Origin of the sequence: Hydrogenophaga sp. (genome assembly GCF_050250835.1) — a bacterium.
GTDB lineage: Bacteria > Pseudomonadota > Gammaproteobacteria > Burkholderiales > Burkholderiaceae_C > Hydrogenophaga.
Map to the genome: position 1 here is coordinate 41432 of NZ_JBFWNX010000009.1, position 49249 is coordinate 90680.

Sequence of the window (49249 nt, forward strand, 5' to 3'; positions counted from 1 at the left end):
TTGGGCCGGCAAAGCCGGACCCTCGCTGTCTCTCGATGAGCGCCCAGCTCTCCGGAATGGGCTACGTTGTCCAGGGATGCCGTGGAACCGGCTTTGCCGGGCCACAGGCATCGTCCCCCCTCCAAGCACCGAAGGCGCGCCAGAGAGGGGGGACGACAGCTTGGGCCGGCAAAGCCGGACCCTCGCTGTCTCTCGATGAGCGCCCAGCTCTCCGGAATGGGCTACGTTGTCCAGGGATGCCGTGGAACCGGCTTTGCCGGGCCACAGGCATCGTCCCCCCTCCAAGCGCCGCAGGCGCGTCAGAGAGGGGGGAAGCCGCGTCAGCGGCGCAGGGGGGAGTGCCTATCTAGACACTAAAGCTGGAACCGCAGCCGCAGGTGGTGCTGGCGTTGGGGTTCTTGATCACGAACTGAGCGCCTTCCAGATCTTCTTTGTAGTCGATCTCTGCGCCCACCAGATACTGGTAGCTCATGGCGTCGATGAGCAGGGACACGCCGTTCTTGCTCATGGTGGTGTCGTCTTCGTTGACCACCTCGTCGAAGGTGAAGCCATACTGGAAACCAGAACAACCGCCACCTTGCACGAACACGCGCAGCTTCAGGTCGGGGTTGCCTTCTTCGGCCACCAGCTCGGCGACCTTGGCTGCGGCGCTGTCAGTGAAGATCAACGGCGCAGGCATTTCGGACTGGATGCTTTCGGCCACTGCGCTCATGGATCACCTCTCGGGATTGGGTGTGGCCGCAGAAGGGCCACAGAAACAAGGTGGGTGCGATTCACCCACGGACAGGGTCCGATGCTAATTCAAATCGCCCTGCAACGGGATCAGCCGTTGTTTGCCGCCAGTTTCAGTGTGGGTTTGTCGTCGAGGCCGCCTGCCATGGGCTTGAGCTGACCACTGATGGTGGCGCCCTGGTGCATTTCCAGGGCCTTGTAGGACACATCGCCCTCGATTCTCGCCTTGGGTTGCAATTCCAGCAGGTCGAAGGCCAGCACCGGGCCCTTGACGTGGCCGTTGATGATGACGTGGTCCGCATGGATCTGCCCTGTCACCGTGGCCACCTCGCTCACCACCAGAATGCTCGGCTTCTCGTCGCTGGCGCGGATGTCGCCGACCACCTCGCCGTCGATGCGCAGGCCGTCGTGGAAGAGCACATGACCTTCGATTCGGGTGCCCTGGGCGATCAGGCTCTTGATCGGGGGCTGCTTTTTCTTGTTGAACATGAAGAACTCCTGACAACGGGTTACAGGTTGAAGCTTTGCATGGACCTCACCGAACTGCCTTGCAGGATCCTGGCGGTCACATTTTTTACCACGGCCTGGGCCGGCACGTCCACCAGTCCCTCCATGCGCAGATAGCCCTTGATCAACACCGGTTGAGGCGTCGGCGCCTGCGTGGTGGTCCAGGGTTTGCCGTCCAATGTGCCGACAAAGATGACCTCCAGGGTGCCCTTGAAGTCAGGTGCGTTCTTGCTGGCCTGCATCATCAAGACCTGCCAGCGCAATTGCGTGTCCGACACCCGTTCGGCCTGCAAGCCCCGGATGCTCAGGGCATCGGTACCCGATCCGGGAATCAGGCGCTCGAAGAAACCCAGGTCGCTGCGCAGCGCCAGATTGTCTGCCTGCAACTGGCGGATCTGCATCATGAGCTGCTCCTGCGTGGCACGCTCGGCGATCAAGAGACTTTCCGACGTATTGGACACCGACTGCGATTCATTCAGGTTGGAGCGAAGCACCTGCACCTCGCGGCGCAACTGCATCAGCTCCAGTGCGGCGTTGCGATCCAGCCCTGCGATGTCCTTGCCGAACTCGAACGCCCAGACCGCCAGCGCACCAGAAAACCCCAGCACGATCGCACCCAGCAGCCAACGCATGGGCCAGGGCAACCTGCTGCGCACAGACACCATCGGTGCACTGACCGTGAGCCGTCGACGCAACAGGCGAAAACGCATTCAAACCTTTCAAAGTGCAAGCAAAAGAAACCTGGGCCCAGAAAGCAGAAACCGCCCCAAGTTCGACTTGAAGGCGGTTTCCAGGTGGTTGCCAGGGCGCTTAGCGCTTGCTGAACTGCTTGCGACGGCGAGCCGAACGCAAACCGACCTTCTTCCGTTCCACTTCGCGGGCATCGCGCGTGACGAAACCGGCTTGAGACAGTTCCGACTTGAGCGTTGCGTCGTAGTCGATCAGCGCGCGGGTGATGCCATGACGCACCGCACCGGCCTGGCCGGACTCGCCGCCACCATGCACGTTGACCTGAATGTCAAAGGTTTCGGCGTGGTTGGTCAGCAGCAGGGGCTGCTTGGCGATCATGATCGAGGTCTCGCGGCCGAAATAGGCCTGGATGTCCTTGCCATTGACCGTGATGTGGCCACTGCCTTTTTTCAGAAACACGCGGGCGACGCTGGATTTGCGACGGCCGGTGCCATTGTTCCATTCACCAATCATCTCAAGGCTCCTTTAGGCGTTGATTTCCAGCACTTGCGGCTGCTGGGCGGTGTGCGGATGCTCCGCGCCACCATACACCTTGAGCTTCTTGATCATGGCGTAACCGAGCGGGCCCTTGGGCAGCATGCCCTTGACAGCCTTCTCGAGCGCACGGCCAGGGTGCTTGGCCTGCATGTCGCGGAAGTTGGTGCCATAGATACCGCCGGGGTAGCCCGAGTGGCGGTAGTAGACCTTGTCGAGGGCTTTGTTGCCCGTGACGCGGATCTTGGCTGCGTTGATGATGACGATGAAATCACCGGTATCGACGTGAGGCGTGTAAATGGCCTTGTGTTTGCCGCGCAAACGGAGAGCAACTTCACTGGCTACTCGTCCGAGGACCTTGTCGGTCGCGTCAATCACAAACCACTCGTGCTTCACGTCAGCGGGTTTGGCGCTGAACGTTTTGGTCATGAGTTTTCTCTTGAGGAGTCGGTTTGGCGGCTCTTTTCCACGGTCGGTCGTTCTCTGACGGAACGCTCTTAGGTGGGTTTCTGGATACTTCGCCGCGGAGCCAGCAAGTCGCTGCGAAGCCCTCGATTGTACGAAATATCCGGGACTGCTGGCAACCTGGGCCTCCTGGACGGTCGATCGGGGCGGCCAAACCGCTACCATCGGACGATGTTCAGCTACCGCCACGCCTTCCACGCCGGCAACCACGCCGACGTGCTCAAGCACCTCACCCTCATCGCCACCCTGCGCCACCTCATGCGCAAGGAGGCCGGCATCACGCTGATCGACACCCATGCCGGCGCTGGCCTGTACCGGCTCGATGGCGACTACACCGAGACCGGTGGAGAGGCCAGGGACGGCGTGGTCAAGCTCATGGCGGCCCTGCGCCCGGCCGGAAAGGAACCCGCTGCGGCAGCGCCGGCCATCGACGATTACCTTGATCTGATTGCCAGCTACAACCCCTCGGGGGCGCTGCGTGTCTACCCGGGGTCGCCCTTTGTCATGCACCAGCTCATGCGAGCCGAGTCGCGAGACCGGCTCAAGCTGTTTGAACTGCACCCCACCGACAGCCGTACCCTCTCGGCCAATATTGCCCAGCTTGAAGCGGGGCGCCAGATCGCGGTGGCGCGGGAGGACGGGTTCGAGGGTGTCAAACCCCTGCTGCCCCCGCCGCCGTCCGCCACGGGCTCCAGGCGCGCGCTGGTGCTGATCGACCCGAGTTACGAGATCAAGAGCGATTACGGAAAAGTGAGCGCATGCATACAAGAATGCCTGCGACGTTTTCCCACCGGCACGTTCCTGGTCTGGTACCCGGTGATCCCGCGGCCAGAGGCGCACGATCTCCCGCGCCGCCTGAAAACCTTGTCCAACCAGGCGCAACGTCCCTGGCTCCATGCCACACTGGCCATCGGTCAGGATCCGGCCCACGGTCCGGACGACCGACCGGGACTCACGGCCAGCGGTATGTTCGTGATCAATCCGCCACACACGCTCAAGGCGGTGCTGGCCGGGGCGCTGCCTGAGTTGCTCGCGCACCTTGGACGCGGCAGGGGCAAGTCGCAGGCCATCGAGTCCGGCGGCGGTTGAAGCCACGGCTCACTGTGGCCGGGCCAGCGCCATGGTCCAGTACCTGCCGTAGGTGGTTCCACTCTGCTGGACGCAGCTCACGCCCACGTCCTGGTATTCGGCGCGCATGATGTTCGCGCAATGCCCCGGGCTGGCCAGCCAGCCACTCATGACCGCCGCCACGGTCGGCTGCCCGGCAGCGATGTTCTCCCCGGCCCAGGACCAGGCGTAGCCTTCAGCCGCCAGGCGCTGCGCCGGGCTGCTGCCATCCAGCCCCGTGTGGGAGAAATAGTTGTTGGTCGCCATGTCGCGTGAATGCCGCGCGGCGGCCGAGAACAGGCGGTCATTCCACGTCAGTGCAGCGACGGCAGGCATCGCCGTGCTGCCGCACGTGCGGGCGGTGGCGCGGGCGGTGTTGATCTGCTGCATCAGACTGTTCTTGAAATCGGCCAAGCCGCAACTCGTGGTGGCGTCCAGCGCCAGCAGACCGGGTGCACCCGTGGCGCTCGAAGATCCCGAGACGCTGCTGGGCGCTCCGCTCACGCCGCCGGCCAGGGGTGCATTCGAATCCGAGCCTCCGCCTCCGCACGCGGCGAGCGCCAGGCACAGCGCACTGGCGGCGAGATGGCGGATTTGAAAAGAAGGCGGAGGGATGAATGCAGGCATGTCGATCACTCTACGGTCTGCCCGGCCCGTGACGGTAAGCGAATGTGCGAACGGTTGCGGGCTCCGGACAAACCCCGATCTGAGCCCCGAAAATTAGCCGACCGCTCGGTCGGCTAATTGGCTATACTGCCCAGATCGCGCACCCACGCCGCGCAGGAGACGCCCCATGTACACCCAGTCGTTCAACGTTCCTGACTCTGTGGACGTCAAGTCCGCCGCCCTCAAGGCGGTGCCGCTGGACGAGGCCAGCGCCGCGCTGCAGGCCCATTTCGACACGATCATCGACGCCGACGGCAAGATCGAACCGCGCGACTGGATGCCCGAGGCCTACCGCAAGACGCTGGTGCGCCAGATCAGCCAGCACGCGCACAGCGAGATCGTGGGCATGCTGCCCGAAGGCAACTGGATCTCGCGCGCGCCGAGCTTGAAGCGCAAGGCCATCCTGGTGGCCAAGGTGCAGGACGAGGGCGGCCACGGCCTCTACCTCTACAGCGCGGCCGAGACACTGGGCACCAGCCGCGACCAGATGTTCGATGCGCTGCACAGCGGCCGCGCCAAGTACAGCTCCATCTTCAACTACCCCACCCTCACCTGGGCCGACGTGGGTGTGATCGGCTGGCTGGTGGACGGCGCGGCGATCATGAACCAGATTCCGCTGTGCCGATGCAGCTTTGGCCCGTATGCGCGCGCCATGATCCGCGTCTGCAAGGAAGAGAGCTTCCACCAGCGGCAAGGCTACGAAGCCCTTCTGGTGATGATGCAGGGCACCGACGAGCAGAAAGCCATGGTGCAGGACGCGGTGAACCGATGGTGGTGGAAGTGCCTTGCCATGTTCGGCCCCCCGGACGCCGACAGCCCCAACAGCGTGCAGGGCATGCGCTGGGGCATCAAGCGCATCAGCAACGACGACCTGCGACAGAAGTTTGTGGACGCCACTGTGCCGCAGGCCGAGGTGCTGGGCGTCACCCTGCCCGACCCCGATCTGAAGTGGAACGAGGCGCGCGGCCACCACGACTACGGCGCGATCGACTGGGACGAGTTCTGGGCGGTGGTCAATGGCGACGGGCCGTGCAACAAGGAACGTCTGGCGACGCGCGTGAAGGCCTGGAACGACGGCGCCTGGGTGCGCGAGGCCGCGCTGGTCCATGCCCGCAAACAACAGGAACGAGCCATGAAGGGGGCCGCATGAATACCCCCGCGTTGAAAGAATGGCCCTTGTGGGAAGTGTTCGTGCGCAGCAAGCAGGGCCTGGAGCACAAGCATTGCGGGAGCCTGCACGCGAGCGATGCGAAACACGCGCTGCACCTGGCGCGCGACGTATACACGCGCCGCCAGGAAGGCGTGAGCATCTGGGTGGTGCCTTCCAGCAGCATCACCGCGAGCGAGCCCGACAGCAAGGACAGCTTCTTCGACCCGGCCGCCGACAAGGTCTACCGCCACCCGACCTTCTACGAAATTCCCGAGAAAGTGGGGCACATGTGATGGTCGCCGCGCCCACGCACGCCCCCGTGGACTACCTGCTCCACCTGGCCGACAACGCGCTGGTCCTCGGCCAGCGCAACGCCGAATGGTGCGGCCATGGCCCGATCCTGGAAGAGGACCTGGCGCTGGCCAACAACAGCCTCGACTTGCTGGGCCAGGCGCGCCTGCTCTACCAGCATGCAGCTGCGCTGATCAACGACGACGCCGACCAGGCCCGGCGTTTCGCCCATCTGCAAGGCGCACGCCAGGACGGCCGCATCACCGAAGACACGCTGGCCTACTTTCGCGACGTGGCCGAGTTCCGCAACCACACGTTGCTTGAATTGCCCCACAGCGGCCCGCTGGCCGGCACCGCATCCGGCGACCGTGACTACGCGACCACCATCGCCCGCAATTTTCTCTACAGCGCATTCATGGTGCTGGCATGGGACCGCCTGCAATCCTCGGCCGACGCGCAGCTCGCCGCCATCGCCGCCAAATCGCTCAAGGAGACGCGCTACCACCTGCGCCACGCCAGCGACTGGCTGGTGCGGTTCGGCGACGGCACGGCGGCATCGCATGAGCGCGCGCAGGCCGCTCTCGAACACCTGCTGCCTTATGTGCAGGAGTTCTGGATCGGCTCCGAAGCAGAAACGCAGGCAGCCAGAGACGGCACTGGCGTGGACGCCGCCGGCCTACGAGAGGACTGGAATGCGCTGCTGGACGACACCCTGAAGGCAGCCACGCTGCAGCGACCTGTGGAAAAAGGCTATGTGCCGCAGGGCAAGCGCGGCCTGCACTCCGAGCACATGGGCTTTCTGCTGGCGGAGATGCAGAGCCTGGCGCGCGCGCACCCCCGCGCCGTGTGGTGAGGCCTGGCATGCACACCGATATCTGGGACGCGCTGGCCGACCTGGCCGATCCGGAGATTCCGGCCATCAGCCTGCGCGAACTGGGCATCCTGCGTGAGGTGCGCACCGGCTCCGACGGCACGCCCGAGGTGGTGATCACGCCCACCTACAGTGGCTGTCCGGCCATGGGCCAGATCGAGGACGATGTGCGAGCGGCCCTCACGAATGCCGGCCTCTCGGCTCGCGTGGTCACGCAGCTGGCCCCGGCCTGGACCACCGACTGGATGAGCGAAACCGCGCGCGAGAAGTTGCGCGCCTATGGCATCGCGCCACCGCAATGCGGCAGTGACACCCGGTCGGGCTCCAACGTTCTGAAGTTCTCGCGCCGGGCCATGGCACACGAAGCCGTGCCGTGCCCACAGTGCGGCTCGACGCACACCACCGAAACCTCGCCCTTCGGCTCCACCGCCTGCAAGTCGATGTACCGCTGCCTCGACTGCCTGGAACCCTTCGACTACTTCAAACCCTATTGACGCCATGAGCACCGCTGCCCGATTCCACGAACTGCCGATCACCCGGATCAGCCCCGAAGCGGCCGGTGCGGTGGCGCTCACCCTGAGCGTGCCACCCGATCAGCGCGCCACTTTCGCCTTCGAGCCCGGCCAGTTCCTCACAGTGCGCGCCAACATCGACGGGCAGGACGTGCGACGCAGCTATTCCATCAGCAGCCCGCGCAGCATCTATACCCGCCAGGGCGAACTCACCCTGGGCATCCGCCCGGTGGAGGGCGGTGTGTTTTCCAACTGGGCTGCGACCGCGCTCAAGGTGGGGGACACGCTCAAGGCCATGCCGCCAGACGGTCGCTTCACCGTGCACAAGCCGCGCGCCGTGCACCGCGTGGGTTTCGCGGCCGGTTCGGGCATCACCCCCATCCTCTCGCTGATGGCCAGCACACTGGAGGAATCGCCGACCTCCAGGTTCACCCTGGTCTTCGGCAACCGGCGCATGGGCAGCGTGATGTTCAACGAAGCGCTGCAGGACCTGAAGGACCGCTACGCCGGACGGCTCACGCTCATCCACGTGCTCTCTCGCCAGGCGCAGGAAGTCCCCTTGCTCGAAGGCCGCATCGACGGCGACAAGGTGCGCGCGCTCATTGCCACGCTGCTGCCGGTGGCCAGCATGGACGAGGTTTTCATCTGTGGCCCCGAAGCCATGATTGAGGCGACCGAAAAGGCGCTGCTCGCCGCAGGCGTGCGGGCCGACCGCGTGCACACCGAGCGCTTCACTTCACCCGCACTGGAATCGCTGCCACCGGAAAAGCGTCAGGCGGTGGTGCTCGGGCATTCCGCGGTGCGCACCGAGGGCGAGGTGGCGTTGACCGTGGTGCTCGACGGCAAGCCTCATCAGCTTCGCATGAACCGCGACGAGCGCGTGCTCGATGTCGCCCTCAATGCCGGGCTGGACCTGCCCTGGTCATGCCGGGGCGGCGTGTGTTGCACCTGCCGCGCCAAGGTGCTCGAGGGTGCGGTGGCGATGGAGAAGAACTTCACGCTCGAACCGTGGGAAACCGACAAGGGCTTCGTGCTGAGTTGCCAGGCTCGCCCCACCACCGACCGGGTGGTGGTGAGCTACGACGAAAGATAGAGTCACCCCCTGCGTCGCCTTCGGCGCCTCCCCCTGGAAGGGGGGCGACACCAGAGGCCCGGCAAAGCCGGTTCCTCGGTGTCTCTTGCGGGGAAGCTCCACACCTCAAGGAGCAAGCACCACGACCGGCGCCACACCCGCCTGCACCAATCCGATCGAAGCAGCGGCCGCACGGCTCAGGTCGATGATGCGGCCTTTCACATGGGGGCCCCGGTCGTTGATGCGCACCAGCACTTCCCGGCCCGTCCCGGCATGGCGCACGCGCACACGGGTGCCAAACGGCAGTGTCCTGTGCGCAGCGGTCAGTGCGTGCATGTCGAATGCCTCGCCGCTGGCGGTGCGCCGACCGTGGAATTTTTCGCCATACCAGGAGGCCATGCCTCGCTCGATCACCTGATCTGCTTCACCCGCACCGAGCTCGACGCCGGGCATGCCTTGCATGTCGGGCGTGGAAGGCGCGCGCGTGGCACAACCGCCCAGCCAGAGCACCGTGGCCAGCAATGCGGTGAGCGCGGGTCTGAGACTCATGACAGGCCCAGGCGCTGCACGATCTCGGTGGTCGCGCCGCTCTGGTTCATGGTGTAGAAGTGCAGGCCGGGCACACCGGCATGGCGCAACTGGTCACACAGGTCGGTCACCACGTCCAGCCCGAATGCCTTGATGGACGCGGTGTCGTCGCCGAAAGCCTGCAGCCGCATGCGGATCCAGCGCGGGATCTCGGCGCCGCACGCGTCGGAGAAACGCATGAGCTGCGTGGAGCTGGTGATGGGCATGATGCCCGGCACCACGGGCACATCCACGCCGAGCCGATGCAATTCGTCAACATACCGGAAATACGCATCGCTGTTGAAGAAGTACTGCGTGATGCCCGAGTTTGCACCCGCCTTCACTTTGGCCGCGAAGGCCTCCAGGTCGCTCTGCGGCGATTTCGCCTGCGGATGCGTCTCGGGGTAGGCCGCCACTTCCATGTGGAAGCGCTCACCGGTCTCGGCGCGAACGAAAGCCACAAGATCACTGGCGTAGCGGAATTCGCCACCGAGGCCATACCCGCTGGGCAGATCACCGCGCAGCGCAACGATGCGGCGGATGCCGGCGGCCGAATAGGCCGCCAGGCGCTCGCGAATGCTTTCGCGCGATTGCCCGATACAGCTCAGGTGCGGCGCTGCGGGGCAACCCTCGGCCATGATCTCGGACACCGCCTGCAAGGTACCGTCCTGTGTGGAGCCACCGGCACCGAAAGTGACCGAGCAGAATTCGGGTTTGAGTGCATACAACTGCTGGCGAACCGCGCGCAGCTTGACCGCGCCTTCTGGCGTCTTGGTCGGAAAAAACTCCAGGCTGATCGGAAGACTCACGGTGCCACCTTTCATTCACAGGCTCGCAAAAACAAAGAATTCGCGATTGCCGTCACCCCCGGTGATCGCGCTCTCGAAATAGTCTCGCAGCGTCAGGCGGTTGTCGACACAGGCCTGCTCGATGCGTTCACGGACGATGGCATGGCTCGCCACGTCCTTCACCAGACCGCCCTTGCCGATGTGTTCCGGCTGCAGCTCGAACTGCGGCTTCACCAGCATCAACATGTGAGCATGCTCCACCATCAGCGGCGCCAGCGCAGGCCACACCAGGGTCTGCGAGATGAACGACAGGTCGGCCACGATCAGGTCGAACGGCGGTGGGCCGCCTGCGTCCTCCAGCACGTTGGCGGACAGTTCGCGCGCGTTGCACTTCTCGATGCAGACCACGCGCTCATCGTTCCGCAGCGAAGGATGCAACTGCCCCTGGCCCACGTCCACGCCCACCACCTGCTTTGCCCCGCGTTGCAGCAGACAGTCGGTGAAGCCACCGCTGCTCTGCCCCACATCCAGGCAGCGAAGGCCACTCACGTCGAGCCCGGTGTGGCGCAAGGCGCCTTCGAGCTTGAGGCCGCCGCGCGAGACGTAGCGCGTTTCCGCCGTGTCGAGCAGGCGCAGTTCGGCCGTGTCGCGCAGCTCCTCACCGTTCTTGGCGACCAAGCTCCAGTCGCCACCCGGCAGACGCCACAGCACGCCCGCGGCGATGAGCCGCTGGGCCTGCGAACGGGTGGCTGCCAGGCCGCGTTCGACGAGCAATTGATCAGCACGCATGGTGGCGTTCCAGAAATGCTGCGGAACCGGCTTCCGGGCCGCAGGCATCGCCCCCTTGAGGGGGCCGCGCAAAGCGCGGCGGGGTGCTCAATAGCGGTACGTGTCGGGCTTGTACGGACCTTGCTTGGGCACACCGATGTAGGCGGCCTGCTCGTCCGTCAGTTCGGTCAGCATGGCGCCGACCTTCTTCAGGTGCAGACGGGCCACTTTCTCGTCCAGGTGCTTGGGCAGCACATAGACCTTGCCGATGTCGTAGCTGTCGGGGTGCGAGAAGAGTTCGATCTGCGCGATGGTCTGGTTCGCGAACGAGCTCGACATCACGAAACTGGGGTGGCCTGTGCCACAGCCCAGATTCACCAGGCGGCCCTTGGCCAGCATGATGATCTTCTTGCCGTCCGGGAAGATCACGTGATCAACCTGTGGCTTGATCTCTTCCCAGGTGTATTTCTCGATCGAGGCAATGTCGATCTCGTTGTCGAAGTGGCCGATGTTGCAGACGATGGTCTGATCCTTCATCGCGGCCATGTGGTCGTGCGTGATGATGGACTTGTTGCCGGTGGTGGTGACGAAGATGTCGGCCTTGTCGGCGGCGTATTCCATGGTCACGACCTTGTAGCCTTCCATCGCAGCTTGCAGGGCGTTGATGGGGTCGATCTCGGTGACCCAGACCTGAGCCGACAGGGCGCGAAGGGCCTGGGCCGAGCCTTTGCCCACATCGCCGTAGCCAGCGACCACCGCGACCTTGCCAGCGATCATCACGTCGGTGGCACGCTTGATGCCGTCGACCAGGGATTCGCGGCAGCCGTACAGGTTGTCGAACTTGCTCTTGGTGACCGAGTCGTTGACGTTGATGGCGCGGAACGGCAGCGTGCCCTTGGCGCTCATTTCCTTGAGGCGGTGCACGCCGGTGGTGGTCTCTTCGGTCACGCCGATGATCTGGCTCGCCTTGCGGGTGTACCAGGTCGGGTCCTGCGCCAGCTTGGCCTTGATCGAGGCAAACAGGCAGGTTTCTTCTTCGCTGGTGGGTTTGCTGATGACCGACGAATCCTTCTCGGCCTTCTGACCCAGGATCATCAGCAGCGTGGCGTCGCCGCCGTCGTCCAGGATCATGTTGGGGCCTTCGCCTTCTTCGCCCTTGGCGCCGAATTCAAAGATGCGGTGCGTGAAGTCCCAGTACTCGGTCAGGCTCTCGCCCTTGTGCGCGAACACCGGCGTGCCCTTGGCAGCCAGCGCGGCTGCGGCGTGGTCTTGCGTGGAGAAGATGTTGCACGAGGCCCAGCGCACGCTGGCGCCCAGGGCTTGCAAGGTCTCGACCAGCACCGCCGTCTGGATCGTCATGTGGATGCTGCCGGTGATGCGAGCGCCCTTCAGGGGCTGCTTGCTGGCGAATTCCTCGCGGATGGCCATCAGGCCTGGCATCTCGGTTTCGGCAATCCTGATTTCTTTGCGGCCCCATTCGGCCAGTGCGATGTCGGCGATCGCGCAATCGGTGAAGGTCGGGTTGTTCAGACGGGCATTCATGGTTCGCTCCAGTAAGGATGGACAAACCACATCGCGCAGGGGAGTCGGAATGAACTCATCGCACGGGATGTGGATGAGCGTCGTTGCATGGATGGTCCGAGCCTCACGCCCCGCTGCCGAACAGATCGGTGGGACGCTGCAACGCTCCTCGGATCGGGGGATTCTAGCCGATCCAGGGGTTTCGGTGCCTGTGAGAAACTGCCGGCCTTCCATGGACAAAACCCCACTCAGCCGCTGGCCCGCCCCGGCGCGCGCGCGCATCCAGGGCGTGCTGACCGACATTGACGACACGCTCACGACAGACGGCGCCATCACGCCTGACGCCCTGGACGCGCTGCACCGCCTGCGTGCGGCGGGCATGCCGGTGCTGGCCATCACTGGACGGCCCGCCGGCTGGAGCGAGGCCTTCGCACTGGACTGGCCGGTGGGTGCGATCGTGGCGGAAAACGGCGCCGTGGCGCTGTGGCGTGGCGATGATGGCCAGCTCCGCCGCGCCTACCTGCAGGACGCCACCACCCGCGCGATGAACTTCCAGCGGCTGCAGAACGTGGCCCGGCTTGTGCTGACCGCGCTGCCGCAGGCCCGCCTGGCCGAAGACAGCCCCGGCCGCGAAACCGACATCGCGATCGACCACAGCGAGTTCGCGCACCTCGACAACGACGAGATCGAACGGGTGGTTCGCTTGATGCGCGCCGAAGGCCTGAACGCCACGGTGAGCTCGATCCACGTCAACGGCTGGATTGGCGACCACGACAAACTTGCTGGCGCGCGCTGGATCGTTCGTGAGCGCATGGGGCGCATGCTCGACGACGAACTGGATCGCTGGGTCTATGTGGGCGACTCCACCAACGACGCGCGAATGTTCGGCCACTTTCCGAACAGCGTGGGCGTGGCCAACGTGGCCCGCTTCTGGGACGCGCTCTCCCACCATCCTCACTATGTGGCCGAAGGCGAGCGCGGCGCCGGCTTTGCCGAGGTGGCTGCAGCAGTGCTCGCCGCACGCGGCCCATGAGCGAGCACCCGCTACCACCCTCGCTCACCAGCCTGGGCACCGCGCCTGGCCATCCCGTCGCGCACGCGCCGCTGGGCCTGTTCGCCATCTTCGGCTCGACCTTCTTCCAGCTCGTCGGCTACTTCATGCTCATGCCCCTGCTGCTGCTGAGGCTCAAGGGCGACGGCGTGTCCACTGCCCTGGCCGGCGTGTTCGTGGCCACCGGCTGGCTGGGCATCTTCGCCATGACGCCGTTCGCCTCTGCGATCACACAGCGCCTGGGTCGTCGGCCATCGCTCTGGCTCGCGGCCTTGGTACCGGTGCTGGCCATCGGCGGCTTCATGTCCAGCAGTTCGCTGGCGTTGTGGTTTGCCTGCATCTTCATCGAAGGCATGGCCGCCGGGCTGCGCTGGGTGCTGGCCGAGGCCGTGGTGGCCGAGTTCTCGCCTTCGCACCAGCGCGGGCGCAACGTCGGCATTTTCGAAACCATGGTGGGCTCCACCTTCGTGCTGGGGCCGCTGGTGCTGGCCTGGGCCGGGGCACAGAGCGACCTGGCATTGTGGATCGCGCTCGGCTTCACCGTGCTGGGCCTGTGCTGGAGCCTGCTGATTCCGCGCGTACCGGCAGCGGCCGATGCACAAAGCGCGCGCGTTGGCCTCTCGGGTGTCTGGCACGCGTTGCGTGCGCATCCGCTGATCATGACTGTGGGGTTCGTCGGCGGCTTTTTCGAGAGCGGCCTCACATCCATCCTGCCGCTGTATGGCCTGGCACTCGGCCTGGGCGCGACGCTCGCCGCGTTGCTGGTATCGGCCAGCGGCCTGGGCAGTGCCATCATGATGTTGCCCGCCGGCATGCTGGCCGACCGCATGGCACACCATCCCCGGCAACGCTGGGGCGATGAACGTACCGCGCGCCTCGCGCTGATGCGCGCCTGTGCGCTCGTCACCCTGGTCGCCACGCTGGTCATTCCGTTCGTCGCCAGCACGCCCTGGCTGGCCGCGCCAGTGGCCTTTCTGTGGGGCTGCGCGGGTGGATGCCTTTACACACTGGCCATGATCGACATCGGCTCGCGCGAAGCCGGCATCACCCTGGTCAACAGCACGGCTGTGCTGGTGCTCGCCTACACGCTGGGTGGCGTGCTCGCCCCTGCGCTGGGCGCCGCTGCGCTGCAGTGGGCGCCGACGATCGGGTTTCCCGCGCTGCTGCTGGTGGTGGCAGGTGGTGGCGCCTGGCTGTTGAGACGGGCCGTCGCGTCCCCATCTGCGGGAACCCACCCGCGTTAATCTGCTCCCACCGGGTGCCCCCATCCACCGACAAAGGACTCTCCATGGCCATTCCCTGGCTGGTTGCACTGAAAGTGATTCCCTGGGGCGACGTGATCGAGCACGCCCCCAAGGTGCTGAACGCCGCCCGCAAGCTCATGGATCGCCAGAAGGCGCCCCTGCCCACGGTGGCTCGCGCCGAACCGCTGGACCTCGGCGAGGCTCCGCCGAGCGTGGGTGAACTGAAGAACCGGTTGGTGGAAGCGCGTCAGCTGATCGACCAGCAGGCGGCGGTGCAGGAACAGATGGCACAGACGCTGGCCGAGCTGGCCGAACAGAACGCCCGGCTGGTGAGCGCGGTGGACGTGCTGCGCAAGCGCACCCGGCTGTTGCTTTGGGCGGCGGCGCTGCTGGCCGCAGGCGTGGTCTGGGTGCTGCTGCGTTAGCGCGGGCTGGCTTCCAGCGAAGCGTCGCAGCCCCTGCCTGCTGCAATCCAGCGGTGAGCGAGGCGACTGATCAACGGCGCCGCCCAACGCCAGCGCGGCCCCAGTACGGCTTTGGTGTCGGTCAGGGCGCCGCAGCGGTAGATGCTCTGCGCACCGTCCCAGCGCAGCGCGTCGCAGGCGCCAAGGCGCTTGCGCGAGATCACCCGACCCAGCGGACAAGGCTCGGCCAGGCAACACAGGCCGCAACCGTTGCACGGTGCACCGAGTGCCGGCTTGGTGGGCGCTTCGGCGTGAATGTGGATGACCTGGTGAGTGCTCAATCCATTCTCCGTTCGCCCTGAGGCTTTCGAAGGGCGTCCTGGCTGGGAAGGGCTTCGACAGGCTCAGCCCGAACGGGGGGAGGCTCGGCCCGAACGGGGGGAGGTTCGGCCCGGACGGGGGGAGGTTCGGCCCGGACGGGCAGAGGCTCGGCCTGAACAGGGAAAAGTGCGCGCATCACACCCGCGCGAGCACCGGCCCGAGCACGCGCCCGGTGTGCGTGCTCAGCCGCACCACCTCGTCCGGCGGTGCGGCGGCCACGATGCGGCCGCCACCCGCGCCGCCTTCGGGTCCCAGGTCGATGATCCAGTCGGCTTCGGCCATCACATCCAGGTCGTGTTCGATCACCACCACACTGTGGCCGCCGTCCACCAGGCGGTGCAGCACGCGGATGAGTTTTTCCACGTCTGCCATGTGCAGGCCCACGGTGGGTTCGTCGAGCACATACAGCGTGTGCGGCGCCTTCTGGCCGCGCCGCGTCACGTCGTCGCGAACCTTGCTGAGCTCGGTCACCAGCTTGATGCGCTGCGCCTCGCCGCCGGACAGCGTGGGGCTCGGCTGGCCGAGCGTGAGATAGCCCAGCCCCACGTCCTTGAGCAATTGCAGAGGATGGCTGATGGCGGGCATGGAAGCGAAGAAATCGACCGCCTCGTCCACCTCCATGCGCAGCACGTCGCCGATGCTCTTGCCCTTCCACGTCACGGCCAGCGTTTCGGGGTTGAAACGCGCACCGTGGCAGACCTCGCACGGCACCTTCACATCGGGCAGAAAGCTCATCTCGATGGTGCGCATGCCCTGCCCTTCGCAGCCGGGGCAACGGCCTTCGCCGGTGTTGAAGCTGAAGCGCCCTGGTGCATAGCCGCGCGCCTTGGCTTCGAGCGTGTCGGCAAACAGTTTGCGCACCGTGTCCCAGAAGCCGATGTAGGTGGCCGGGCAACTGCGCGGGGTCTTGCCAATGGGTGTCTGGTCCACTTCGAGCACGCGGTCCACCACTTCGGAACCCAGCAGTTTTTCGCAAGCGGTCCACTCGGGGCGTTGCCCTTTGTCCCAGGCGGAGCGCCCCGCAGAGGTGCTGCGTTGGCTGACCGCGGTGGCCACGTTGGTCAGCAACACGTCGCGCGCCAGGGTGGACTTGCCCGAACCCGATACACCGGTGATGACGACCAGGCGTTGCAGCGGCACGGCGGCATCGAGCTGGTTCAGGTTGTGCAAGTGGGCGCCCTTGACCTGGAGCCAGCAAGCGGCCTCACTCACGGGCAAGACCTCGCGCCTCGCCTGCAGCGGGTGCTTCATCGCATGCAGCAGGTAGCGCCCAGTCACCGATTCCGGCTTCGCCGACAGGTCGTCCACCGAACCCTGCGCCACCACGCGGCCGCCACGCTTGCCCGCACTGGGTCCGATGTCGATGATGTGATCGGCGCGGCGGATGGTGTCTTCGTCGTGTTCCACCACCACCAGCGTGTTGCCCTGTTCGCCGAGCTTGTGCAAGGCGTTGAGCAGGATGGCGTTGTCGCGCGCGTGCAGGCCGATGGTGGGTTCATCGAGCACGTAGCACACGCCCTGCAGGTTGCTGCCTAACTGCGCCGCCAGGCGGATGCGTTGCGCCTCGCCGCCGCTGAGGGTGGGCGCGCCCCGATCCAGCGTGAGGTAGTTCAGGCCCACCTCCTCCAGGAAGGCCAGTCGGCTTTCGATCTCGGGCAGCAGGTCGCGCGCGATATCGGATTCGCGGGCACTCATCACGACACCCCGTTCGGGGTGAGGGGGGCGAAAACCTTGCGTGCCTGGAGGCCCTTCGACAGGCTCAGGGCGAACGGAAGTGGGCTCAGGGTGAATGGAGGCGAGATCAGGGCGAATGGAGGCGGGCTCATCGCGGACGGGGAGGTTCATCAGGCCCCTTACCCACTGGCGCACCTCGCGCACCGACAGGCGCGCGACGTCGGTGATGCCCGCGCCGGCGAACTTCACGGCACGCGCCTGTGCGTTCAGGCGTGTGCCTTCGCAGGTGGGGCAGACCTCGTCGGCGATGTCCTCCACCTCAGGTTCGGCAAAGCTCTGCTCGCGGCCGCGCTCCTGATCGTCGCGCACCGAGTCGTCGAGCACCTTGCGCTGGTCGCGCGAGAGCTTCACACCGGTGCCCACGCAGTCGGGGCACCAGCCGTGCTTGCTGTTGTAAGAGAACAGGCGAGGATCGAGCTCGGGGTAGCTGGTGGCGCAGACCGGGCAGGCGCGCGTGGTGGAGAACACCTCCAGCGCGCCGAGATCGCGCGTGGAAGCGCCCTTGGCCAGGGCCTGCGCCAGGCCGTCGAGCGGTGTGAGCACGTGAACCACGCCCTTGCCGATCTCCAGGGCCTTGTTGAGTTGCTGGCGCAGCGCGGTCTCGTGGTCGGCGCTCACCACGAAGTCGGCCACCGGCAGCTCGATGGTGTGCTCCTTGAAGCGGTCGATGCGCGGGAAGCCCGTGGTGGGCAGGAATTCGCCGTCCACACGCAGGTGACTGTGTCCGCGCGGGCGCGCCCAGTCGGCCAGCTCGGTGTAGACACCCTTGCGGTTGACCACCAGCGGCGCGAGCAGACCGATGTGCCGGCCCTTGTAGCGCGAGAGGATGGCTGCGGCAATGCTGTCGGCGCTCTGCGGCATCACCGCCGCCCCGTCATGCACGCAATGCTGCGTTCCAAGCTTCACATAGAGCAAGCGCAGGAAATGCCACACCTCGGTGGTGGTGCCCACCGTGCTCTTGCGTCCGCCACGTGAGAGCCGCTGCTCGATCGCTACCGTAGGCGGAATGCCATAGACCGCGTCCACTTCGGGCCGGCCGGCGGGCTGCACGATGCTGCGCGCGTAGGCGTTGAGGCTTTCCAGGTAGCGGCGCTGACCTTCGTTGAACAGGATGTCGAACGCCAGCGTGGATTTGCCCGAGCCGGAGACGCCGGAGATGACGTTGAATTTGCCGCGCGGGATGTCCACGCTCAAATTCTTCAGGTTGTGTTCCTTGGCGTTGACGATCTGGATCGCGTTGGCATGGCGCGTCTTGCGCCGGGGTCGAAGCGCCGCCCGGTATTTGTGCCCGATGCCGGTCTCATTCACTTCATGCACCTCGCCCATGGACAGCGCGTAATCGCGCAACGCCTTGGCGGTGTGGCTGGTCGGGTGTTCACGCACCGCCTCGGGCGGACCTTCGGCCACCACGACGCCACCGGCGTCACCCCCTTCAGGACCCAGGTCGATCAGCCAGTCGGCGGCGCGGATCACATCCAGGTTGTGCTCGATCACCACGAGCGAGTGGCCTGCATCGAGCAGCTTGCGCAACGACCGCATGAGCTTGGCGATGTCGTCGAAGTGCAGGCCGGTGGTGGGCTCGTCAAACAGGAACAGCGTGCCCTTGCGTGAGAGCGGCTGGCGACTGGCACTGGCAGACTTCGCGGCCTCGGCCAGAAAGCCCGCGAGTTTGAGGCGTTGCGCTTCGCCGCCCGAGAGCGTGGGCACGGGCTGTCCGAGCTTCACGTATTCCAGGCCCACGTCCACGATGGGCTGCAACGCGCGAATGACGTCTCGATCGCCGGCGAACAAGGCGGCGGCTTCGCTCACGGTGAGGTCGAGCACGTCGGCCACGTTCATGCTCACCGTCCGACCGCCTCCCGTTCGCCCTGAGCCGGTCGAAGGGCTCGCCAGGGTGTGGGCATGGGCTTCGACAGGCTCAGCCCGAACGGATGTAGGCTCAGACCGAACGGATGAGGGCTCAGACCGAACGGATGAGGGCTCAGACCGAACGGATGTAGGCTCAGCCCGAACGGATGGGGGCTCAGGCCGAACGGATGAGGGCTCAGGCCGGACGGGGAGCGTGCGTTCGATCTTGACCTCCAGGATTTCGGGCCGGTAGCGCTTGCCGTCGCAGTCCGGGCAACGCAGGTAGACGTCGCTGAGAAACTGCATTTCCACGTGTTCGAAGCCTGAGCCGCCGCAGGTGGGGCAGCGCCCGTCGCCACTGTTGAAGCTGAACTTGGCGGGCGTGTAACTGCGCTGGCGCGCCAGCGGCAAATCGGCAAACAGCGCGCGGATGGCGTCCCACGCGCCGACGTAACTCACCGGGTTGGAGCGCGCGGTCTTGCCGATGGGCGACTGGTCGACGAACACCACCTCGCTGAGGTGGTCGGCACCGAGCAGGCGATCGTGTGCGCCCGGACTGTCGGTGGACTTGCCGAAGTGGCGCAGCAGCGCGGGCGCCAGCACGTCCTGGATGAGGCTGGATTTGCCCGAGCCCGAGACGCCGGTGACGACCACCAGGCGCTGCAACGGGAACTCGACCGAGACGTCTTTCAGGTTGTGCTCGCGCGCGCCTTCCAGAATGAGGCGTGGTGTGTTGTCGGTCACCATGCGCTTGAAGCCCATGCCCACCGTCTTGCGCGAGCCCAGGTAGGCACCGGTCAAGGTGTCGGCCGAGCGGATGGACTCGGGCGTGCCGTCAAACACGATCTCGCCACCCCGTTCACCAGGGCCGGGGCCCATGTCAATCAGGCGGTCGGCAGCCAGCATGACCGCCGGGTCGTGCTCCACCACCACCAGCGTATTGCCGGCGTCGCGCAGTCGCAGCATGGCATCGACAATGCGCGCCATGTCTCGCGGGTGCAGGCCGATGCTGGGTTCGTCCAGCACGAACAGCGTGTTCACCAGCGAGGTGCCGAGCGCGGTGGTGAGGTTGATGCGCTGCACTTCGCCGCCAGACAAGGTACGGCTCTGGCGATCCAGCGTGAGGTAGCCGATACCGACCTCGCAGAGGTAGCGCACGCGGGTGTTGATCTCGTCGAGCAGCAGGCGCAGCGCCTGCGCCTGGCCAGTGGCATCCGAGCCTGCGGGCGGCAGCGCTTCGTCGAGCGTGCCGAAGAAGGTGCGCAGGCGCTCCAGCGGCATCAGCATCAGATCGTGCAAACACAGTCCCGGCAGCGCTTCGAGCTGCGCCCGGCTCCATGTCACACCCTGGGGCATGCAGCGTCTTTCCGCCGGGAGCACGGCGTCTGCCTGGGCCCGGGTGCCGATGCGCCAGAGCAGGCTGTCGTTCTTCAGGCGCGCACCCCGACAGCTCGGGCATTCGGTGTAGCTGCGGTACTTGGAGAGCAGCACACGGATGTGCATTTTGTAGGCCTTGCTCTCCAGGTACTCGAAGAAGCGAGCCACGCCGTACCACTGCTGATTCCACTTGCCGTTCCACTGCGGCGAGCCGCCCTTCACCCACAGCTGCTGTTCGGGCGTGAGCTTGGCCCAGGGCGTGTCGCGCGGAATGCCGGCGGCTTCGGCGTGCCGCATCATGTCGTCCTGGCACTCCTTCCAGGCTGGCGTCTGGAAGACCTTGATCGCGCCGGCGCGCAGCGTGAGCTTGTCGTTCGGAATGACCAGCCCGTAGTCCACCCCGATCACCCGCCCGAACCCCCGGCAGGACTCACAGGCACCCACCGCCGAGTTGAACGAGAACATGGAAGGCGTGGGCTCCGCGTACCGGATGTCACTCTCCGGGCAATGCAACCCGGTACTGAACCGCCAGATCTCGGGCTCCCCTGGACCCGAATCACCCGAATTGGGGTCAGATTCCAATTTCAGTGCATAGACCATGAGCTTGCCGCCACCGCGCTTGAGGCCGACCTCGATGGCTTCCATCACGCGCGCAGGTTCGGTGGTGCTCATGCGAAAGCGGTCGGCCACCACGTCAAGCAGCTTGACCGCCTCGATGACGGGTTTCGCTTTTTTCTTGCCCTTGGCCTCGGTGTCCGACGCCGCCTCGCGCTGCACGGTGCGCTCGGCCTGTACTCGGGTGTAGCCACTGGCCGAGAGCCACTGCGCCACTTCGTCGGGTGTGGTGCTGGCGGGCAGCTCCACCGGGAACGTGACCACCAGGCGCGGGTCGCCCGCAGCGGCGGCACGCGCCTTCAATTCGGCGAAGATGGATTCGGGCGAGTCGTGCCGCACAGGGGCAGCGGTCTCGCGGTCGAACAGCTCGGCGCCGCGCGCGAACAGCAGCTTCAAGTGGTCGTTGAGCTCGGTCATGGTCCCCACGGTGGACCGCGAACTGCGCACGGGGTTGGTCTGGTCGATGGCAATGGCGGGGGGCACGCCGTCCACGCGGTCCACCGCCGGCTTGTCCATGCGGTCCAGGAACTGGCGCGCATAGGCACTGAACGTCTCCACGTAGCGGCGCTGGCCTTCGGCGAACAGGGTATCGAACACGAGACTGGACTTGCCCGATCCGCTGGGTCCGGTGACCACGGTGAGCTCACCGGTGCGAATGTCCAGGTTGAGGTTCTTCAGGTTGTGCTGGCGGGCGCCCCGGATGCGGATCAGGCCGGAGCCCCCCTCCGACGATGGCTCCACCCCATCGCCAGGGGAAGCGGTTGAAATCGCGGCCGCAGGCAGCTCAGCGGGCAGGAAGGCGTCGGACATGCAGGGGCTCCAGAGGGGGAGCCGGACATTCTACGGAGGGGTGTGACAAAGCGGCGACGCGGTACGTCATATCCACAATGTCTGTCTTCAGGTGGTTGCTGGACGATGGCCACCCGTGAAGCCATTCATGGCGAGAGAAGCACCGCATGCACCTCGCGAATCCACCGTCTTGTCAGGTCATGGCGCGGCCCACCCTGAGGCCTGCGCCATGCCGATCATCAACGCCTGCGGATAAAACGCACGCTGCCAGGAAAAGACCCTGCGTTGCCTGTAGCGTCAGAGGCAGGGCTGTGGTGCCCAGTCTTTCCTGATCCTGGGTTGCTTGGCGGAAACTTCCGTGTAGTGAGGAGATGCCGACTCGACTCCAGCTGCAGCAGCAGTTTGGAAGCCGGCAACACGTGCTGCATAGGCTTCGACAATGGCCGAATAGCCTGACACTTGATCCGGAAACGGCTCGCCCGACTTGGGGCCGAGGACCACGGAGACACCCGTCTCTCCCTCGAGGCGGCGAAGCGCGTCGCGACGCTTCGCGAGGTCCGCACCTTCGCGCTTTGCCGATTCGATGAGTTCACGATCGTCGACGCAGATCATCGCAAGGTCTGATGCGCGCAGACGACCATCCGGGATGGAGAGTCTGGCCTCCACAGGCCGCTCCATGTCCACGTCACGCCATGGGATGGGGACCCGTGTCGAGCCGGCGAGCGCCTTCCAGTAGGAGAGGAAAAAGGAATCGTTGAGCCAGTCCTCGACGATTGACAGCGGGTGCTGAGCCGTGCATTCCTGGGCCAGGTACCTGCTGTAGGGGTCACCTGTATCACAGCTGCTGAGCAACGCGTGGTCCAGAAGCTCCGGCTTCAATACCAGGCACGAGTTCCCCCATCCTTTGTGCCCACGCAGGCTGACGTTCAGAGCCGCGTAGATAGGGGGCGCGCGGCCAGGCTCAACGGATCCACCGTAGTTGCCCGTTCGGTTCATGTAGGTGCCGGTCGAGAAGAAAGCCGCCGGCCCATCAAAGAAGGTTCCCTTGCAAGTGAAACCAACGTGCAGGGGCGAAGTGCGCAACGCCTGCTCGACGCGACGCAATCCGCGCGCTACCTCGGCTTCTGAAGGCGGCGCTTCGCCTGTCGTGTCGCCTCGCAGTCGCTCATGAATTTGTTGCTCCAGCCGCAGACGGGCACCCCCCCTCTCTTTGGCCGCAAGCATCCTGTTGAGCTGTAGAACGGCTTCTGGCACCGTCGCCTGGGGGCCTGGCGAAACGGCAGGATACTGAATACTCGCGGCGCCGAAGGAGGCAATGGATCGGGCAAAAGTAGGCATCATCCAACCCCGCCGGCCTCAGGACTTCACAATGAGCACAGGCACCTTGGCGTGCGTGAGCACTTTCTGCGCCACGCTGCCGAGAATGAGCGCCTTGACGCCTTGTCGGCCATGTGAACCCATCACGATGAGGTCGCAACCCTCGGCGTCGGAGGTTTCGATGATGCCCTCGTAAACCACGTTGCGCTCGATGGTGTCGCCCGAGAAAGGCACACCGTCGGACGCGCAGGCCAGCTTGACGGCGTCCAGCGCCTGGGTGGCGGCGCTTTTGGCTTCCGTCAGGTAGGCCTGCAAGCCCACCGCAGAAGCATCGCCGATACCGATGTAGGGAAACGGGTCGATCACGTAGACACCCACGATCTGGGCATTCTGGCTTTTGGCCAGTTGCACGGCGGTGCGGGTGGCCACAGCGGCCAGGCTGGAGCCGTCGGTGGGCAAAAGAATTTTCTTGAACATGGCATATCTCCTTGAGTCTGGTTGTCTTCAGGAATGTCGCACCCGGTAAGGTGCGCCTCCATCTTACCGCCCGAACTTCCGGAGAACTTGCGCCAGCTCAACCCGAGACCGCCCTCACATCCACCGCGCAGTACTTGAGTTCCGCAATCTTGCCCACCGGGTCCAGTGCAGGATTGGTGAGCAGGTTGGCCGCCGCTTCGGCATAGGCGAAAGGAATGAAGACGGCGTTCAGCGGCATGGCGTCGTCGACCCGCACCGCCAGCACCACCTGACCTCTTCGCGACCGCACGCGTGCCAGCGCGCCAGCGCTCAGACCCAGACGCCGGACCGTGGCCGGGTTCAGGCTGACCACCGGGCCAGGTTCCAGCGCGTCGAGCACCTCGCTGCGCCGCGTCATGCTGCCGGTGTGCCAGTGCTCGAGCTGGCGGCCAGTGATGAGCACCAGGGGGAATTCGCCATCGGGCACCTCGGCTGGCGGCACGACGCCCGCGCCCACCAGGCGCGCGCGGCCACTGTCGGTGGGGAAACCGTCGGTGAACACCACCGGGTGGCCCGGGTCTTCCTCGCTGGCCACGGGGTAGGTCACCGCGCCCTCGCGTTGCAGCCTGGCCCACGACAAGCCCGCGATGCTGGGCATGAGCGCACGCATTTCTTCGAACACCGCGCCGATGCCCGAGGATGCGTCTTGGCTGGCCGAGCCGTCGGCCGCCACATCGTAGCGCCAGCCCAGACCGAGGCGGCGCGCCAGTTGCTCTGTGATCCAGGCATCGGCGCGAGCTTCGCCAGGTGCGGGCACGGCCTTGCGGCCCAGCTGCACGCAGCGATCGGTGTTGGTGACGCTCCCGGTCTTCTCGGGCCAGGCGGTGGCGGGCAGCACCACGTCGGCCAGGCTGGCGGTCTCGGTGAGGAAGATGTCCTGCACGACCAGATGATCCATCCCCGCGAGGGCCTCGCGCGCGTGCGTCGCATCCGGATCGCTCATGGCAGGGTTCTCGCCCTGGATCAGCATGGCGCGAATCTCGCGCCGATGCGCGGCGTCAATGATTTCCACCACCGTCAGGCCGGCCTCGCCGATCAGCGTGCCAGGAGCAAGGTTCCACAAGCGCTCGGCCTTCTCACGCGCCTGGCGGTCGCTCACCTTCTGGTAATCCGGCAACACCATGGGGATCAGCCCCGCGTCGCTGGCCCCTTGCACGTTGTTCTGCCCGCGCAGCGGATGCAAGCCGGTGCCAGGGCGGCCAATCTGGCCGGTGATGAGCGAGAGGGCAATCAGGCAGCGCGCATTGTCGGTGCCGTGGGTGTGCTGACTGATGCCCATGCCCCACAGGATCATGCTGTTCTTCGCGCTCGCGTAGGCACGGGCCACCTCGCGCAGCGTGGCGGCGTCGATGCCGCAGACCGGCGCCATGGCCTCAGGCGAAAAATCGGCCAGGTGCGCCTTGAGCTGCGCGAAGTCCAGCGTGTGCGTCTCGATGTAGGCTGGATCGGTGAGCCCCTCGAACACGATGGTGTGCAGCAGCGCGTTCAGCAGGGCGACATCGCTGCCCGGCGAAAAGCCGAGGTGCTTCCAGGCGTGGCGCGCCAGCTCGGTGCGGCGTGGATCGGCCAGCACCAGTCGCATGCCGCGCCGCGTCGCGTTCTTGATCCAGCTCGCCCCCACCGGATGGTTCTGCGCCGGGTTGGCACCGATCAGCAAGACGAAGTCTGCATGCTGCACGTCGCGCAACGGATTGGTGACCACTGCCGATCCCAGGCCTTCCATGAGTGCCGCCACGCTCGACGCATGGCACAGGCGCGTGCAATGGTCCACGTTGTGCGTGGCGAACGCGGTGCGGATCAGCTTCTGGAACAGGTAAGCCTCTTCGTTGGTGCCCTTGGCCGAGCCAAAGCCCGCCACTGGGCTCAGGCGGCCGCGCGCGCTGGTGCTCGCCATGGCGCGGCGAAACCCGGCAGCAGCCACATCGAGCGCCTCGTCCCAACTGGCTTCGCGGAACAGCTCGCGCCAGTCCCGGTGCTCGATCGCACGCGGGTCCTTGGGCGCATCGGCACGGCGGATCAACGGGCGCGTGAGCCGCTCGGGATTGTGCGCGTAGTCGAAGCCAAAGCGGCCCTTGACGCACAGCCGCCCTTCGTTGGCGGGCCCAGCCTTGCCTTCAACGTGGTCGATCCTTCCATCGCTCACGTGGTAGGTGAGCTGGCAACCGACGCCGCAATAGGGGCAGACCGAGTCCACCCGCTGCTGCGCGGGACGCTGGTATGAGCCGTTGGCTGGCGCAATGGCGCCCGTCGGACAGGCCTGTACACATTCGCCGCAGGCCACGCAGGTGCTCGCTCCCAGTGGATCGTTCTGGTCAAACACGATCTGCGCGTGTCCCCCGCGAAACGCCAGGCCCAGCACATCGTTGCCCTGCGTTTCACGGCAGGCGCGGATGCAGCGCGTGCACTGGATGCAGGCGTCGAGGCGGACGGTCATGGCCGGATGCGATGTGTCAGCACCCCACCCTTCGCCCTGAGCCGATAGCCGTTCGCCCTGAGCCAATAGACGTTCGGGCTGAGCCCTTATCCCTTCGGGCTGAGCCGATAGCCGTTCAGACTGAGCCGATAGCCGTTCGGGCTGAGCCGATAGCCGTTCGGGCTGAGCTTGTCGAAGCCCCCTCTTCCGATCATCCTGAGCTTGTCGAAGGACAGGCTCAGGGTGAACGGAAGGCATGGTGCGCGCAGGAAAACGTCCAGTCCTCGCATCCGCCAACCGAGCCCAGTGGTCCAGCTCGCTATCGAACTTGAGCTCGCTGGTGGCTGGCGCGTCGGACAACAGCAGCTCCAGCACCGTCTTGCGCGCCGCGCTCGCGCGCGAGCTGTCGACCTGCACCGCCATGCCAGGCGATGGGGAGCGGCAGCACGATGGCGCGAGCACGCGCTCGCCTTCGATCTCCACCACACAGGCGCGGCAGTTGCCGGGGCTGCGCAGGCCGTCCATGTGGCAAAGGTGTGGAATCGAAACGCCCACACGTTGCGCGGCTTTCAGGATGCTCTCGCCGGGCGCGGCCTCCACCGTGCGGCCGTCGAGCGTGAAGATGATCGGCGTGGCGCCACTGGGCAGGTCGTCGGTCTTCATTTCGCACCCCTTTCAGCGACCTCGTGCGCGAAGAAACGCAACACACTGTCCACCGGGTTGGGCGCGGCCTGCCCCAGGCCGCAGATGCTCGCGTCGCGCATGACCTGGGAGAGTTCGCCCAGCAAGGGTGCGTCCCACACCGACTCCTGCATGAGCTGCACCGCTTTGGTGGTGCCCGAGCGGCAGGGCGTGCACTGGCCGCAGGACTCGTGTTCGAAGAAACGCATGAGGTTGAGCGCGGCGCCACGCGCCGTGTCGTGCTGGCTCAGCACCACCACCGCCATGGAACCGATGAAGCTGCCGTGCTCGGCCAGGGTATCGAAGTCCAGCGGCACATCAGCCAGCGACGCGGGCAGGATACCGCCCGAAGCACCGCCCGGCAGGTAGGCGTACAGCGTGTGGCCTTCGGCCATGCCGCCAGCATGTTCGTCCACGAGTTCGCGCAAGGTGATGCCCGCCGGCGCCAGGTACACACCGGGCTTGCGGACACGGCCAGAAACCGAGAAGCGCCGCAGTCCGTGGCGTCCGCGCAGGCCCTGGCTCGACAGCCAGTCACCCCCGCGCGCCAGGATTTCGGGCAACCACCAGAGCGTCTCGGGGTTGTGCGCCAAGGTGGGTCGACCAAAGACGCCGTGCAGCGCGACGATGGGCGGCTTGAGGCGCGGCAGGCCGCGCTTGCCCTCCACCGATTCGATCAGCGCGGATTCCTCGCCGCAGATGTATGCGCCCGCGCCGCGGCGCAACTCGATGACCGGCGGCGTGTAGCCCGGGTGCTCCGCCGCCAGCCAGCGCAGCGTGGCATCGAGACGCCGGAGTTCGCTGGCCAGCAGCTCGCGCACGTCGTGGTACTCGTCGCGCAGGTAGATCCAGGCACGTTCCACGCCCACCACGTGCGCCGCAATGAGCAGGCCCTCGAGCACCTGCGGCGCGCCGGCCTGCGCGCTGACGAGCACCTGCCAATCCTTGAAGGTGCCGACCTCGCCTTCGTCGATGTTCACCACCATGTTTCGCGGGCCGGGCTGCGCGCGCACGGTTTCCCACTTGCGCCAGGCCGGAAAGCCCGCACCGCCCAGGCCGCGCAGGTTCGAGGACTTGAGTTCGGACAGCACGCGTTCGGCGTCGATCTCGCCCGCAAGAAGGCGCCGCAGCTGCTGGAGCCCGGACGGTGCGGGTGCGGGCGACGTGCGCGGCGTGGTCTCGCCACCCGCGAGCAGTGCCTGTACTCGCGACACGCTGGCCTGTGGCAACTGCCGCTGGCCCACGCAAGCTGCCGGCGCCACATGGCACTGGCCAATGCACGGCGCCTCCTGCACACGCACGTTCGCATCTCGCGCCAGCGCAGTCTGCAGATCGGCCAGCAGGGATTCGCCACCGGCCATGGCGCAAGACAGGCTGGTGCACACGCGCACCACGGTCGCGGGCACCGGCGTCTCGTCGGCGACGATGTCGAAGTGGTGGTAGAAGCTCGCGACCTCGAACACCTCCACCTGGCTCAGGCGCAGCCGCTCGGCCAGCGCGGCCAGGTGGCCATGGCGCAACGCGCCCTCGCCGTCCTGCAATCGGTGCAGGTGTTCGATCAGCAGATCGGGGCGCGGCTGGAGTCCCGCGCAAAACACCTCGACCCGCGCCCGCGCCTCGGGCTGCACCTGGCGGCCCTTGGGCGTGTGGCGCGGGCGACCTCGTCCCTGGCGGGCGTCGAGCGGGCGAATCGGGATCACGGTATTCATGGTTTCAGCGTAGCACCGTATGCAGGCAACGAATATGTTCGCCTTTGCATAAACTCAGGCTTTCCTTCCCTCTCACGACCACGCGCCACCATGTTGCGAATCACCCTGGAGCCCCGCTGGCGCCTCAGCCTGGAAGGCGGCGCGGCGCTCGACGCCAACACCCTGCTCGGACTGCTCGCCACGGTGGAGAGCTCGGGCAGTATTTCGCAGGCTGGCCGCGAGCTCGGCCTGTCTTACCGCCATGCCTGGGGCCTGCTGCAACAGGCCGAACGGTTGTTCGGCCAGCCTCTGCTGGTGCGCGGACGCGGTCGCGGCTCGGCACTGACCGAGCTGGGCCAGAAACTCATCTGGGCCGACGCACGCATTGGTGCGCGCCTGCAACCCCTGCTGGAATCACTGGCCTCGGAACTCGAAGGTGAACTGGGTCGAGTGCAGCGACGCCGACGCGCGGTGCCGCGCCTGCATGCCAGCCACGGATTTGCCGTGGCGGCGCTGCGAGAGCAACTGGCGGCACGCCAGGTGCCGGTGGAGCTGCGCTACCGCAACAGCCTGGAAGCGGTGGCCGCGCTGGCGCAGGGCGACTGCGAGCTGGCGGGTTTCCACGTGCCGCTGGGCGAGTTCGAAGGGTCGGCGGCTCGCCGTTACCTGGCCTGGCTCAAGCGCGACCAGCATCTGCTGGTGCAGCTCGCGGTGCGCACACAGGGCCTGTTCGTCGCGCCCGGCAATCCGCTCGACCTGCATGGCTTGGCGGATCTTCGGTGCAAGGGCCTGCGCTTCGTGAACCGGCCCGAAGGCTCGGGCACGCGGGTGCTGACCGAACTGCTGCTCCAGCGCGAAGGCATTGCACCGCGCGCCGTCGCCGGCTACGACAACACCGAACTGACGCACGCCGCCGTGGCCGCCTATGTGGCCAGCGGCATGGCCGACGTGGGCATCGGCGTGCAGACGGCGGCGCACCGCTTCGGCCTGCACTTCATTCCCCTGCTCAAGGAACGCTACTTCTTCGCATTGCCGGCGGATGCGCTGGAGCGCGTGGAACTGCGACCGGTGCTCAACGTGCTGCGCTCACCCGCCTTTCGCGCTCGTGTGGCGGCGCTCAAAGGCTATGAGGCGGCTCACACAGGGCGGGTGATGGCCTTGGCGGACGCCTTCAGCCAGGATCGTTAAGTGGGCCTGCGCACACCTTCAGGCCGACTCGCCACGGCGTCCCAGTGCTCGCCGAACCAGGCGTCGCCGTCGAGATAAGCGCGCATCATGGGCAACGCGTCCTGGCCCCAGAACACGCGCCCGTCCACCACCAGGGCCGGCACGCCGAAAAGGCCGAGCGCGAGCGCTTCGTCGGTGTTGGCGCGCAGGCGCTGCTTCACCGTATCGCTCTCGGGCGCCAACCAGGGCCGCTCTCGTCGGGTCATGTGGTCCTGCAGCAGGGCCTGCAGGGCGGCCAGGCGTGGCGGATCCGAGGCGTCGAGCCCGCTGCGCCAGACGTGGTGGAACAGTTGTTCGGTGACGTATCGGCTGGTCTCGCCCGGCGCCTCGTCACTGGCGCAGGCCATGCCCAGGCGCAGCAAGGGCAGCGGGTTGAACGGATGGGTCGCCGGCAGGGCCAGCGGCACGCCGTGGTGGTGGCCCAGCCAGGCCACCTGGCGGTAGGTCCAGTCGCGTTTGGCCGGAATCTCGGCGGGCCCGAGCTGGCCGTGGGCCTTGAGCAGCGCGGCGAACAGCACCGGCTTGTAGTGCACCAGCACGCTGAGGCCCATCAGCGTTTCGGGCAGGCGCTCGAACGCCAGGTAGGCGTAGGGCGAAATGGGATCGTAGAAGAAACGGATGTCGCGCAGGGTAGAGGCCATGTTCGCTCCGGCACTCAGACGGCGAGGTCCTGGCGCGCCTCGATGCGCTGCCACACCACCAGCTTGTCGGCATCGCCGGCGCGGCTCCATTGGGCGATTTCCTCCAGCGTGCGAAAGCAGCCCTGGCACCAGCCGGTGGCGGCGTCCATCTTGCAGATCGAGATGCAGGGCGAGGGCACGCCGGGCGCGAGGCCGGTGCGTCGGCGCGCGGCCTTGAGGGTGACGACGGGAGCTGGGATCATGAGGTGGATCGTGATGGTCAGGCGGCGACAGTGACGTCGCACACAGGCGCAGAGGTGAGTGACTGCAAGGCCTGCGGCGTCAGGCGGAACACGGCGTGGGGATGGCCGGCAGCGGCCCAGATTTCGGTGAAGCGGAACAGGCGCTCGTCGATCAACGTGACTGGCGGCGAGCGATGCGCGAGCGGCGAAACCCCACCAATGGAAAAGCCGGTGCGGCCCTTGACGAAGTCTGCATCGGCCCGGCCGAGCTTGTGGCCCTCGGCACAAACCAGGGCCTGCACTTTCTTTTCGTCCACGCGCAGGTCGCCCGAGGTCACCACCAGCACCGCCACCTCGTCGCCCTTGCGGCGGAACACGATGCTCTTGGCGATCTGGCCCAGCGCCACGCCCAGGGCATCTGCCGCCTGCTGCGCGGTGCGCGCAGCGTCGTCGAGCATCACGGGCGCATTGGGATGGCCCGCATCCTGCAGCGCGCGGGCCACCCGTTGCACGGGTTCGGGCAGGGCATGGAGTTCGGCGCCGCACATGCTCAGACCGCCCGCTTGACCAGAAGCAGACTCGCGCCCATCGCCATGAGCACGCCGCCAAACACGCGGTTCTGCGCGCGACGCGCCCGCGCGGTGGCCAGCCAACGCTGCATGCGCGAAGCGAGGTAGGCGTAGCCGTGCATGACGATCAGGTCCACCACGATGGTGGTGGTGAGCAGGATCAGCAGTTGCAGCCAGAGAGGGCGCGCAGGGTCGAGAAATTGAGGCAGCACAGCCACCATGAAAACGATGCCCTTGGGGTTGGTGACGTTGGTGAAGAACCCGGTCGCAAAGCGCTCGCGCGCAGACGGCACACCCACATGCACGGCCTGCTCGAGGCCAGGGGCCAGCGCGTCGGGCACGCGTGAGCGCCACTGTTTCCAGCCCAGCCAGATGAGGTAGCCCGCGCCCGCGAACTTCACCACCGTGAAGGCCGTGGCCGAGGCCAGCAGCAGCGCACCGACCCCCACGCCTGCGACCAGCAGGATGACCGTGAGGCCCAGTTGCAACCCGGCGATGGTGGCGCCGGTCTGCTTCACCCCGTAGGCCAGGCCGTGCGTCATCGACAGCACCGCGCCCGACCCCGGCGAGAGCGCGATGGCCCAAGAAGCCACGAAATAAGCCATCCAGACTTGCAGGTCCATGGGTTCCCTGGCTTCAGCCGGCCCGCTTGGCCAGCAGCGCGCGCGCCACGCGCGAACCCGTGGGCCGGCCCAGTTGTTCGCTGATGTAGGCCCCGGCGTCCACCAGCGCATCCAGCTCGATGCCGGTGTCGATGCCCATGCCGTGCAGGAGGTAGACCACGTCCTCGGTGGCCACGTTGCCGGTGGCGCCCTTGGCGTACGGGCAGCCGCCAAGGCCGGCCACGGAAGACTGGTAGTTCCAGACCCCCATCTCCAGCGCCGCCAGGGTGTTCGACAGCGCCTGGCCGTAGGTGTCGTGGAAATGGCCCGACACCTCATCGACACCAAAATGCTTCAGCGTGGCTTCGATCGCGGCCTGGACCTTGCGCGGCGTGCCGACGCCGATCGTATCGGCCACGTCCACCCGCTGCACGCCAATGCCCTTCATCAAACCGGCGAGGTACCCCACCCGCTCCGGTGCGATGTCGCCTTCGTAGGGGCATCCCACGGTGCAGCTCATGGCGCCGCGCACCGCCACGCCAGCATCGCGCGCCGCCTGCACCACCGGAGCGAAACGCTCGATGCTCTCGGCGATGGAGCAGTTGATGTTTTTCTGGCTGAAGGCCTCGCTGGCCGCGCCGAACACCACGATCTCGTCGGGCCGGTCGAGCACGGCGGCGTCAAAGCCCTTGAGGTTGGGCGTGAGAACCGAGTAACGAACGCCGCTCTGACGACGGATGCCACCCATCACCTCGTGGTTGTCGGCCATCTGTGGCACCCATTTGGGGCTCACGTAACTGGTGACTTCGATTTCACGCAGGCCCGCGGCCTGCAAGCGGTGGACCAGCTCGATCTTGATGGCAGCCGGCACGGGTTGCTTTTCGTTCTGCAAGCCGTCGCGCGGGCCGACCTCGACGAGTTTGACGCGGGAGGGGAGCTTCATGGTGTTGTCTCTACATGCCGGAGGCAGAAAGGGTAACGCATCGGCGGCCACTATGATCCGGCGCATGACCGATGACCGCGCCACGATCCTGAGAAAGGCACTGCAGTTGCAGCCCCATCCCGAGGGGGGGCATTTTCGCGAACTGTTCCGCTCCGCCCAGGCCGTGCAGCCGCAGGATGGCCGCCCGACCCGAAGCGCACTGACCAGCATTGACTTCCTGCTGGAAGCGGGCCAGTTTTCGGCCTGGCACCGCGTGGCCTCGGACGAGGCCTGGCACCTGCTCGAAGGCGGCCCACTGCGCTTGTGGCTGCTGCCACCGAACCTCTCCCGCATCGAGCAGGTCGACCTCGCTCCCGTGGACGGCGCTGGCTGCGCACCGCGCCATGTGGTGCCGGCGAACTGGTGGCAAGCCGCCGAACCGCTCGGCGCCCTGGCGTATGTCGGCGCCACCGTCGGTCCAGGCTTTGAATTCGCCGACTTCCGCTTTGGCCGCGACGATGCGGCGTTGTGCGCTGCATTGCAACGCCTCCCTGGCGCGCTCGGCCGCCTGTTGTAGACCGGCCATCAGTACCCGCGCACCGGATCCACCACACCGGCGATGGGTTCACCACGCTCCATCGCCTGAATCTTTCCGGCGATCTGGGCAATGCTTTCCTCGCGCAGCGTGCGCGCCGACGTGTGGGGCGTAAGGACAATCTTCGGCTGCCCCCAGAAAGCATGCTCCCTGGGCAGCGGCTCGGTGCGGAACACGTCGAGCGTGGCGCCGGCCAGATGGCCGCTGTCCAGCAGCGCGAGGAGGTCCTCGTCCACCAGGTGCGCACCACGGGCCACGTTGATCAGATAGCCGCCCCGCTGCAGCCGCGAAAGCGTGTGGCGATTGAGAATGTCGCGGGTGTCGGGGGTGAGCGGCAACAGGTTGACCAGCACGCGGCAGGCGTTCAGAAAACCATCGAACTCCGCAACGCCCACATGCCCATGAACGCCTTCCACCACTCTGGCACTGCGGCTCCAGCCGTGCACCGGAAATTCGAACTGGCGCAGGGCGCGAGCGACACGTTCGCCCAGCACGCCCAGGCCCATGACGCCCACCGGAAACTCGGCTCGCGACCTCGGCTTGCGAAACGACCAGCGGCCTTCGGCCATGTCGGCCTCGTAGCCATCGAACTCGCGGAAGTGCCGGATCACCGCATGGCAGACGTATTCGGCCATCTGTACCGACATGCCGGCATCGTCCAGCCGAACGACTTTCGTGTCGGGTGGCAACTTCAGCCGCAGCAAGGCGTCCACGCCCGCGCCGATGTTGAACAGGCCGCGCAGGCCGGGCTGTTCGTCCAGGAACTGCTGGGGTGGCGACCACACCACGGCGTGGTCGGCCTGCGCGTCACCGGGGTGCCATTCGCTCACCGTGGCCCCGGGTAGTGCGTTGCGCAAGCCCTCCAGCCAGGGTTCAGGCCGCGTGTCGGCGCAGCAGAAGGTGATGTGCATGCTGCTGTCTCAGGGCAGGTTCAAGGCGCCATCACGCCATGGCCAGCTTGAGAAGTTCGGCGCCCTCGCTCACCTGGTCGCCCGGCGCGTAGAGCAATTCGGCCACGGTGCCATCCACGGGCGCCGCAATAGTGTGCTCCATCTTCATGGCTTCCATCACCGCCAGCGCCTGGCCCTTCTTCACCACGTCGCCGGCCTGGACGGAGAACGACACCACCTTGCCCGGCATGGGCGCGGTCAGGCGCCCGCCTTCGGCCGCAGCCTCGCCGGCGTGAGCCAGCGCGTCGATTTCCACGATCTGGGTGGCGCCCAGGGCGCAGAACACGTACACGTTCTCGTCGACCTGCCAGGTCTGCACGGTCTGGCGCTGTCCGTTGAAGCGCAGGTCCATGCGCGTGCCGGTTTCGACCGGGAGCGCTTCGAAGTCCAACAGGCTGCTCACGTCGCCGACGGCGAGCTGCAGGGCGCCGTCGTGCAGGTAGCTCAGGTGCGCCAGCAGCGATTCACCGTGGTATTCGAAATCGAAGCGGCGCACGGTGATGCCATGCGGCCGCCAGCCGTCGCGGCGCGAAAACGGATCGGCCGTTTCGTGCGAGCGCTCGGACAGCAGGGTCTGCGCCACCGCCGCGGCCACCGCCAGCGGACGGCCCACGGGGTCCTGGTTGAACAGCGCAGTGGCTTCGCGCGGGATCAGTGCGGTGTCCAGTTCGGCTTGCGCAAATGCGCGGCTTCGCACCACGTGGCGCAGGAACTGCACGTTGGTGGACAGGCCAACGATGCGCGTCTCGGCGAGGGCGGTGTCCAGGCGGGCCAGCGCTTCCTGACGTGTTGCACCGTGCACGATCAGCTTCGCGACCATGGAGTCGTAGAAGGGACTGATGGTGTCGCCCTCGCGCACGCCGTCGTCCACCCGGACCTCGCCACGCTCGAACGCGGTGCAGCTCGGCTTGCGGTAGACGGTGAGCGTGCCGGTGGCGGGCAGGAATTGGTTGTCCGGCGTTTCGGCGCAGATGCGCGCTTCAATGGCGTGGCCGTGGATGCGCAACTCGTCCTGCCTGCAGGGCAATGGCTCGCCGCTGGCTACACGCAGCTGCCACTCCACCAAGTCCTGGCCCGTGATGGCTTCGGTCACCGGGTGCTCGACCTGAAGGCGCGTGTTCATCTCCATGAAATAGAAACGCATGGCTTCGGGATGGGCGTAACCTTCCGGTTGCTCGACGATGAACTCCACCGTGCCGGCGCCGACGTAGTTCACCGCTTTCGCGGCGGCCACCGCCGCCGCGCCCATGCGCGCACGCAGTTCGGGTGTCATGCCCGGCGCGGGGGCTTCTTCCAGCACTTTCTGGTGGCGGCGCTGTACGGAGCAGTCGCGCTCGAACAGGTACACGCAGTTGCCCTGCGTGTCGCCAAACACCTGGATCTCGATGTGGCGCGGGCGCTGCACGTATTTCTCGATCAGGACCGCGTCGCTGCCAAAGCTGTTGCGCGCCTCGCGCTGGCAACTGGCGAGCGCGGCGGCAAAGTCTTCGCTCTTTTCCACCACGCGCATGCCTTTGCCACCGCCACCCGCGCTGGCCTTGATGAGTGCGGGGTAGCCGATGCGATCGGCCTCGCGCTGCAGCAAGGCCGGGTCCTGGTCGGCGCCGTGGTAGCCGGGCACCAGCGGCACGCCGGCTTTTTCCATCAGGCGCTTGGACTCGGCCTTCAGGCCCATGGCCTCGATGGCCGACGACGGCGGGCCGATGAAGACCAGGCCGTTCTTCACGCAGGCGTTGGCAAAGGCCTCGTTCTCGCTCAGAAAACCGTAGCCCGGGTGGATGGCCTGCGCGCCGGTGGCCTGTGCGGCCGCGATGATGCGCTCCCATTGCAGGTAGCTGTCCTTCGGCGCGGAGCCGCCAATATGCACCGACTCGTCGCACACCGCCACATGCTTGGCGCTCGCGTCCGCGTCTGAATAGACGGCAACCGTCTTCACACCGAGGCGCCGCGCGGTGGCCGCAACGCGGCAGGCGATTTCGCCGCGGTTCGCAATGAGGATCTTGGTGAACATGGAGATTTCCTAGGCGGTGACGGTGAAGAAGGAGCGTGCGCGCTGGAACACCGCGCGCAGGAACTTGAAGAGCATCCAGGTGGCGATCCACATCAGCACGACGGTGATCGCCAGCAGCACGACGAAGGCCAGGGGATGACTCGTGGCCAGCCAGACGGCGCCGACCACCAGTCCGTCCTCGGCCAGGCTCATGGCCACGTTGGAGAAGGGCTCGGGCGAGCTGTTGATGGCCGCACGCGTGGTGGTCTTGGCGGCCTGGCTGGTGGCGGCCAGCGAGCCACCGAGCAACGCGGCGGCCAGCGCCACCGTGCCGCCGTCGGCACCGAACACGCCTGCCGCCAGCGCGGCGCCGGCCGGGATGCGAACCACGCTGTTGACCATGTCCCAGAGCGAGTCGACCACCGGAATCTTGTCGGCAAAGAACTCGACAAGCAGCATGAACCCGCTGGTGCCGAGCAGCACCGGATGCTGCAGCACCTGAAGTCCGCTGGGCAGATCCATCCAGCCCATTGCGCCGGCGATGCCCACGAGGAACACCACGGCGTACAGGCGAAACCCGCTGGCCCAGCCGAGTGCGCCAGCGAGCGCCAGCAACTCCGGGGTGCCCAGGGTGGAGAACCAGTCGGCCATGGTGGAAGGGCTCAGTCGCCAGGCAGCCAGGCAGGTGTGCGCCTGGTCAGGAACGACTGCAGGCCCTCGCGGCCCTCGTCGCTGGCACGCACATCGGCAATGCGGCGCGCGGTTTCTGCACGCAGCTCGGCGGTGATGGGCACGCCCACCACATCGCGCACCAGCCGCTTGCATTCGCGCGAAGCCCTGGGGCCGTTGGCCACCAGGGTGCGCACGATCTCGGTCACCTTTTCGTCCAGCGCTTCGGCGCTGGTGATTTCATGCACGAAACCCATCGCATGGGCGCGCGCTGCGCCAAAGCGTTCGGCCGTGACCATGTAGCGGCGCGATGCCTGAGCACCCATGGCCCGCGCCACATAGGGGCTGATGGTGGCGGGCAGCAGGCCCAGGCGGGCCTCGGAGAGGCAGAAGGTCGCGCCCTCCACCGCCACCAGCACGTCGCAGATCGCCGCCAGCCCCATGCCGCCGGCATAACAGTCGCCCTGGATGCGGCCGACCACCGGCACCGGACACTGGTCCAGCGTCCACAGCATGTCGGCCAGCTTCTGGGCGTCAGCGCGGTTCTGGTCCCAGTCGTAGCCGGCCATCGCTTTCATCCAGTTCAGGTCGGCGCCGGCACAGAAAGCCTTGCCGTGCGCACCGAGCACGACCGCGCGCAGGTCTTCGTCCTTCGACAGCGTCTCGAAGGTCGCGGTCAGCGCGGCGATCACGTCGTCATTGAAGGCGTTTCGCACCTCCGGTCGGTTGAGCCACACGTGCGCCACATGGGGCGTGGGGCGGGATACGTCGATCACGTCACTCATGTTCAGTACCTCTTGGCCACTTCTTCCAGCATGACTTCGGTCGCTCCACCGCCAATGGCGAGCACGCGAGCGTCGCGCCACAGGCGTTCGATGGCGGTCTCCCGGATGAAGCCCATGCCGCCGTGGAACTGCTGGCAGGTCTGCACCACCTCGTTCACCAGTTCGCCCGTGAGCGCCTTGAGCATGGAGACCTCCTGCACGATGTCGTGGCCCTGTGTCACGCTCCAGGCGCAGTGGTACATGAACTGGCGCGCCGCGCGAACCTTGGCGTCCAGCATCGAGATGCGCTGACGAATGGTCTGTTTGTCCCACAGCGTGGCACCGAAGGCCTGCCGCTGGCGCACGTAGTCCAGCGTCAGCTGCAGGGCCTGGGTGCAGTGGCCGATGGCCATGGCCCCCAGCGCAATGCGCTCGGTCTGGAAGTTCTTCATCACGGAATAGAAACCCTTGCCCACCTCGCCCAGCACGTTCTCCTGAGGAATGCGCACGTTGTCGAGGATGAGTTCGGCGGTGTCGCTGGAGAGCCAGCCGGTCTTCTTGAGCGCACGTCCCACCGAGAAGCCCGGCGTGCCCTTCTCGACGATGAACATCGTCATGTCGTGGCGTGCGCTGCCCGTCTTGGCAGCAACGAAGTACAGGTCGGCGTGCACGCCGTTGGTGATGAACATCTTGGTGCCGTTGAGCACCCAATGGTCTCCATCCTGGCGAGCCGAGGTGCGGATGCCCGCCACGTCGGAACCCGCGCCAGGTTCGGTGATGCCCACGGCGGTGATCATCTCGCCCGCGGTCACCTTCTTCAGGTACTTCGCCTTCTGCGCCGCATTGCCTGCGTGATGCAGGTGCGGGCCCGCCATGTCGGTGTGCACCAGCACCGTGATGATGAAACCCGCGAAGGTGGATTGTGAGAGTGCCTCCGCAAACACCAGGTTGGTCATGGCGTCGGCGTCGCCACCGCCGTACTCGCTCTCGAAGGCCACGCCCAGCAGGCCGGCCTGGCCCATGCGGCGCAACACATCGCGCGGCACCATGCCGGTCTCTTCCCATGCGGCGGCGTGGGGTTCCACTTCGCGTGCAAGGAAGCGCGCCACCTGCTCGCGCAGGAGTTCGTGGTCGGGGTTGTCGTAGATCGTTCGGGTCATGTCCGTTCCAGATGCGGTCGCGGCGGCTACATCCGGAAGACACCGAATTTCGGTTCGCCGATGGGCGTATTGAGTGCGGCCGAGAGGGCCAGGCCGAGCACGCGGCGCGTGTCGGCAGGGTCGATCACGCCATCGTCCCAGAGCCGTGCGCTCGAGTAATAAGGGTGCGACTGGTGGGCGAACTGATCGAGCACCGGTTGCTTGAACTTCGTCTCTTCTTCGGCGCTCCAGCTGCCTCCTTTGGCCTCGATGGCGTCGCGCTTGACGGTGGCCAGCACGCCGGCCGCCTGCTCGCCGCCCATGACGCAGATGCGCGCGTTGGGCCACATCCAGAGAAAGCGTGGGCTGTAGGCACGGCCGCACATGCCGTAGTTGCCAGCGCCATAGCTGCCGCCAATGATGACCGTGTACTTGGGCACCTGCGCGGTGGCCACGGCCGTGACCATCTTGGCGCCGTGTCGGGCAATGCCTTCGCTCTCGTACTTCTTGCCCACCATGAAGCCGGTGATGTTCTGCAGGAACAGCAGCGGCACCTTGCGCTGGCAGCACAGCTCGATGAAGTGCGCGCCTTTTTGTGCGCTCTCGGAGAACAGCACCCCGTTGTTGGCGACGATGCCGATGGGCATGCCCTCGATGTGCGCGAAGCCGCAAACCAGGGTGGCGCCGTAGCGCGCCTTGAATTCGTGAAACTCGCTGCCGTCGACGATGCGAGCGATGATTTCCCGCACGTCGTAGGGCTTGCGCGTGTCGACCGGGATCACGCCATAGATCTCGTTCGGGTCGTAGAGCGGCGCACGCGGCTCGCGCAGCGCCTGCGTGGCGACCTTGCGGCGGTTGAGGGTGGCCACGGCCTGGCGCGCCAGCGCCAGTGCGTGCGCGTCGTTCTGCGCCAGGTGATCGGCCACGCCTGAAAGACGGGTGTGCACGTCGCCTCCACCCAGGTCTTCGGCGCTCACGATCTCGCCAATGGCCGCCTTCACCAGTGGAGGACCTCCGAGAAAAATGGTGCCCTGGTTCTTGACGATGATGGTCTCGTCGCTCATGGCTGGAACGTAGGCACCGCCGGCAGTGCACGAACCCATCACCACGGCGATCTGCGCGATGCCGTTGGCCGACATGTTCGCCTGGTTGTAGAAGATGCGACCGAAGTGGTCCCGATCGGGGAACACATCGTCCTGGTTCGGCAGGTTGGCACCGCCCGAGTCCACCAGGTAGATGCACATCAGGTTGTTCTGCAGCGCCACCTCTTGCGCTCGCAGGTGCTTCTTGACCGTCATGGGGTAGTAGGTGCCGCCCTTCACGGTGGCGTCGTTGCAGACGATCATGCAGTCCACACCGCTCACGCGGCCGATGCCGGTGATCACCCCGGCGCAAGGCGCGCTGTCGGTGCCGTCGCGATCGGGGTACATGTTCAGGGCAGCGATCGGACTCAGTTCCAGGAATGGCGTGCCGGGGTCCAGAAGCATTTGCACGCGGTCACGAGGCAGCAGCTTGCCGCGCGCCGTGTGCTTGGCGCGGGCGGCTTCGCCACCACCCGATGCGGCTTTGGCCACCTGGACCTTGAGGTCGTCCACCACCGCTTTCATGGCCTGGGCATTGGCCTGGAAGTCGGCAGAACGGGCGTTGAGTTGTGTCTCCAGGATCGACATGGTGGCATCCGTGGTTGTTTTCGGGGATTGTGGAGGATAGACAGCGCCGCAGCGCCTTGTCGGCCAAGCAGGTTGCATATCCTGCCAAATCAAGTGAAACTCCGGCCATGTCCAAGCTGCCCGAAGCCCCCCCGCTCCCGCACGGGCCAGCACTCACGCCCATGGCATTGGTCAGGGCCATGGTGCGCGCCTATGCCTGGCGTGGCCTGGATCCTGCGGCGGCGCTCGCGCTGGCACAAATAGCGACAGAGGAACTGGATGATCCAGCCGCGCGCATCACCGCCGCGCAAATGGAAGTGATTTCCGGTGCCGCCATGCGCGAACTCGACGACGAAGCCCTGGGCTGTTTCGATCGCGCCCTGCCCTGGGGCAGCTACGGCCTGCTCGCACGCGCCTCGCTCTCGTCGCCCACGCTGGGCATCGCCCTGAAACGCTGGTGCAGGCACCACGGCCTGCTCGCCAGCGACCCGCTACCGGTGCTGGAGATCGAGGCGGACGTGGCCCGCATCGCCGTGCGCCTGCAGCGCGATCCCGGCGCCATGACCGAGCTTTGCGTGATCTCCCTGCTGCGCAACATCCACGGCCTGGCCTGCTGGTATGTGGACTCGCGCATCCCGCTGCAGGGCGCACAGTTCCCCTACCCGCCGCCGCCGCACGTGGACGCGTATCCCCTGCTCTTTGACGGGCCCTCGCGCTTCGGCGCCACGGACGCTGCCATCCACTTTGATGCGCGGTACCTCGACTTGCCGGTGCGGCGCGACGAGGTGGCCATGACGCAACTGCTGCAACGCGCGCTGCCACTCACCGTGCGCTCGTTCCGGCGCGACCGTCTGCTGGTGCAGCGTGTGCGTCAGGTGCTGGCCACGCAACCGCTGGACGCGCACAACGCGGAAGACCTCGCCGCGCAGCTCAACGTCTCGGCCCGCACGCTGCACCGCCAGCTGAAGGAAGAAGGCGCCTCGCTGCAAGCATTGAAAGACGAGGTGCGGCGCCAGCGCGCCACCGAGCTGCTGCTGCGCACCAGGCGTCCGATCAAGCAGGTGGCACAGGCGGCGGGGTTTCAGAACGAGAAGAGCTTCATCCGGGCGTTCAAGGCCTGGACAGGGCGGTCACCGGGCGATTGGCGCAGCGAACAGGCGCTGTAGTTCTTCCATGCGATGGAACACGCGGTGCATGCCCATGCCCTCGAACGCACGCCCGTGCCCGTCGGGGCAGTAACCCCACACGGTGGCGCCCGCCGCCAGGCCCGCCTGCGCGCCGGTGGCCGTGTCTTCAATCACCAGACAGCGCGCCGGGTCCACGCCCAGGTGCGCAGCGGCGGCCAGGTACACGTCCGGCGCGGGCTTGGAGCGGGGCTGGTCGTGGCCGCTGAAAATGCGGTCGCCGAAAAATGGCAGCAGGCCCACATGGTCGAGCTGCATCACCACCTTGGGCCGGTCGGCGCCGGACGCGCAGGCGATGCGGCCTTCGACGTGGCGGTGGATGGCGGTCACGGCTTCCACCGCGCCCTGCACCGCCTTGAGTTCGGCCAGCAGCCGGGCATTGCGCCGTGCGTAGAAGGCCTGCATCCACGCCTCGGTGAGGGCCTGCCCGGTTTCGGCCTCGATGCGGGCGCGCTCGTCGCGCACCGCCTTGCCGATGAAGATCTGCATGCACTCGGCTTGCGTGATGGCCCAGCCGCTCTCATTGAGCACCTCTCGCAACACGCCGTTGGTGATGGGTTCGCTGTCCACCAGCACACCGTCGCAATCGAACAAAACGGCTTCAAACATGTTTGCCTTCAGTTGAGGATGTCGCCATCCACATAAAACCAACACCCCTGCTCGCGCACGAACCGGCTGCGCTCGTGCAGGCGCTGGCCGCGCCCCTGGGTGCGGGAGCGGGCCACGAACTCGACCTCGGCGTGATCTGCATCGACCGGTGTGTGGCGCTTCACCTCCAGTCCCAGCCATTTCGTGCCAGCATCCACCTCCAGCGCGAGCGGGCGCCGGCTGGGGTGCCAGGTGGCCAGCAGATGCGCGGTGTCGCCACGCACAAAGGCGGTGTAGCGCGAGCGCATCAGCGCTTCGGCGTCGGGCACGGGCCTGCCGGTGCCCAGGTAGCGTCCGCAACAGGCTTCGAAAGCCCGGGCCAGACCACAGGGGCACGCGTCCTTCATCCGGCTGGCTTCTTCAACCGGCGCTGTTCCAGCGTTTCCACCGGCGCGCCGGCTTTCACCCAGTCGGTGAAGCCGCCAGCGATGTGCGCCACGTTGCGCATGCCCATGTCCTGCAGGGCCTTGGTGGCCAACGCGCTGCGCCAGCCCGCGCCGCAGAACAGCACGAACTCCTTGTTTTCGTCCGCAAAGGCGGGCTTGAAATAGGGCGAATCCGGGTCAACCCAGAATTCAAGCATGCCGCGTGGCGCGTGCAGAGCGCCTGGAGCCGAACCCTCGCGCTCGAGCTCGCGCGGATCGCGGATGTCCACCAGCTGCAGTTGTGGGTCGCCGGCCTGCAAACGGGCCTGAATCTGGGCCACGTTGTAGGTGGTGATCTGTGCGCTGGCCTCGTCCACGAGCGCGCGGAATCCTTTGATGATGGGCATGGGTGACTCCTCTCATGGCAATTATCGGCGCCTCAACCGGCAGGAGAACCTGGCGCGGCAAGCGGGTACATTGACCGCATGCCAACTCAGCAGGACTTCGCATGACGCCCGACCAGGTCACCGTGTTGCTCATCCTCGGCATGGTCGTCGGCCTGTTCCTGTGGGGCAGGTGGCGACACGATGTCGTGGCCGTCAGTGCCCTGGTGGCGTGCGTGTGGTCGGGACTGGTCACGCCCGAGAATGCGTTCAGCGGATTTGGACACCCGGCCGTGGTCACGGTGGCCTGCATGCTGATCATGAGCAAGGCACTGCAGGTCTCGGGCGCCGTCGAAGTCCTGGCCCGCCATGCCCTGCCGCCCAAGGCGGGGCTGGTGTTCAGCCTGGCTGCGCTGACGGGCTTGGGCGCCCTGCTGTCGGGCTTCATGAACAACGTCGGCGCCATGGCGCTGTTGATGCCGATCGCGCTCAAGGTGTCCACCCGTTTGTCCATTCCTCCAGGCCGAATGCTCATGCCACTGGCCTTCGGCACCATCCTGGGCGGCATGACAACGCTGATCGGCACACCCCCCAACCTGATCGTCGCAGGATTTCGGGCCGGCATGGCAGACGCCAGGGGCCCGTTTGCCATGTTCGATTTCGCGGCCATCGGCGTGCCCGTGGCCGTGCTGGGCGTGCTGTTCATTGCGCTGCTGGGCTGGCGCTTCGTGCCCAAGCGCCAGACTGAGGGCCTGGAGGGCTTCGACACCGGCGCCTACTTGACGGAAGCACGGATTCTGAAGGACGGGGCCTCGGTGGGCAAGACACTGGCCGAGGTGGAGAAGGTGCTGGAGGACGCGGGGGCCCAGGTGGTGGGCCTGGTGCGCCACGAGATGCGGATCAGCGCCCCCAGTCCGCACCGGACGCTGCGCGCCGACGACATCCTGGTGATCGAGGCCGCCGCGGACACCTTGTCCACGGTGCTGTCGACGCTCGGACTGAAGCTGGAGGAGTCCGGACGTCCTTCGGAACGGGAAGAAGAGAAAAAGGAAAAGAACGGCGACCGCGCGGCCGCAGGGACCGAGGCGACGCGCGAAGCGGCTGCCGAGAAGGAGCCGCCGGACGAGGACAAGGCAGACGAGAAGCCGCGAGGCGACGCCGCCGAGATCGTGCTGGTCGAACTGGTCGTGCTGCCCGGACCCATCCTGTCGGGGCGCTCGGCGAGCGACATTTCACTGCGCACCCGCTATGGCCTGAACCTGCTCGCGGTGTCTCGCCAGGGCAACCGGTCGGTCGAACGGCTGCGCTCGATGGCGCTGCGACCTGGCGACATCCTGCTGCTGCAAGGCCCACCCGGCGCCATTGCCGAATTTGCCAGCGACACCGGCTGTGTGCCTCTGGCCGGGCGCGACCTGCAAATCCCGAACAAGCGCAAGGCCATCCAGGCGTCGCTGATCATGTTGCTTGCGGTGGCCGCCGCCGCCCTGGGGCTGATGCCGGCGTCCGTCGCCTTTCTGGCCGGCGCACTGTTCACGCTGCTGCTGCGCGCCCTGCCCTTGCGCCATGTGTACGACGCCATCGACTGGCCCGTCATCATCCTGCTGGGAGCCCTCTTTCCGCTCGCCAATGCCATGCAGTCCACCGGCGCGGCCGACCTGATCGCGCGAGGCCTGATGGAGTGGGTGGCCCAAGGCAACCCTGTCCTCGCGCTGGGCCTGGTGCTGCTGGTGACGATGTTCCTGTCGGACCTGATGAACAACGCGGCCACGGCGGCCGTGATGTGCCCGGTCGCCATCGGCAGCGCCGCAGCACTGGGTGTCAACCCCGACCCGTTCCTGATGGCGGTGGCCATCGGTGCCTCGTGCGCCTTCCTGACGCCGATCGGCCACCAGAACAACACCATGATCCTGGGGCCGGGCGGCTTCCGGTTTGGCGACTACTGGAAGCTGGGCCTGCCGCTGGAGGTGCTGGTGGTGGCAGTCAGCATGCCGTTGTTGCTGGTGGTCTGGCCGCTTTAGCCGGCATCAGGTGCGCGGGGGCTGCCCGGCGCTTCACGCAAGCGCTCCGGAGCGTCGGGCTCTGCGGCCGGGTCGGCGCAGGCATGCCCGGTCTCGACCCACTCGCCCACCACGCAAAGCAGCTCGCGTCCGTTGACGCAGATGGTGGCGCCTTCGGGGTAGGTCTGGTCGCCATAGATGCAGGGTTTCAACAGCCGCCTCCTTTCGTGAGACTCGTCCGCTTATACACGCGAAACAAAACCCTGCCCGGATCGCCAAAATGCCGTGCCTCGGTACACTGCGTGGCCACCACGGAGGATTCCGATGAACGCCCTGACCGCCTTCCCCATCACCCAGAAGTGGCCAGCCACCCACCCCGATCGCCTGCAGCTCTATTCGCTGCCCACGCCCAACGGCGTGAAAGTGTCGATCATGCTGGAGGAAACCGGGTTGCCCTACGAGCCGCACCTGGTGAGTTTCGAGGCCAACGACCAGATGTCGCCAGCCTTTCTCTCGCTCAACCCGAACAACAAGATCCCGGCCATCCTCGACCCCGACGGGCCGGACGGGCGACCGCTGGCGCTGTGGGAATCCGGCGCCATCCTGGTCTACCTGGCGGGCAAGACCGGTAAGTTGCTGCCAGAGGATGTGGCGGCCCGCTACGAAACCCTGCAATGGCTGATGTTCCAGATGGGCGGCGTGGGTCCGATGTTCGGCCAGCTTGGCTTCTTTCACAAGTTCGCCGGCAAGGCGTATGAGGACAAGCGCCCACTCGACCGCTACGTGGGCGAGACCAAGAGGCTGCTGGGCGTGCTGAACCAGCGCATGGAGGGCCGCGAATGGCTCATGGGCGACCACTACACCATTGCCGACATCGCCACCTGGCCCTGGGTGCGCAATCTGGTGGGCTTCTACGGCGCAGGTGAACTCGTGGGATTCCAGAATTTCCCGAACCTCGCGCGCGTGCTCGAAAGCTTCGGCGCACGGCCTGCCGTGCAGCGCGGCCTGAACATCCCGCCGCGCGGGTAGTCCGGAAGAGCCGCGGAACCGGCTGGCGGGGGCCGCAGGCGCCGCACCCTTGGAGGGGTGACGTTCTGAAAGCGCGGCGCTGGGGCGTCTACTTCCTCCAGAAGTGGCCAGTGAACAAAACCAGGACCGCCAGCAGTTCAAGGCGGCCCAGCAGCATCGCGAAAGTCAGCACCCAGATCTGCACGCCGCTCAGCACGCCAAAGTTGCTTGCCGGGCCCACGTCACCCAGGCCGGGGCCGATGTTGTTGACGGTGGCGACGACGGCTGAAAACGCAGTCACGATGTCCAGCCCCGTGAACAGCAGCAACATGGTCAGGCCCATGGTGGCCGCGCCATAGATCAGCATGTAGCCAAGCACCGCCGTCATCACCGAAGCCGGCATGACCCGGCCACCCAGCGTGACGGGGTTGACCACGCGCGGGTGGATGATGCGCACCAGCTCGCGCCGCGCCTGCTTGACCAGCAGCACCATGCGCACCAGCTTGATGCCACCGCCCGTGGAGCCCGCACAGGACACGAAGCAACCAAGGAACATGAGCAGCACCGGCGCAAACACGGGCCATTGCGCGTAGTCGACCGAGGCGTAGCCAGTGGTGGTGGCCACCGATACGACATGGAAGGCACTGGTGCGCAGGGCCTCGGGGAAATCATCCACCACGCCATGCACCGCAAGCAGGATGGCGACGACGACGATGGACACCGCCAGCAGCGCGATGTAGGTCCGGATCTCGCGGTCGTTGGTCAGCGGGCGCAGGGTGCGATGCCGGATCACGATGAAGTACCGCATGAAACTCACGCCGGCCAGCGTCATGAACACCGTGGCCACGGCCTCGATGGTGTGCGAGTCCCAATGGCCGAAGCTCGCATCATGGGAGGAAAATCCGCCCAGGCCCATGGTGGTGCACATGTGCATGAAGGCGTCGGGCCAGCTCATGCCCGCCCAGCGGTAGGCCAGCATGCACGCCACCGAGAACATCACATACACCCCCCAGAGGCCGCGCGCCGTCTCGGCGATGCGTGGGGTGAACTTGGTGTCCTTCATGGGCCCCGGCGTCTCGGCCCGGTAGAGCTGCACGCCGCCCAGGCCGAGCAATGGCAACACCGCCACCACGAGCAACATGATGCCCAGCCCACCCACCAGTTGCAGGAAGCAGCGCCAGATATTCACCGACACGGGCAAGGCATCCAGCCCCGACAACGCCGTGGCGCCCGTGGCCGTGAGCGCGCTCATGGCTTCGAAGTAGGCCTTGGTCCAGGAAATATCGGGCACGGTGAACATCAGCGGCGCCGCCGCGAACGCGGGCAGCAGCGTCCACACGAGGTTCACCAGCAGGAAGCCGTCCTTGGCCTGGAGTTCACGGCGATGTCGGCGTGTGACCTGCCAAAGGGTCAGCCCGCACGTGGTGGTGAAGGCAAAGCCATAGGCCCACACCAGCGCATGGTGCTGTTCATCCAGAGTCCAGGCCCAGGCCAGCGGCACCAGGAAGGCGGGCGAGAACGCCAGCACGATGCGCGAGAAAACGGAAAGAACGGGGAGCAGGCTGTGCAGCACGAGAAGGGTCCCGGCCTCAGCCAAAGAAAGTGGCGCTCACCTGGAACAGCTTTTCCACTTCGCGCACGAGGCGCTTGTTCGGGATGAACATGATGATGTGGTCGTCGGCCTGGATCACGGTGTCGTGGTGCGGCATCAAGACTTCGGACTTGCGGCCTTCCCCGCGCACGATGGCGCCGATTCGGGTGCCCTTGGGCAGCTTGACTTCTTCCACCTTGCGACCCACCAGCTTGCTGGTCTTCACGTCGCCACGGGCAATGCCTTCGAGCGCTTCGGCCGCACCCCGCCGCAGGCTGTGCACCGCCGCCACGTCGCCCCGACGCAGGTGGGTCAGCAGTTCGCCGATGACGGTCTGAGAGGGCGAAATGGCGATGTCGATCGTGCTGCCCTGCATCATGTCGGCGTAGGCGCGGCGGTTGATCAGTGACATCACCCGGTTGGCGCCCATGCGCTTGGCCAGCATGGCCGACATGATGTTGTCCTCGTCGTCGCTGGTGAGTGCGAGGAACATGTCCATCTGCCCCACGTTCTCTTCGAGCAGCAGGTCTTCGTCGGCTCCGTCACCCTGCAGAATGAGCATGCCCGAGGGCAATTGGCTGGCCAGGTATTCGCACCGCTTTTTGTCGCGCTCGATGATCTTCACCTCGCACTGACCCGCCAGCGTGCGTGCCAGCCGCAGGCCCACCTTGCCACCGCCGGCGATCATGATGTGGCGCACCGGCTCGTCGATGTTGTGGATTGCGCCAAGCACATAGCGGATCTTCTGCGTATCCGCCAGCACGAACACCTCGTCGCCCGCGAGGATGCGTGTCTGCTTGGTGGCCTCCATCTCGGTGTCGAGGCGGTACAGCGCCACCACCCGCATTTCGGCCTGGGGAAAGCGATCGCGAAACTCGCCGATCGTGTGGCCAACCAGCGCACCACCGTGCGTGGCACGTATGGCAATGAGGCTGGCCCGGCCATCGGCGAATTCCAGCACCTGCAGAGCCTCCGGGTAGCTGATGAGCTGGTGGATGTAGCGCGTGACCGATTCCTCGGGGCAGATCACGTGATCGACCGCAAAGCCGTTCTTACCGAGCAGCTCGTCGCCTTCGTTGAACTCGGGCGAGCGCAGGCGGGCGATGGTGCTAGGCACATTGAAGATGTCGTGCGCGATCTTGCACACCACCAGGTTGGCCTCGTCGTTGGCGGCGCAGGCAATCACCATGTCGGCGTCCTTGGCGCCGGCCTCGCGCAGCACCGAGGGCTGGATGCCATTGCCCACCACACCGCGCAGGTCGATTCGCTCCTCCAGGCTGCGCAAACGGGCCGGGTCCATGTCGATCACGGTGATGTCGTTCTGCTCGGAGACCAGGCTTTCTGCGACGCTTTCTCCGACGCGACCTGCACCCAGGATGATGATGTTCATGGTGTGGGTATGTTATCTCCCCCCTGCGCCGCTGCGCGGCTTCCCCCCTCTCTGGCGCGCCTTCGGCGCTTGGAGGGGGGACGACAGCTTGGGCCGGCGAAGCCGGACCCTCGCTGTCTCTCGATGCGCGCCCAGCTCTCCGGAGTGGGCTACGTTGTCCAGGGATGCCGTGGAACCGGCTTTGCCGGGCCACAGGCATCGTCCCCTCTCCAAGCACCGAAGGCGCGCCAGAGAGGGGGGACGACAGCTTGGGCCGGCGAAGCCGGAACCTCGCTGTCTCTCGATGAGCGCCCAGCTCTCCGGAGTGGGCTACGTTGTCCAGGGATGCCGTGGAACCGGCTTTGCCGGGCCACAGGCATCGTCCCCTCTCCAAGCACCGAAGGCGCGCCAGAGAGGGGGGTCGACAGCTTGGGCCGGCGAAGCCGGAACCTCGCTGTCTCTCGATG

47 protein-coding genes and 1 riboswitch are annotated in these 49249 nt (G+C 66.3%); of the genes, 14 read left to right on the top strand and 33 right to left on the bottom strand.

Annotation, left to right across the window (positions count from 1 at the left end; all coding sequences use genetic code 11):
* Positions 1-346: 346 nt before the first annotated feature.
* From erpA to rplM, 5 genes are all read right to left on the bottom strand, one after another.
* Positions 347-712 (bottom strand): iron-sulfur cluster insertion protein ErpA, encoded by a 366-nt coding sequence (gene erpA / locus AB7F11_RS12585; RefSeq protein WP_428290285.1) that lies wholly within the window; start codon positions 710-712, stop codon positions 347-349.
* Between the two features lie 110 nt (positions 713-822).
* Positions 823-1221 carry a bactofilin family protein gene (locus AB7F11_RS12590; protein WP_428290284.1) on the bottom strand — a complete coding sequence of 133 codons (399 nt, stop codon included), beginning with the start codon at positions 1219-1221 and terminating at the stop codon, positions 823-825.
* A gap of 20 nt (positions 1222-1241) precedes the next feature.
* Positions 1242-1949: a DUF6776 family protein gene (locus AB7F11_RS12595; RefSeq protein ID WP_428300020.1), complete on the bottom strand. Its 708-nt coding sequence runs from the start codon at positions 1947-1949 to the stop codon at positions 1242-1244.
* A gap of 100 nt (positions 1950-2049) precedes the next feature.
* Positions 2050-2442 carry a 30S ribosomal protein S9 gene (gene rpsI / locus AB7F11_RS12600; RefSeq protein WP_428290282.1) on the bottom strand — a complete coding sequence of 131 codons (393 nt, stop codon included), beginning with the start codon at positions 2440-2442 and terminating at the stop codon, positions 2050-2052.
* Positions 2443-2454: 12 nt separating this feature from the next.
* Positions 2455-2892 carry a 50S ribosomal protein L13 gene (gene rplM / locus AB7F11_RS12605; RefSeq protein ID WP_428290281.1) on the bottom strand — a complete coding sequence of 146 codons (438 nt, stop codon included), beginning with the start codon at positions 2890-2892 and terminating at the stop codon, positions 2455-2457.
* Positions 2893-3099: 207 nt separating this feature from the next.
* Between rplM and AB7F11_RS12610 the strand changes: the two genes are divergently transcribed.
* A complete protein-coding gene (locus tag AB7F11_RS12610; protein ID WP_428290280.1) occupies positions 3100-4017 on the top strand; it encodes a 23S rRNA (adenine(2030)-N(6))-methyltransferase RlmJ in 918 nt (305 codons plus the stop codon).
* 9 nt (positions 4018-4026) lie between these two features.
* On the opposite strand, the gene AB7F11_RS12615 is transcribed toward AB7F11_RS12610, so the two are convergent.
* Complete coding sequence (locus AB7F11_RS12615; RefSeq protein ID WP_428290279.1) at positions 4027-4662, bottom strand: CAP domain-containing protein; 636 nt, start codon at positions 4660-4662, stop codon at positions 4027-4029.
* A 166-nt stretch (positions 4663-4828) separates the two neighbouring features.
* On the opposite strand from AB7F11_RS12615, the gene paaA reads away from it, so the two are divergent.
* Genes paaA through AB7F11_RS12640 form a run of 5 tightly spaced genes read left to right on the top strand, consistent with a single transcriptional unit; the run spans position 4829 to position 8618 of the window.
* On the top strand, positions 4829-5851 hold the full coding sequence (gene paaA, locus AB7F11_RS12620) for a 1,2-phenylacetyl-CoA epoxidase subunit PaaA (RefSeq protein WP_428290278.1): 1023 nt from the start codon (positions 4829-4831) through the stop codon (positions 5849-5851).
* Positions 5848-6144 (top strand): 1,2-phenylacetyl-CoA epoxidase subunit PaaB, encoded by a 297-nt coding sequence (paaB, locus tag AB7F11_RS12625; RefSeq protein WP_428290277.1) that lies wholly within the window; start codon positions 5848-5850, stop codon positions 6142-6144. The genes paaA and paaB overlap by 4 nt, the downstream gene beginning before the upstream one ends.
* A complete protein-coding gene (paaC, locus tag AB7F11_RS12630; RefSeq protein WP_428290276.1) occupies positions 6144-6995 on the top strand; it encodes a 1,2-phenylacetyl-CoA epoxidase subunit PaaC in 852 nt (283 codons plus the stop codon). The genes paaB and paaC overlap by 1 nt, the downstream gene beginning before the upstream one ends.
* An 8-nt stretch (positions 6996-7003) precedes the next feature.
* Positions 7004-7507, top strand: coding sequence for a 1,2-phenylacetyl-CoA epoxidase subunit PaaD (gene paaD, locus AB7F11_RS12635; RefSeq protein WP_428290275.1), 504 nt, complete (start codon positions 7004-7006; stop codon positions 7505-7507).
* A gap of 4 nt (positions 7508-7511) precedes the next feature.
* Positions 7512-8618, top strand: a complete 1107-nt coding sequence (locus AB7F11_RS12640; RefSeq protein WP_428290274.1) for a 2Fe-2S iron-sulfur cluster-binding protein — start codon at positions 7512-7514, stop codon at positions 8616-8618.
* 105 nt (positions 8619-8723) lie between these two features.
* On the opposite strand, the gene AB7F11_RS12645 is transcribed toward AB7F11_RS12640, so the two are convergent.
* From AB7F11_RS12645 to ahcY, 4 genes are all read right to left on the bottom strand, one after another.
* Positions 8724-9146 carry a septal ring lytic transglycosylase RlpA family protein gene (locus tag AB7F11_RS12645; protein WP_428290273.1) on the bottom strand — a complete coding sequence of 141 codons (423 nt, stop codon included), beginning with the start codon at positions 9144-9146 and terminating at the stop codon, positions 8724-8726.
* Positions 9143-9988, bottom strand: a complete 846-nt coding sequence (gene metF, locus AB7F11_RS12650; protein ID WP_428290272.1) for a methylenetetrahydrofolate reductase [NAD(P)H] — start codon at positions 9986-9988, stop codon at positions 9143-9145. Before metF ends, AB7F11_RS12645 begins: the two co-directional genes overlap by 4 nt.
* Positions 9989-10741, bottom strand: coding sequence for a TlyA family RNA methyltransferase (locus AB7F11_RS12655; protein ID WP_428290271.1), 753 nt, complete (start codon positions 10739-10741; stop codon positions 9989-9991).
* An 87-nt stretch (positions 10742-10828) separates the two neighbouring features.
* The gene (gene ahcY, locus AB7F11_RS12660) at positions 10829-12262 is read right to left on the bottom strand and encodes an adenosylhomocysteinase (RefSeq protein ID WP_428290270.1); all 1434 of its coding nucleotides are present in this window, start codon (positions 12260-12262) and stop codon (positions 10829-10831) included.
* A 68-nt stretch (positions 12263-12330) separates the two neighbouring features.
* A riboswitch (S-adenosyl-L-homocysteine riboswitch) is annotated at positions 12331-12418 on the bottom strand.
* Positions 12419-12473: 55 nt separating this feature from the next.
* Here ahcY and AB7F11_RS12665 point away from each other — a divergent pair.
* From AB7F11_RS12665 to AB7F11_RS12675, 3 genes are read left to right on the top strand one after another with little or no spacing between them, the layout of a single operon-like run.
* Positions 12474-13274, top strand: a complete 801-nt coding sequence (locus tag AB7F11_RS12665) for an HAD-IIB family hydrolase (protein WP_428290269.1) — start codon at positions 12474-12476, stop codon at positions 13272-13274.
* On the top strand, positions 13271-14536 hold the full coding sequence (locus AB7F11_RS12670) for an MFS transporter (protein WP_428290268.1): 1266 nt from the start codon (positions 13271-13273) through the stop codon (positions 14534-14536). Before AB7F11_RS12665 ends, AB7F11_RS12670 begins: the two co-directional genes overlap by 4 nt.
* Positions 14537-14580: 44 nt before the next feature.
* Positions 14581-14961 (top strand): hypothetical protein, encoded by a 381-nt coding sequence (locus AB7F11_RS12675; RefSeq protein ID WP_428290267.1) that lies wholly within the window; start codon positions 14581-14583, stop codon positions 14959-14961.
* Here AB7F11_RS12675 and AB7F11_RS12680 read toward each other — a convergent pair.
* The 6 genes from AB7F11_RS12680 to AB7F11_RS12705 all read right to left on the bottom strand — a co-directional run bounded on the left by AB7F11_RS12680 (position 14958) and on the right by AB7F11_RS12705 (position 28320).
* Positions 14958-15281 (bottom strand): hypothetical protein, encoded by a 324-nt coding sequence (locus AB7F11_RS12680; protein WP_428290266.1) that lies wholly within the window; start codon positions 15279-15281, stop codon positions 14958-14960. The two genes, AB7F11_RS12675 and AB7F11_RS12680, sit on opposite strands and share 4 nt — an antisense overlap.
* 175 nt (positions 15282-15456) lie before the next feature.
* Complete coding sequence (locus AB7F11_RS12685; protein WP_428290265.1) at positions 15457-21705, bottom strand: excinuclease ABC subunit UvrA; 6249 nt, start codon at positions 21703-21705, stop codon at positions 15457-15459.
* A 276-nt stretch (positions 21706-21981) separates the two neighbouring features.
* The gene (locus AB7F11_RS12690) at positions 21982-22908 is read right to left on the bottom strand and encodes a hypothetical protein (protein ID WP_428300748.1); all 927 of its coding nucleotides are present in this window, start codon (positions 22906-22908) and stop codon (positions 21982-21984) included.
* A gap of 132 nt (positions 22909-23040) precedes the next feature.
* On the bottom strand, positions 23041-23478 hold the full coding sequence (locus tag AB7F11_RS12695; protein ID WP_428290263.1) for a universal stress protein: 438 nt from the start codon (positions 23476-23478) through the stop codon (positions 23041-23043).
* Between the two features lie 97 nt (positions 23479-23575).
* On the bottom strand, positions 23576-26593 hold the full coding sequence (locus AB7F11_RS12700) for a molybdopterin-dependent oxidoreductase (protein ID WP_428290262.1): 3018 nt from the start codon (positions 26591-26593) through the stop codon (positions 23576-23578).
* Positions 26590-28320 carry an NADH-ubiquinone oxidoreductase-F iron-sulfur binding region domain-containing protein gene (locus AB7F11_RS12705; RefSeq protein ID WP_428290261.1) on the bottom strand — a complete coding sequence of 577 codons (1731 nt, stop codon included), beginning with the start codon at positions 28318-28320 and terminating at the stop codon, positions 26590-26592. The genes AB7F11_RS12700 and AB7F11_RS12705 overlap by 4 nt, the downstream gene beginning before the upstream one ends.
* A 90-nt stretch (positions 28321-28410) precedes the next feature.
* Between AB7F11_RS12705 and AB7F11_RS12710 the strand changes: the two genes are divergently transcribed.
* Positions 28411-29487, top strand: coding sequence for a substrate-binding domain-containing protein (locus AB7F11_RS12710; protein WP_428290260.1), 1077 nt, complete (start codon positions 28411-28413; stop codon positions 29485-29487).
* Here AB7F11_RS12710 and AB7F11_RS12715 read toward each other — a convergent pair.
* From AB7F11_RS12715 to AB7F11_RS12735, 5 genes are read right to left on the bottom strand one after another with little or no spacing between them, the layout of a single operon-like run.
* On the bottom strand, positions 29484-30155 hold the full coding sequence (locus tag AB7F11_RS12715; RefSeq protein WP_428290289.1) for a 2-hydroxychromene-2-carboxylate isomerase: 672 nt from the start codon (positions 30153-30155) through the stop codon (positions 29484-29486). The two genes, AB7F11_RS12710 and AB7F11_RS12715, sit on opposite strands and share 4 nt — an antisense overlap.
* A 26-nt stretch (positions 30156-30181) precedes the next feature.
* A complete protein-coding gene (locus tag AB7F11_RS12720) occupies positions 30182-30409 on the bottom strand; it encodes a DUF1289 domain-containing protein (protein ID WP_428290259.1) in 228 nt (75 codons plus the stop codon).
* A gap of 17 nt (positions 30410-30426) precedes the next feature.
* Positions 30427-30936, bottom strand: coding sequence for a YbaK/EbsC family protein (locus AB7F11_RS12725; RefSeq protein ID WP_428290258.1), 510 nt, complete (start codon positions 30934-30936; stop codon positions 30427-30429).
* Between the two features lie 2 nt (positions 30937-30938).
* Complete coding sequence (gene rhtB / locus AB7F11_RS12730; protein ID WP_428290257.1) at positions 30939-31580, bottom strand: homoserine/homoserine lactone efflux protein; 642 nt, start codon at positions 31578-31580, stop codon at positions 30939-30941.
* 13 nt (positions 31581-31593) lie between these two features.
* A complete protein-coding gene (locus AB7F11_RS12735; RefSeq protein ID WP_428290256.1) occupies positions 31594-32502 on the bottom strand; it encodes a hydroxymethylglutaryl-CoA lyase in 909 nt (302 codons plus the stop codon).
* A 64-nt stretch (positions 32503-32566) separates the two neighbouring features.
* Here AB7F11_RS12735 and AB7F11_RS12740 point away from each other — a divergent pair, with 64 nt between their 5' ends.
* Complete coding sequence (locus AB7F11_RS12740; protein ID WP_428290255.1) at positions 32567-33058, top strand: cupin domain-containing protein; 492 nt, start codon at positions 32567-32569, stop codon at positions 33056-33058.
* An 8-nt stretch (positions 33059-33066) separates the two neighbouring features.
* On the opposite strand, the gene AB7F11_RS12745 is transcribed toward AB7F11_RS12740, so the two are convergent.
* Genes AB7F11_RS12745 through AB7F11_RS12770 form a run of 6 tightly spaced genes read right to left on the bottom strand, consistent with a single transcriptional unit; the run spans position 33067 to position 40258 of the window.
* A complete protein-coding gene (locus tag AB7F11_RS12745) occupies positions 33067-33987 on the bottom strand; it encodes a 2-hydroxyacid dehydrogenase (RefSeq protein WP_428290254.1) in 921 nt (306 codons plus the stop codon).
* A gap of 31 nt (positions 33988-34018) precedes the next feature.
* Positions 34019-36037 (bottom strand): acetyl/propionyl/methylcrotonyl-CoA carboxylase subunit alpha, encoded by a 2019-nt coding sequence (locus AB7F11_RS12750; protein ID WP_428290253.1) that lies wholly within the window; start codon positions 36035-36037, stop codon positions 34019-34021.
* A gap of 9 nt (positions 36038-36046) precedes the next feature.
* Positions 36047-36667 carry a DUF4126 domain-containing protein gene (locus AB7F11_RS12755; RefSeq protein WP_428290252.1) on the bottom strand — a complete coding sequence of 207 codons (621 nt, stop codon included), beginning with the start codon at positions 36665-36667 and terminating at the stop codon, positions 36047-36049.
* Between the two features lie 11 nt (positions 36668-36678).
* Complete coding sequence (locus AB7F11_RS12760; RefSeq protein ID WP_428290251.1) at positions 36679-37470, bottom strand: enoyl-CoA hydratase/isomerase family protein; 792 nt, start codon at positions 37468-37470, stop codon at positions 36679-36681.
* A 2-nt stretch (positions 37471-37472) separates the two neighbouring features.
* Complete coding sequence (locus tag AB7F11_RS12765) at positions 37473-38609, bottom strand: acyl-CoA dehydrogenase family protein (RefSeq protein ID WP_428290250.1); 1137 nt, start codon at positions 38607-38609, stop codon at positions 37473-37475.
* A gap of 26 nt (positions 38610-38635) precedes the next feature.
* Entirely contained in the window at positions 38636-40258 is a 1623-nt protein-coding gene (locus AB7F11_RS12770) for a carboxyl transferase domain-containing protein (protein ID WP_428290249.1), read from the bottom strand.
* A 107-nt stretch (positions 40259-40365) separates the two neighbouring features.
* Here AB7F11_RS12770 and AB7F11_RS12775 point away from each other — a divergent pair, with 107 nt between their 5' ends.
* Complete coding sequence (locus AB7F11_RS12775; protein WP_428300019.1) at positions 40366-41403, top strand: AraC family transcriptional regulator; 1038 nt, start codon at positions 40366-40368, stop codon at positions 41401-41403.
* Here the strand turns inward: AB7F11_RS12775 and AB7F11_RS12780 are convergent.
* From AB7F11_RS12780 to AB7F11_RS12790, 3 genes are read right to left on the bottom strand one after another with little or no spacing between them, the layout of a single operon-like run.
* Entirely contained in the window at positions 41368-42030 is a 663-nt protein-coding gene (locus tag AB7F11_RS12780) for an HAD family hydrolase (protein WP_428290247.1), read from the bottom strand. The two genes, AB7F11_RS12775 and AB7F11_RS12780, sit on opposite strands and share 36 nt — an antisense overlap.
* 8 nt (positions 42031-42038) lie before the next feature.
* Positions 42039-42416: a YchJ family protein gene (locus AB7F11_RS12785; protein ID WP_428290246.1), complete on the bottom strand. Its 378-nt coding sequence runs from the start codon at positions 42414-42416 to the stop codon at positions 42039-42041.
* Positions 42413-42841 (bottom strand): rhodanese-like domain-containing protein, encoded by a 429-nt coding sequence (locus tag AB7F11_RS12790; protein WP_428290245.1) that lies wholly within the window; start codon positions 42839-42841, stop codon positions 42413-42415. The genes AB7F11_RS12785 and AB7F11_RS12790 overlap by 4 nt, the downstream gene beginning before the upstream one ends.
* Before the next feature lie 101 nt (positions 42842-42942).
* On the opposite strand from AB7F11_RS12790, the gene AB7F11_RS12795 reads away from it, so the two are divergent.
* On the top strand, positions 42943-44835 hold the full coding sequence (locus tag AB7F11_RS12795) for an SLC13 family permease (protein ID WP_428290244.1): 1893 nt from the start codon (positions 42943-42945) through the stop codon (positions 44833-44835).
* On the opposite strand, the gene AB7F11_RS12800 is transcribed toward AB7F11_RS12795, so the two are convergent.
* Entirely contained in the window at positions 44832-45026 is a 195-nt protein-coding gene (locus AB7F11_RS12800) for a DUF1496 domain-containing protein (RefSeq protein WP_428290243.1), read from the bottom strand. The genes AB7F11_RS12795 and AB7F11_RS12800 overlap by 4 nt on opposite strands.
* Before the next feature lie 112 nt (positions 45027-45138).
* On the opposite strand from AB7F11_RS12800, the gene AB7F11_RS12805 reads away from it, so the two are divergent.
* Positions 45139-45843 (top strand): glutathione S-transferase N-terminal domain-containing protein, encoded by a 705-nt coding sequence (locus tag AB7F11_RS12805; RefSeq protein WP_428290242.1) that lies wholly within the window; start codon positions 45139-45141, stop codon positions 45841-45843.
* Between the two features lie 88 nt (positions 45844-45931).
* On the opposite strand, the gene AB7F11_RS12810 is transcribed toward AB7F11_RS12805, so the two are convergent.
* Positions 45932-47392 carry a TrkH family potassium uptake protein gene (locus AB7F11_RS12810; protein WP_428290288.1) on the bottom strand — a complete coding sequence of 487 codons (1461 nt, stop codon included), beginning with the start codon at positions 47390-47392 and terminating at the stop codon, positions 45932-45934.
* A gap of 19 nt (positions 47393-47411) precedes the next feature.
* Entirely contained in the window at positions 47412-48803 is a 1392-nt protein-coding gene (gene trkA / locus AB7F11_RS12815; RefSeq protein ID WP_428290241.1) for a Trk system potassium transporter TrkA, read from the bottom strand.
* Between the last annotated feature and the right edge of the window lie 446 nt (positions 48804-49249).

Bases quoted from the DNA above. Each gene is read 5' to 3' on its own strand.
- erpA (WP_428290285.1), bottom strand. From the start codon at position 712: ATGAGCGCAGTGGCCGAAAGCATCCAGTCCGAAATGCCTGCGCCGTTG.
- AB7F11_RS12590 (WP_428290284.1), bottom strand. From the start codon at position 1,221: ATGTTCAACAAGAAAAAGCAGCCCCCGATCAAGAGCCTGATCGCCCAG.
- AB7F11_RS12595 (WP_428300020.1), bottom strand. From the start codon at position 1,949: ATGCGTTTTCGCCTGTTGCGTCGACGGCTCACGGTCAGTGCACCGATG.
- rpsI (WP_428290282.1), bottom strand. From the start codon at position 2,442: ATGATTGGTGAATGGAACAATGGCACCGGCCGTCGCAAATCCAGCGTC.
- rplM (WP_428290281.1), bottom strand. From the start codon at position 2,892: ATGACCAAAACGTTCAGCGCCAAACCCGCTGACGTGAAGCACGAGTGG.
- AB7F11_RS12610 (WP_428290280.1), top strand. From the start codon at position 3,100: ATGTTCAGCTACCGCCACGCCTTCCACGCCGGCAACCACGCCGACGTG.
- AB7F11_RS12615 (WP_428290279.1), bottom strand. From the start codon at position 4,662: ATGCCTGCATTCATCCCTCCGCCTTCTTTTCAAATCCGCCATCTCGCC.
- paaA (WP_428290278.1), top strand. From the start codon at position 4,829: ATGTACACCCAGTCGTTCAACGTTCCTGACTCTGTGGACGTCAAGTCC.
- paaB (WP_428290277.1), top strand. From the start codon at position 5,848: ATGAATACCCCCGCGTTGAAAGAATGGCCCTTGTGGGAAGTGTTCGTG.
- paaC (WP_428290276.1), top strand. From the start codon at position 6,144: ATGGTCGCCGCGCCCACGCACGCCCCCGTGGACTACCTGCTCCACCTG.
- paaD (WP_428290275.1), top strand. From the start codon at position 7,004: ATGCACACCGATATCTGGGACGCGCTGGCCGACCTGGCCGATCCGGAG.
- AB7F11_RS12640 (WP_428290274.1), top strand. From the start codon at position 7,512: ATGAGCACCGCTGCCCGATTCCACGAACTGCCGATCACCCGGATCAGC.
- AB7F11_RS12645 (WP_428290273.1), bottom strand. From the start codon at position 9,146: ATGAGTCTCAGACCCGCGCTCACCGCATTGCTGGCCACGGTGCTCTGG.
- metF (WP_428290272.1), bottom strand. From the start codon at position 9,988: ATGAAAGGTGGCACCGTGAGTCTTCCGATCAGCCTGGAGTTTTTTCCG.
- AB7F11_RS12655 (WP_428290271.1), bottom strand. From the start codon at position 10,741: ATGCGTGCTGATCAATTGCTCGTCGAACGCGGCCTGGCAGCCACCCGT.
- ahcY (WP_428290270.1), bottom strand. From the start codon at position 12,262: ATGAATGCCCGTCTGAACAACCCGACCTTCACCGATTGCGCGATCGCC.
- AB7F11_RS12665 (WP_428290269.1), top strand. From the start codon at position 12,474: ATGGACAAAACCCCACTCAGCCGCTGGCCCGCCCCGGCGCGCGCGCGC.
- AB7F11_RS12670 (WP_428290268.1), top strand. From the start codon at position 13,271: ATGAGCGAGCACCCGCTACCACCCTCGCTCACCAGCCTGGGCACCGCG.
- AB7F11_RS12675 (WP_428290267.1), top strand. From the start codon at position 14,581: ATGGCCATTCCCTGGCTGGTTGCACTGAAAGTGATTCCCTGGGGCGAC.
- AB7F11_RS12685 (WP_428290265.1), bottom strand. From the start codon at position 21,705: ATGTCCGACGCCTTCCTGCCCGCTGAGCTGCCTGCGGCCGCGATTTCA.
- AB7F11_RS12690 (WP_428300748.1), bottom strand. From the start codon at position 22,908: ATGCTTGCGGCCAAAGAGAGGGGGGGTGCCCGTCTGCGGCTGGAGCAA.
- AB7F11_RS12695 (WP_428290263.1), bottom strand. From the start codon at position 23,478: ATGTTCAAGAAAATTCTTTTGCCCACCGACGGCTCCAGCCTGGCCGCT.
- AB7F11_RS12700 (WP_428290262.1), bottom strand. From the start codon at position 26,593: ATGAAGACCGACGACCTGCCCAGTGGCGCCACGCCGATCATCTTCACG.
- AB7F11_RS12705 (WP_428290261.1), bottom strand. From the start codon at position 28,320: ATGAATACCGTGATCCCGATTCGCCCGCTCGACGCCCGCCAGGGACGA.
- AB7F11_RS12710 (WP_428290260.1), top strand. From the start codon at position 28,411: ATGTTGCGAATCACCCTGGAGCCCCGCTGGCGCCTCAGCCTGGAAGGC.
- AB7F11_RS12720 (WP_428290259.1), bottom strand. From the start codon at position 30,409: ATGATCCCAGCTCCCGTCGTCACCCTCAAGGCCGCGCGCCGACGCACC.
- AB7F11_RS12725 (WP_428290258.1), bottom strand. From the start codon at position 30,936: ATGTGCGGCGCCGAACTCCATGCCCTGCCCGAACCCGTGCAACGGGTG.
- rhtB (WP_428290257.1), bottom strand. From the start codon at position 31,580: ATGGACCTGCAAGTCTGGATGGCTTATTTCGTGGCTTCTTGGGCCATC.
- AB7F11_RS12735 (WP_428290256.1), bottom strand. From the start codon at position 32,502: ATGAAGCTCCCCTCCCGCGTCAAACTCGTCGAGGTCGGCCCGCGCGAC.
- AB7F11_RS12740 (WP_428290255.1), top strand. From the start codon at position 32,567: ATGACCGATGACCGCGCCACGATCCTGAGAAAGGCACTGCAGTTGCAG.
- AB7F11_RS12745 (WP_428290254.1), bottom strand. From the start codon at position 33,987: ATGCACATCACCTTCTGCTGCGCCGACACGCGGCCTGAACCCTGGCTG.
- AB7F11_RS12750 (WP_428290253.1), bottom strand. From the start codon at position 36,037: ATGTTCACCAAGATCCTCATTGCGAACCGCGGCGAAATCGCCTGCCGC.
- AB7F11_RS12755 (WP_428290252.1), bottom strand. From the start codon at position 36,667: ATGGCCGACTGGTTCTCCACCCTGGGCACCCCGGAGTTGCTGGCGCTC.
- AB7F11_RS12760 (WP_428290251.1), bottom strand. From the start codon at position 37,470: ATGAGTGACGTGATCGACGTATCCCGCCCCACGCCCCATGTGGCGCAC.
- AB7F11_RS12765 (WP_428290250.1), bottom strand. From the start codon at position 38,609: ATGACCCGAACGATCTACGACAACCCCGACCACGAACTCCTGCGCGAG.
- AB7F11_RS12770 (WP_428290249.1), bottom strand. From the start codon at position 40,258: ATGTCGATCCTGGAGACACAACTCAACGCCCGTTCTGCCGACTTCCAG.
- AB7F11_RS12775 (WP_428300019.1), top strand. From the start codon at position 40,366: ATGTCCAAGCTGCCCGAAGCCCCCCCGCTCCCGCACGGGCCAGCACTC.
- AB7F11_RS12780 (WP_428290247.1), bottom strand. From the start codon at position 42,030: ATGTTTGAAGCCGTTTTGTTCGATTGCGACGGTGTGCTGGTGGACAGC.
- AB7F11_RS12785 (WP_428290246.1), bottom strand. From the start codon at position 42,416: ATGAAGGACGCGTGCCCCTGTGGTCTGGCCCGGGCTTTCGAAGCCTGT.
- AB7F11_RS12790 (WP_428290245.1), bottom strand. From the start codon at position 42,841: ATGCCCATCATCAAAGGATTCCGCGCGCTCGTGGACGAGGCCAGCGCA.
- AB7F11_RS12795 (WP_428290244.1), top strand. From the start codon at position 42,943: ATGACGCCCGACCAGGTCACCGTGTTGCTCATCCTCGGCATGGTCGTC.
- AB7F11_RS12805 (WP_428290242.1), top strand. From the start codon at position 45,139: ATGAACGCCCTGACCGCCTTCCCCATCACCCAGAAGTGGCCAGCCACC.
- trkA (WP_428290241.1), bottom strand. From the start codon at position 48,803: ATGAACATCATCATCCTGGGTGCAGGTCGCGTCGGAGAAAGCGTCGCA.